Source organism: Leyella stercorea (assembly GCF_021531655.1).
Genome location: NZ_JADYUF010000025.1, coordinates 1 through 50,879, shown reverse-complemented (window position 1 = coordinate 50,879; position 50,879 = coordinate 1). Strand labels below are relative to the sequence as shown.

Here is a 50,879-nt window from a genome sequence, read left to right as displayed (position 1 = left end):
ACCCAGGGTGTTGCCCTGGGCTATGAGCTTCTGCCCCTTCGGGGCGTACTGCTGTGACTTTTGACACGCCCTCGTCGTTACACCGTTTGTGTTGATATAGCATTTCATTCTTTCTCGCTCCGTTGTTCCTTCGTTCGTTATTCGTTCATCCTCCGTAGTGAACTCGATCTGCCTCCGTAGTGAACTCGATCTGCCTACGTTAACGAAGCGAAGGCATAACGGAGGCATAACGGAGATTTAACGAAGGTATAACGAAGGTATAACGAAGACTTAACGAAGACTTAACGAATAATTTAATCACTCCAAATTCCGGATAAACCTTTTTATATACCAAATATTCTCTTAACAGTAGCATTTGTAGTATCAGCCACACATTGCAAATCGACCCCATAGCACTCAGCAAGTTTCTGTAATACATATGCTACATAAGCGCTTTCGTTGCGCTTGCCACGCATAGGCACAGGTGCCATATACGGCGAGTCGGTTTCGAGAACAATACGGTTGAGTGGCACCACACTGGGCAACACTTCAGGCAGATGGCTCTTCTTGAATGTCAGCACGCCACCAATGCCAAGAACAAAACGTTCAAACTGCAGCAGTTCTTCAGCCTCGTGCTCATTGCCTGTGAAGCAATGGAACACTCCTCCTGGCAATTCGTCGGCATAATGACGCAACATACTCACCATCTCGTTCTGCCCCTTACGACAATGAATCATAAGCGGCAGACGAGTCTCTATCGACCATTGCACCTGACGCTCAAAAGCCATAAGTTGCTCTTTCTCAAACTCACGCGACCAATAGTAATCAATTCCCACTTCGCCAACTGCGATGAAAGGATGGCCAGGCTTCAGGCGCTTGTACATTTCATCGAGAACGCTGCTCCAGTCGGCCCTCACCTCCTCGGGATGCAATCCTATCATTGGATAGGCGTAACCGGGAAACTGATTGCACGTTTCTACCACAGTATCCACCGACTTAAGGTCAATAGCCGGCACAAACACCTTGCTAACTCCAGCCTCACGAGCCCTGTCGACAACCTCATGCAGGTCGGCTGCAAATTCCTCGCCATCGAGATGTGTGTGTGTGTCTATGAAATTCATATCTTGTTTTCTCCTTTACGATAATAATATATCAAGCCATATTTGCGACATTCGTCGTAGCGTATCTCTGGTGGCAAATCGGCAAAGTGAGCCTCCACCGTATTCCAAATATCCACTGTCAGCACATCGACCTGTGCACGCATAGCCTTCAACTGGGCGAGTGCACGGTCGGCCTTATCATTCAATATGCGCTGTTGCTTATAAATGTCGGCAAAAATATCGAAATGCGTTGCCACCATACCGATGGTTGGATTGTAAATGGGCCGGCCACCGGCAGCTATGCGTTTTTTCTCGCCTTCTATAATCATTGGAGCTATTTTACAGGCATCATCCACTATGTGCAGCTGACGCAAAGTCTCCTCCGGATCATCAATGGCATAGAATTCGCTGAGTGCCGAACCCTTTATTTCACCACGCTCTACGCTCATCAGCAACACACGCACAAAGTGCTGCAAATACATCATCATATGCTTCTGCGGTTTTGCCACACGCTTATAATTGCGCATTTGGGCTTCATAACACAACAGAAACTGTTTGCTCAACGTCTTCAGCTGGTCATGCAAATTCTTTGCCTTAGCGATTACGTCCATGCTGATAAACCTTGTCTTGGCAGCATAAACATCATTATTGTCAAGCAATTCTCCGAGCGAGCGCAGGCGAGCAGTATCTGTCTTTGGAAATCTACGGTAGGGCACGTTTAATGATTAATTAGTAATGATTGATTAGTGATTGGATGAAACACAGAAATTAATACTTGCGCTTCATCATACGCTGTGCATAAGCTGCCAGTTCTACCTTGCGGTCGTCCGAAACACTCACGGCATCAAGATACTTTCGACTTTCGCCGAAGTATTGTGCTATCTTGTCCTGTGCCAAACGGTCTACGCCTATCTCGTTGTACAACTTTGTCACGGCAGCAATCTTCTCCTCACGGTCGAATGTTTCGGCATTCACCCAGCGCTCCAGTTCAGCACGCTGCTGTGCGTTGGCACGATTGAAGGCATTGATAAGCATGTAGGTCTTCTTGTTCGACATGATGTCTCCACCAATTGCCTTACCGAAAACCTTGGGGTCGCCATAAACGTCAAGATAGTCGTCCTGCAACTGGAAAGCAAGACCTATGCGCTCACCAAACTTATAAAGATTCTCGGCATCTTCCTCAGACGCTCCAGCCAGCACAGCACCTATCTTGAGCGCACAAGCAAGCAGTACGCTCGTCTTTAGTCGTATCATCTCTATGTATTCGTCTTCGGCTACATCGTTGCGATGCTCAAAGTCCATATCGTACTGCTGACCCTCGCCTATCTGCAGAGCTGTCTCGGTGAATATGCCAAGCACCTGTGCCAAGTGAGCCTTGTCACATTGCGCCATGCGCTGATATGCCAGTACAAGCATCGAGTCGCCCGAAAGGATGGCTGTATTGGCATTCCACTTGCAATGTACTGTCTGATGGCCACGACGTATGGAAGCGTTGTCCATAAGGTCGTCGTGCAGCAATGTATAGTTGTGATAGGTCTCAAGAGCGCAAGCCGGCATCAGGATGCTTTCGGGATTGTCTTTGAACATATTGTAGCCCAAAAGCATCAGTACAGGACGTATACGTTTGCCTCCCATAGAGAGCACATAACGTATTGGTGCGTAAAGCGACTCTGGTTTGCGATCGTAAGCAAGATTGTCGAGAAAATCATTCACTTGCTTCAATATTTCATCAGCTGTCTTCATAATATCTTTTTGAATATCTTAAATTTCTATATAAAAGAATGTATGTTTTTAGTATGTTACAATGCGAACTCAACGGGTATTGCCATCATGGTGCGACATGGTCGATTGTTGGCCACACCGGGCTTCCAGCGCGGCATCATACGCATTACGCGCAGGGCCTCGCGGTCGAGAATGGGATGTGCCGACTTCGAAACCTTCAGGTCGCTTGTAGTTCCGTCGCGATTGACTATGAACGTTACAACCACTCGTCCCTTTATCTTCTGGCTTTGTGCCGAGTAGGGATACTTCAGGTTGTCGGTCAGCCATTTTACGAATGCCGACATACCGCCTGGAAATTCGGGCAACTGCTCTACAATGCGGAAATTGAGCGGATTGTCGCCCATATCTACAGCTATGGGCTGTGGCGTCGTTTTAGTGTCGCCTTCAGCCTTTTCGCCGCCATTACCCTCATCGCCTTCTTCGCTTTCATTGCGACTTTGGGCAATATTGTCAAGTCTATTCACTGGAGTCTTATGGTCGACCACCTTCAGCTGTTGCGTGTCTGGCTTTTTAGGCTTAGCATGGGCAGCAGCAGCCATATCTGTCCGTTCGGGCGAAGGCACGGGAATATACTCGTTCTCCTTAGACACGTCATCCATAAGGCTCGACATGTCAATTTCAGGCTCTGCCAGGGTTCTGTATTCAAGTGCGGCAAGAAACAGCAACAGAGGCATTACGAGTCCCGCTACAAAAAATATAGGACGCCATCTCTCCAAATCAGCACGCCGTGACTTTTTCTGTTCCACTCCTCAATATTATATTGTTGTTTTTATCTTTAATAAGCGGCTGGGGTGAAGCCTCTATTTTGCAAAGTTACACAATGTCTGGCACAAAAAGCAACGAAACATCATAAATTATTCTTTATGCCAACCGCTTTTCCCGTTTTTGCTTGGTTACTATTTTGCCATCTTCTAAAAAATGCTTAATTTTGCAGTCGTTTACAGGAAACTATTGTTTTATATTCAATTCATTTCAACACTAAAATTTTGAGGATGAAGACATTCGATTTCAAACCCCAACTGTTTACGACGCTAAAGTCGTACAACCGTAAGACGTTCATGAGCGACCTCATGGCGGGCATCATTGTGGGCATTGTCGCCCTGCCGCTTGCCATTGCATTTGGTATCGCCTCGGGCGTAACGCCTGAGAAAGGCATCATCACGGCTATCGTTGCCGGATTCATTATCTCGCTGCTCGGCGGCAGCAAAGTACAGATTGGAGGTCCTACTGGTGCTTTCATCATCATCATATACGGCATTATACAGAAATACGGACTTGAAGGTCTTACCATAGCCACTCTCATGGCAGGTGTGTTCCTTATTATGTTCGGAGTGCTTAAGCTTGGCACTATCATCAAGTACATCCCCTACCCTATTGTAGTAGGATTCACCAGCGGTATTGCCGTTACCATCTTCACCACACAGATCAAGGACCTCTTCGGACTTACCATCGACTCCGTACCGTCCGACTTCATCGAGAAATGGGGCTGCTACATCTCGCATTTCTCTACAGCCGACCTGTGGTGCTCGCTCGTGGGCATCGTGAGCGTCATAATCATAGCCATCACCCCAAAATTCAGCAAGAAGATACCTGGCTCGCTCGTTGCCATCATCATCATGACCATCGCAGCCTTGATACTCAAGACTTACTTTGGCGTCAGCACCATCGAGACCATCGGCGACCGCTTCAGCGTGAGCAACGATATCCCGGATATGCAGGTTCCGGCAATGACATGGGAAACCATCAAGAGTCTTGTAGCTCCGGCGCTCACCATTGCTGTGCTCGGTGCCATCGAGTCGCTGCTCTCTGCCACAGTAGCAGATGGTGTCATAGGCGACCACCACAACTCCAACACAGAGCTTATAGCACAAGGTGTAGCCAACCTTGCTTCGCCTCTCTTCGGCGGTATTCCTGCCACAGGAGCCATAGCCCGTACAATGACCAACATCAACAACGGCGGACGCACACCTATCGCAGGCATCATCCACGCCATCGTTTTGTTGCTTATCTTCCTCTTCCTCATGCCGCTTGCCAAGTACATCCCTATGGCATGTCTTGCCGGTGTGCTCGTAATCGTATCGTACGGAATGTGCGGATGGCGCTCGTTCGTAGCGCTGATGAAGAACCCTAAGAGCGACGTCACCGTGCTGCTCATCACCTTCTTCCTCACCATCATCTTCGACCTTACAGTTGCCATTGAGGTGGGACTCATCATCGCCTGCCTGCTCTTCATGAAGCGCATGTCGGAGACTACAGACGTGAAGGTAATCATGGACGAAATCAACGAGGAGTCAGACATCGTCAAAGGTAATCTTGAGCACCTTACAATACCACAGGGCGTTGAGGTGTACGAAATCAACGGTCCTTACTTCTTCGGTGCCGGCAACAAGTTTGAGGAGATTATGGCCACATTCGGCGACCGTCCGAAGGTACGTATCATCCGTATGCGTAAGGTACCATTCGTCGACTCAACAGGTATTCACAACCTCACCAACCTCTGCCTTATGAGCAAGAACGAGGGCATTCAGATTGTGCTGTCGGGAGTAAGTCCTAAGGTACACAGCCAGCTCGAAAAGGCCAAGTTCTACGACCTTATCGGCGAGGACAACATCTGCAGCCACATCAACCTGGCACTTGAACGTGCTAAGGAAATCATAAAATGATGATGATAAAACGAGACAATAAAATGAGGTATTTATCGTTTATTTACTAACTTTGCACCATATTATATAAACGATGAAAAGATTTTTAACCGCATTTTATATACTTACATTCGCCAGCATCGCCACAATGTGCGCTCAGGAAAGCCAGACGCTATATAATTTTCTGCGCCTTCCGGTTAGTGCGCACGCTGCGGCGCTGGGCGGCGACAACACTTCGCTTATCGAGGACGACGCTTCGCTGACTTTTCACAACCCTGCCTTGCTGTCGTCGGTAAGCGACAAGACCATCGGATTCAACTTCATGACTTATATGTCGGGCTCGATGGCAGCAAGCGCATCATTCAACCGCAATGTCGGCGAGAAAATATCATGGGCCGTAAGTGGACAGTTTATCAATTACGGCACAATGCGACAGACCGATGCCGACAATCAGCAGACGGGCGAATTTTCAGCCAAGGACATCGCCGTGAGCGGACATTTCTCTTATATGCTCGGCAGTCGCATTGCTGGCGGTATTGCTGCCCGATTCATCACTTCGTACATAGGCAGCTACAACTCACTGGCTATGGGTGTCGACCTTGGTCTCAACTATTACGACCCCGATACCGAATGGTCTGTGTCGGCTGTGGCACGCAACCTCGGTGGACAGCTCAAGGCTTACGACGACGACTTTGAAAGTATGCCTATCGACCTGCAGGTCGGCGCAAGCAAGAAATTTGAAAATATGCCCTTCCGTCTATCCGCCACATTGGTAGGCCTTAACCATTGGAACTATAGCTTCGTCAACCACCTTGTATTAGGTGTCGACGCTGTCATCTCGGAGTCGATATGGATTGGTGGCGGCTACAACTTCCGACGGGCTCATGACATGAAGATTGAGTCGGCTGACGGCAAGAGTTCGCATGGCGCTGGTCTGTCGTTCGGTGCCGGACTGAATCTCAGCCGCATCAAGATAAACCTGGCATATGGCAAATACCACGTTTCGAGCTCGTCGATAGTGGTGAATGCGGCATTCAACCTTTGAAAGGTAAAAAGGTAAAAGGGTAAAAAGAGAATTATATAAGACTATATACTGAAATGAAGAAAATTGTGATAGCCATTGACGGATACTCGTCGTGCGGAAAAAGCACTATGGCAAAAGACTTGGCCCGCGAGGTGGGCTATATCTACGTTGACACGGGCGCTATGTATCGTGCCGTGACGCTGTTTGCAATGCGCAACAATCTCTTTGACGGCAAGGGCAATGTTGAAGCCGAACGTCTGGAGCAACTTCTGCCACAGGTGCAGATTTCGTTTAAACTGAATGCTGAGACCGGTCGTCCTGAAGCTTGTCTCAACGGTGAGGTAGTGGAAAACCAAATACGCTCGCTCGAGGTGTCACAGCACGTAAGTCCTGTAGCAGCCCTGCCATTCGTACGCGCCAAACTGGTGGAGCAACAGCAGGCTATGGGACGCGATAAAGGCATCGTAATGGACGGACGCGACATCGGAACAGTTGTATTCCCCGATGCCGAACTGAAGATTTTTGTTACTGCCACAGCCGAGATACGTGCTATGCGCCGATACAAGGAACTGCAGGCAAAGGGGATGCCAGCCGACTTCGACGACATACTCAAGAACGTAGAGGAGCGTGACTATATCGATACCCATCGCGCCACTTCACCACTGCGCCAGGCTGACGATGCCCTGTTGCTCGACAACAGCAATCTGACCATTGCCGAACAGAAGCAGTGGCTTATGAAGATGTTTGAAGAAAGAACCAAATAAACAAGTTTGAAGACTAGAACCAAACGAACAATGGAAAAGCTACAAAACGAATATTTGACAGTTGAAGTATCCGACCTTGGTGCCGAACTTCAGAGCATCAAGGATGCTGACGAAAAGGAATATCTTTGGCAGGGCGACGACAAGTATTGGGGCAGACGCTCGCCAATACTCTTCCCTATAGTATGCGGACTGTGGAAAGGCACCTATCGCACCGATGGCGAGACTTACCAGTTGGGCCGTCACGGATTTGCACGCGACATGAACTTCAAGGTTCTGCGACAAACCGACCACAGCGTCACCTATGTACTGCACGAGACCGAGAACACACTGCGCCAATATCCCTACCGCTTCATGCTCTCTGTCACCTACAAGCTGGTGGACAATGAGGTACACGTAATATGGCATGTACACAATACTGACACCCGTGAGATGCACTTCCAGATTGGCGCACATCCTGCTTTCAATCTGCCTGGTATCAGCGAGGGCGAACCTATCAAGGGCGTGCTGCGCTTCGACAACACCGACGAGATTGACCGCATCTACGGCAACCACGAAGGCTGCATCACCGACGACCGCTATCCGTTGCCGACACTCGAAGGCGGACTGCTGCCCTTCAACGAGGAGACATTCAAGGACGATGCCATCGTCATCGACCACTGTCAGCTTCACTCCATCGAGATACTCGACCCGCAGGATGCCCGCCCCGTTGTTACGGTAAAGTTCAACACACCTTGTGTAGGCATATGGACTCCCTACGGCAAGAACGCCCCATTCATCTGCCTCGAACCGTGGTATGGTGTTCACGACCATTATGAGTACAAGGGACAATTCCGCGACAAATATCTCATGAACCATCTGCAGCCCGGAGCTTCGTTCATGAGCGAATATGTCATAAAAATAGGCGAGTAAAACAACCTCTACTCGCCCCTATTTTTATTTATTACACCTTCATGTAGGCGGCACACATCTCGGCACACCGTTCGCCATCGACACCTGCCGACACGATGCCGCCTGCATATCCTGCTCCCTCGCCACACGGAAACAGACCATGTATGCGCACATGCTGCAATGTCTCACGGTCGCGCACAATGCGTACCGGCGATGACGTGCGTGTTTCGGTGGCTATCATCACAGCCTCATTGGTGAGGAATCCGTGACTCATCTTGCCAAACTTCTTGAATCCCTCCTGCAGTCGCTTGCCCACCTGGCGGGGCAGCCAGAAGTGCAACGGCGACGAAATCAGACCTGGCGCATAGCTGCTCTTAGGGAGGTCGTACGAGAGGCGGCCGTTGACGAAGTCGGCCATGCGCTGCGCCGGAGCCGTCTGCTTCATATTGCCCTGCTGCCAGCATGCACGCTCAAGCTGCTCCTGGAAGTGCATCACGCGCAACGGATCATTCTCATCGCCTTCCACATCCTCAGGACGTGTCTCAACTACCATACCCGAATTGCTCCATTGAGTGCCGCGATTGCTCGGACTCATACCGTTCACCACGAGCTGCTCCTTGTCGGTAGCTGCCGGAATGACAAAACCGCCCGGACACATACAGAACGAATAAACCCCACGGTCGGCCACCTGCGTCACAAAGCTGTACTCAGCCGCAGGCAGATATTTTCCTCTACCCTGTTTTGAATGATACTGTATCTGGTCAATCAGTTGCGAGGGATGCTCCAGACGCACACCTACAGCAATGCCCTTAGCCTCTATCTCCACCTTAGCCTCGGCAAGATAGCGATACACGTCGCGTGCCGAATGGCCTGTAGCAAGTATTACCGGTCCGCGATAAACCTCCTCGACACCCGTCAGCAGATTCAGAGCCTCTATACCCACAACTGTGTCATCGTTGATGACAAGACGTGTCATCTTGGTCTGAAAATGCACCTCGCCACCGCATCGTATTATCGTCTCGCGCATATTTTCAATCACCTTCGGCAACTTGTCGGTACCAATGTGTGGATGAGCGTCGGCAAGGATTGAGGTAGACGCACCATGCTGGCAGAAAACATTAAGAATCTTCTCGATATTGCCACGCTTCTTTGAGCGGGTATATAGTTTGCCATCAGAATAGGCTCCTGCCCCACCCTCGCCGAAGCAATAGTTGCTCTCGGGATCTACCTTCTGCGTTTTCTTTATGTTAGCAAGGTCTACCTTGCGGTCGCGCACATTCTTGCCACGTTCCAGCACAATCGGACGCAGACCGAGTTCAATAAGCCTGAGCGAGGCAAACAATCCGCCAGGTCCTTCGCCCACAACAACCACTGCTGGCTTTGAACTTACATCACCATATTCTGTGCTGACATACTCGTCATCCTGTGGCAATTCGTTGATGTAGACTCTTACCGTAAGATTGATGAAAATGGTGCGCTGGCGTGCGTCAATGCTACGCTTCAGAACACGCACGGCATTAATCGTACGGACATCAATGCCCTTGTCCTCTGCCACAAACTGTCGTATATTCTGCTCGCTTGAAGCCACAACGGGCAAAACTCGTATCTGGTATTCCTGTATCATCTTGTGTGTCTGTATCTGTTTTGGGTGAAACGTTTGTTGTTATGATAGTGTGATATTGAAGCTGTCTTTACTGTCTGCCGAGAGAATTTCTACTGTCTGCCGAGAGAATTTCTGCAGCCTCCAGAGATTGCAAATGTCAGTTCTGTATCACGGCTGCAAAGTTAATACATTCCAATCACACTTGCAATAGTTGTCGGGAATGACGTGACCATTTTGTCGGGAAGCAGATAGTGGCACGGTAGTCGATGGTTTAGTCATTTAGTCATTTAGTCATTTAGTCATTTAGTCATTTAGTCAAAATCAAAAAAAGTGCAGTCAGCCCCCTATAGTATAATATATAAATTTATATATTATACTATAGACCCAAAAATGACATTCCCAAAATCGAAAATGACTAAATGACTAAATGACTAAATGACTAACCGCAATAGCAATATATATAGCTAATGTATTGGTACACAATATTTTGCATACACAACACTCATCCGTCCACAAGCCTCATCATCGTCGTATTCGTGCTCTTTCCTTTTCTTCTTCAACATAAATAGAGCCTCAACAGCCAATTTCTGACGGTTTTTCAGAGCAAAATACAGACTGTCAGCAATTGATTTTCGCTTGTTTCTACATCAAACCCTATCAAAAACAAGCATTTCTCAATCGAAATCAAGCCAAAGCGGCACACCAATCACAACGAAGTATAAGTATCGTATAATGTGATTGCAAACTGGAAAAAATGCTTAACATACTGAATACATGGCTATTATCTCTTATTTCTTGTATTATGGTATTGTCTTTGAAAGGCATTAAAACCATGGATTTTTGCCCTGAAAAAGGGCTTTTTATTGAATTTTGAACCCTAAAAGCCAAAAATCTGACCTTTAGAAGCACATTTTCGCATAAAAAGTGAGCTGAAAAAACGTCCTAAATTATGCAAGTCGACGGTGAACAAACCGTTCAGCGTAAATAAGAAAGGGGATCGCGAAATGCTACACCCCCTACAAAAAAAGTGGCAACACCTAAGGCGCTGCCACTTAATTATCTATTCAATAATCAATCACTAAAAACCAGCAATCAATCATTAAACATCAATTTCTATTTTTTTAGATCTGCTCGCTCCAGTCCTCCTGGCTCTTACGAACGTAAGTCTGGTAGCGGAGCTTAGCCATCTTCTCAGCCTGGCTGAAGAGCTCGTCGGCCTCCTTCGGGAATGCCTTCTGTACTGACAGATAACGAACCTCGCCGAGGAGGAAGTCGCGGAAGTCGTCCCACTTAGGAGCCTTAGAGTCGAGAGTGAACGGGTTCTTGCCCTCGTCAGCCAACTGCGGGTTGAAACGCCACAAGTGCCAGTAACCGCAGTCAACAGCGAGCTTCTCCTCGTTCTGTGAGCGACCCATACCGCCCTTGCGCTTCAGACCGTGGTTGATACACGGAGCGTAAGCGATGATGAGTGACGGACCTGGATAAGCCTCTGCCTCGCGGATAGCCTTCAATGTCTGAGCATTGTCAGCACCCATAGCAATCTGAGCTACGTAGACGTAGCCGTATGTTGTCTGCATCAAGCCGAGGTCCTTCTTGCGGATACGCTTGCCCTGAGCAGCAAACTGAGCGATAGCACCGAGCGGAGTTGACTTAGACGACTGACCACCTGTGTTAGAGTAAACCTCAGTATCGAGTACGAGGATGTTTACGTCCTCACCAGAAGCCAATACGTGGTCGAGACCGCCGTAACCGATATCGTAAGAAGCACCGTCGCCACCGATAATCCACTGGCTGCGCTTTACGAGGTAGTGGTCGAGAGTCTTCAATTCAGCGCAAACCGGGCAACCCTTCTCAGCACCAGCGGCGATAAGCGGCTTGAGCTCGGCAGCAGCCTCCTTAGAACCCTCTGAATCGTTCATGTTGGCCATCCACTTATCAGCAGCAGCAACGAACTCTGCAGGAACGTGCTCGTCAGCCTTAGCCTCTTCGAGGAGGTGGCAGATGCGCTCCTTCATCTTCTTGTTGCCGAGTACCATACCAAGACCGAACTCGCAGAAGTCCTCGAACAATGAGTTGTCGAATGCAGGACCCTGACCCTTAGCGTTCTTTGTGTAAGGTGTTGACGGGATAGAAGCTGAGTAGATAGAAGAGCAACCTGTAGCGTTAGCAATCATCTGACGGTCGCCGAAGAGCTGAGAGATGAGCTTAACGTAAGGAGTCTCACCGCAACCAGAGCAAGCGCCTGAGAACTCGAACAGAGGCTGAGCGAACTGAGAGTTCTTGGGGCTCTGCTTGATGTCTACGAGATCCTGCTTAGAGGCTACGTTGTGAACGAGGTACTCCCAGTTCTGTGCTTCCTTCTTCATGTCCTCAGCGTCAACGTTGAACGGAACCATCTTGAGAGCCTTCTCGAGCTCACCTGTCTCCTTGTTCTTCTTGCCCGGGCAAACGTCGGCACAGTTGCCGCAGCCAAGACAGTCGAGTACAGAAGTCTCAATGCGGAAGTGCATGCCCTTCAGAGCAGCCGGAGCCTTGATTTCCTGTGTCTCAAGCCCCTCGATACCAGCAAGCTCCTCGTCGGTAAGAACGAACGGACGGATAGCAGCGTGAGGACAAACGAACGAACACTTGTTACACTGGATACAGTTCTCAACATTCCATACAGGAACGAATGCCTCTACACCACGCTTCTCGAATGCAGAAGTACCGTTCTGCCATGTACCGTCTACTGTGTCGTGCTTAACGAAGTCAGAAACCTTCAGCAAGTCGCCAGCCTGGCCGTTTATAGGACGAACGAGCTCCTTAACGAATGCCGGAGCGTTGTCTTCCTTAACCTCCTCGTCAGCGAGGTTAGCCCATGCCGGGTCAACAGTAAGCTGCTTGTACTCGCCACCACGGTCAACAGCTGCGAAGTTCTTGTCGACAACGTCCTGACCCTTCTTAGAGTAAGACTTAACGATGAATGCCTTCATCTGCTCAACAGCGAGATCCAAAGGAATCACCTCTGTGATACGGAAGAATGCCGACTGGAGGATGGTGTTGGTACGGTTGCCGAGACCAATCTCCTGAGCAATCTTAGTAGCGTTGATATAGTAAACGGTGATGTTGTTCTGAGCGAAGCAACGCTTTACCTTGTTAGGAATGAAGTTAACGAGCTCCTCACCGTCGAAGATGGTGTTCAACAGGAAGTAGCCGTTCTTGCGCAGACCGCGAGTAACGTCATACATGTGGAGGTAAGCCTGAACGTGGCAAGCCACGAAGTTAGGAGTATTTACCTGATATGCACTGTGGATTGGGCTGTCGCCGAAACGCAGGTGTGAGCAAGTGAAGCCACCCGACTTCTTTGAGTCGTATGAGAAGTAAGCCTGGCAGTACTTGTTGGTGTTGTTACCGATAATCTGTACTGAGTTCTTGTTGGCACCTACAGTACCGTCAGCACCGAGTCCGTAGAACTTAGCCTCGAACAGGTCGTCGCCGCCCATCGGAATCTCCTCTTCCTCAGGAAGCGAAGTGAATGTAACGTCGTCAACGATGCCCACTGTGAAGTGGTTCTTAGGCTGCGGAAGCTCAAGGTTCTTGAATACAGCGACAATCTTGGCAGGTGTTGTATCAGAAGAACCCAGACCGTAACGGCCACCAACGATAAGCGGCTTGCGCTCGTCGTCGTAGAGAGCCGACTTAACGTCGAGGTACAGAGGTTCGCCCTCAGCACCCGGCTCCTTAGTACGGTCGAGAACAGCGATGCGCTTAACAGTAGCAGGAAGAGCCTTCTTCAGGAAGTCAACCGAGAACGGACGGTACAGGTGAACAGCCACCATACCAACCTTCTTGCCCTGCTTGTTGAGGTAGTCGATAGCCTCGCGAGCAGGCTCTGTAGCCGAACCCATGAGGATGATTACGTTCTCAGCATCCTCAGCTCCGTAGTAGTTGAAGAGGTGATACTCACGGCCTGTGATCTTGGTCATCTCCTGGCAGTACTTCTCTACTACCTCAGGGATGCGGTCGTAGTACTCGTTGCAAGCCTCACGGTGTGTGAAGAATGTCTCGGGGTTCTCAGCAGTACCGCGTGTTACAGGACGCTCCGGTGTAAGAGCACGGTCGCGGAAACGCTTGATATATTCGGGATTTACCAACGGACGGATGTCTTCCATATCCATCTCCTCGATCTTGTGGTACTCGTGTGAAGTACGGAAGCCGTCGAAGAAGTTGATGAACGGCACAGATGTCTCGAGTGTAGCGAGGTGAGGCACAGCCGAGAGGTCCATAACCTCCTGTACCGAACCAGAGCAGAACATAGCGAAGCCTGTCTGACGGCAAGCCATTACGTCCTGGTGGTCACCGAAGATACACAATGAGTGAGAAGCCAATGTACGTGCCGAAACGTTGAATACGCAAGGCAGCAACTCGCCGGCAACCTTGTACATGTTAGGAATCATCAGCAACAGACCCTGCGATGCAGTGTATGTTGAAGTGAGGGCACCAGCCTGGAGCGATCCGTGGAGGGCGCCGGCAGCACCAGCCTCCGACTCCATTTCCTGGATAGAAACTCGCTGACCGAAGAGGTTCTTGCGACCCTTGGCAGCCCATTCATCTACGTGCTCAGCCATCGGAGATGATGGAGTGATAGGATAGATAGCAGCAACCTCTGTGAACATGTAGCTCACGTGAGCGGCAGCTGTGTTACCATCACATGTGATAAACTTTTTTTCTTTAGCCATTTTGTTGAAAATAAAATGTTAATGTATTTTTGTTTTAGTATAATAATCCGAATAGCCACAGCGGGATATGGTTGTCATAACCAATGCCGTTGGGTGTGTTATACTCGGCGTAGATAGTCTTAGCCGTATTTCGCAACCTTGATGTGCCTGAAGCGTCTACAATGCGGCAACGGCAGTCGTCGTCAACTATGTAGCATGCGTCCTTGCCTGCCTGATGCACTTTGTGGTCTTTCCACAGCGTATTGACAAAGAATGTCTCCATCACCTCCTGAGTGCGCGCCACGATGGGATATATGGCATACAGGAGATTGGGATTGTGCATCATTATCTTGGCGGGTTTCTTAGGAAATTCGTCACCCGGGTTGTAAATCATATTTATGAGTCGTGCATCGGACAGATACTTTATATAGTTCATCACCGTAGCCCGGCTGGTAGAGATGTCGTGTGCCAGATTGCTTATATTGGGTGCTTTCGCCACGTCCAAAGCCAGCAGATAGAACAGCTTCTTGATCTTGGTGAGATATTTCAGCTCAATCTGCTTGATGAGCAGGATGTCCACCTCGGTCATCATATTCATCGTCTTGAGCAGATTCTCCTCAAAGTTCCTGTGCTCAAGAAAGAACGGGTAGAAGCCGTGGTGCAGATAGCTAAGGAAATATTCGGGCACATCGCTACATTCGCCTATTATATTGGTGGCTATGTCCACATGATGTTCAAGAATGTCGTCAAAGCTATAGACAGGCAGACTGCTGCCTGTGAGCAGGTTCAGGAATTCGCGGAATGAGAAACCGCGCAGATTGTAACTATTTACAATACCGTTCAGCTCGGGATTCTCGTCCTTAAGACGCATCACGCTCGAACCGGTGAACACTATCTTAAGCCCCGGACAATTGTCGTAGCACATGCGCAACTCCCTGCTCCAATCGGGCTGCTTGAACACCTGGTCGATGAGCAGCACCTCGCCTCCACGATTGTAGAAATCGGCGGCAAAGTCGGCTATGCCACGTCCCTGGAAATAGAAGTTGTTCATATTGACATACAGACACTTGCGGTCGTCGGCACCAAAGTTCTCCTTGGCATACTGCAGCAGGAAGGTGGTTTTTCCCACACCTCTTGTACCCTTAATGCCAATCAGACGGTCGCTCCAGTCAATTTCGTCCATTAATGCACGTCTGACCGGAGCATCCGTATGCTCAACGAGGTACTTATGTGTATTGAAGAAAGCTTCCATTCCGCTCCGTGTTCTGTTTCTTGTCTGGTTTGTTAAGATTTAATCTATGCAAAGGTAATATTTATTTCTTTATTTGCAAACCCAATATTGCAAAATATGCGTTTTTTATTTTTTTTTACATTCGTTGGACCATATCCGTGGAATATATGGAAAAAATGAAGTAATTTTGCATTCTATGAAACTTCACATATTCAATCCCGAACACGATATCGCTCTGGCTGCCAACCAGTCTCGCTTCACAGCCCCTCATGCCGGACGCCAACTGCGTGCCGACCTTGGTTTTCTGCCTGCGTTGTGGGCAGACGATGGCGACATGGTATTGGTAGACGACGTGGAGGCGGCGCTCGAATGGGTGCGCCACGTGAAGCGCTATGCCCATGACGTGGCGTTCGTCACCCCTGGCGACCTTAAGCACATTTCCGCCGACATGCTCCACGACTTGCTGATTGCGCCGTGGGGATGGGACCGCACCATTAAGGAGCAGCTGCTGCGTGCAGCCCCGTCGCTCGAACCTGTGCTGCCTTCCGACGAGCGTCTTGCCTCTATCCGCGACATGAGCAGCCGCCGTTTTGCCGCCGAGCGACTGCTGCCGTTGCTTCACGATGCCAATCCTGGTGTAGTAGGCGAAAGCCGCTACTGCGCTACTGAGGACGAGGCGCTGCGTGCCATGCAGCAATACGGCCGTAGCGTGGTGAAGTCGCCATGGAGCAGCAGCGGCAGAGGCGTGCGCTATGTGGCACAACCCGCTCCTGACAATCATCTGCTGGGATGGATGCGCGGCGTACTGCGTCAGCAGGGTGGCATTATGATTGAGCCTTTATATAATAAGGTGTACGACTTCGGCATGGAGTTCGTGGCAAATGCCGACGGGACAATCGGCTATCTCGGCCTGTCGCTCTTCGACACTCGCGGCGGAGCATATACAGCCAGCATCTGCGCTACTGAAGCAGACAAACGCGAGATGCTGTCGCGCTATGTCGACATGCAGTTGCTCGACAGCATCTGCATGCAGATACGCCAGACTGTAGCCCCACTTATGAACGGCGTCTATAGCGGTCCGTTCGGCGTAGACATGATGGCTGTGGCACGTTCGGAGGGCGAGGGCTTCTGGCTGCACCCCTGCGTTGAACTTAATCTGCGCCGCACTATGGGACACGTGGCTCTTGCCCTGACTCCTACCATACACGAGCCGCGCCGACTGATGAGCGTCTACTATGCCGACAAATACCGTCTGCGCGTGCAGCTTAACCCGGAAAATCTGCTGAATACGGGGTTGGCATAAAACCCCAAAAGAAGAAAATGAAAAAGAATGTAGCATTGGTACTTTCGAGCGGAGGCGCTCGCGGCTTGGCTCATATCGGAGCCATTGAGGAGTTGGAGCGCAGTGGCTTCAACATTACTTCCATTGCCGGTTGCTCCATGGGATCGCTGATTGGCGGCATGTACGCTGCCGGCAAACTCAGCGAGGTGAAGAAGTGGATGTTAGGGCTGAGCAAGAAGCAAATATTCTCGTTGGTCGACTTCTCCTTCAGCCGCAACCATCTGGTGAAGGGCATCAAGGTAATGGACGCCTTGAAAGAGATTGTGCCCGATGTGAATATCGAAGACCTGCCCATTCCCTATACTGCCGTAGCCACCGACTGGAACAGCGGGCGCGAAATTGTTTTCCGCTCTGGCAGTCTATACGAAGCTATACGCTCCAGCATTTCCATTCCCCTCTTCTTCGATCCTGTCAGAAAGGACGAAATGCTGCTTGTGGACGGTGCGCTGGTTAACGCTCTGCCACTAAACCGGGTGGCAAGAAGCCGTGGCGACCTGCTCGTTGGAGTCAACGTGAATACACACAACTATAAAGAAGAAATGACTCCCAACTACATAAATATGCTTTTGCGCTCCATTGCCATCATGGTCGACCAAAACACCAAACAGCAGGCTCTCATCTCCAAGCCCGACATTGTAGTTGAAGCACAGATGCAGCAATATGGAGAGTTTGACTACGACAAGGCTGCACAAATCACCTTGATAGGCGAACAGGAAATGCACAAAGCGCTGGACGAATACCAGCAAGCACACTCCTCGATTTTCGAGGCAATAAAAAGAATTCTAAGAAAAAGTTATTAATAATAAAGAATAGAAACTAAGGCTAACTACGCAGGCAACGGCGAGGATGCCATAGTCTCCTAAAAACAAAAAACTCCGTGAACATTGGCTTGAAGCCGCTGTTCACGGAGTTTTTTTATTATGTCTACCTAAGACTACTTGATAGGCTCATTCTCAGGATCGTAGATTGAGCGAGTCATTTCCTTGATACTAAGTTCTGCCATAGCAATCCATTTGCTGCCAGAGTAAGCATCCTCAATCTGCAACCAGAGATACTGGAACTCCTCGTCGCTGAAGAAGCCTGGCGAAGTGAACTCAGGAGCTGTGCCACTTGGCAGGACATCGCTTCCGAGCTTGCCAATCTCCCATGCATTAGCGGCTGTAGGAGTATCACCTGCATTGTTGCTGGCGAAGATGGTCATTCTCTTCGGGTTGTCATTGTTGCCGTTGTTACGTCCCTTATACCAGAACGATACGCCCTTTACCTTCTTGCCAAGGTCTACACGGATATAGTGAGGCCATGGTGAAGGCGCACTCCAACTCATGTGGAAGTAAGTGGCATTGTTGCCGTCAACAAGATTGGCGATAGGACCCTCTGAAGACTCCTGGTCGTCAGTCCAAAGCTGTGCGGCTGTAAGGTCGATAGCACCAACCTCAAAGTCCTTGATAACGGCAGGTACTTTACCTGCTGTTGCTGTCTTTGTGAAGAGAGCCTTCTCGCCGCCGTCTCTGCTGACTGCTGTGAACGTATAGGTCAAATCGCCATATTTGGCATACAGACCATCAATCATAATTGAGTCGGCATAGGTGCTGGCATTGAGCACACGATGACCCTTAACAGGGTCGTCGTATGCTACCTTGATATAATAAAAGTCTGCGTTCTCTGGAGTGGTCCAGTGGAACACCACTTTGCCCGGCTGCTTGCTGTCAACGGTGACAGTCGACTCGTCGATATTCACCCTCGGTGTTGTCTTGTCGTCATCAGAGCATGATGCTACGGTGCCAACAAGAGCTACAGCCATAAGCATTTTTATAATTGTCTTTTTCATCATTGTGTCTTTTTTATTTTACAATGCTTTTTTTTATTAATAACCAGGAGTCTGCACTACATGGTCGTTACGGTTGATGTCGGCTGACGGGATTGGCAACAGGTAGTTCATCGGTGCCTGGAACTTACGCTCGAACACAACCTCCTTAATGCTACAGAAATCGTTGATATCCTCAGCGTCAATGTTCATACCCTTAGCCTTTACGTTGAAGTAAGTCTCAGCGAGCAGCCAACGGCGCATATCCCAGAAGTTCTGGTTCTCGAGATAGAATTCGTTCATACGCTCGTTGCGTACGATATCGCGCAAGCCTTCCTTGGTAGTAGCCTTTGAAGGATCCTTGCCAAACTCTTCCCAAGCTTCCTTTACACCAGGCAGACCGGCACGTGTGCGCACCTTATCAAGGTAAATACGTGCAGTCTGAAGGTCACCAGTCTCTACAAGACACTCAGCATAGCCTAAGTAAAGGTCAGCCAGACGGATGAGCGGCCAAGGAGTGTTGGTATAGTCATAACCGTTCTTGGTCTTTACGAGGTCTGGGTTGACAAACTTCTTGTTGAGGTAGCCAGTCGGCGAATAGTTACTATTACGCTTAGAGTTAGCATCAACACCACGACTACAGTTGCCTCCAATTACAAAGTCGCAAACAAGACGACCATGAGTATTGTCGGAAGTGAGATTGTAGTTAGGATCGTCCTTATAAGCACCGTTGTTTGCGGCACTCAGAATTTCGTAGTAACCATCCTGGAAAGCAATCCATGCATAGTAACGTGGCTCGCGATCGAGATTGAACTTCGGAGTCTTGCGTCCCGGATAAGCCTCACCCTCGTGTGCCTCGTCTACTTCAACCGGCTCCCAACGATCGGCGTAGTCGAATGTCTTGTCCTGATCGATAGGCAGACCGTTCTTGGTGTAGAAACGGCTAAGCATAGCTACAGTAGGAGCAACGCCGTTCCAAGCACCGTCGCCACCATAGATATATGGCTCACTCTTGTTCTGGATGCCGTAGTAACCCTCGCCACGTGAGTCAGCCCAGATAACTTCAGGGTTGGCACCAGCACGCTCATCCTCTGCAGAATAGTCGGTGATGGTGTAGCGCAAAGCACGTACATGCGGGTCGGCAGGATAGCCGTTCTTGTTGAGCTTGCAGTCGCCACGGTCGTAGAGATGATAGCCTGCAGACTCAGCAGCAGCGATAGCCTCCTTGAATGCATCGGCTGCCCTCTGCCACTTGGCGGCATCGTAAGTAAGCGGCATAAGCGCATTGCCGTTCTTGTCCTTGAAGTTAGAGTAGAACTCGCTGTTGCCGTTGAACAATGGCGAAGCTGCATAGAGCAGCATCTTAGCCTTCATAGCCTTGGCAGCTACGCTTGTGGCAAGACCAAATTCGTTGGCCTGTGCACCGGTACGTGTAGCAGGCAGACCCTTGGCAGCCTCGTCAAACTTCTCGCAAATGAAATTTACGCAGTCGTCGTAAGGTTCCTGTCCCTGATAGTTCTCAGGCAGAAGCATCGGGTCGGGTGTCTGGTGTACTACGATGATCGGACCATAGCAGCGAGATAGCAGGAAGTGATAATATCCGATAAGGAATGTCACCTGTGCCTTGTAGTCGTTGCGGTCTTTATCTTCGAGTCCCTTAAAGTTGCCACCCTTATTGAGCTCGTCCTGGAACATGTAGCACTGGCGGATGCCCTGATACATAGTGTTCCAGTAGCTTATCACAGGGTTTGAAGCAGAGTAGTTGCCCTTAGGGAATGAGGCAAATTGCTCATGCTCAAAAGCCGTAACCACCTCATCACCGGTAAGGAAGTCGAGCGACGATGCTCCGGCGTTGGGTGTAGGCAAGAATCCGTAGCAAGAGTACAGATAGTTGAGAGCTGCCTGACGGTCCTTGGCGATATCGGCACCAGTTGTTGTCTCGTCGGGGATAACGTTGAGGTAGTCGCACGATGTCATCGTGAGTCCCGCAGCGAGCAAGCAGCCTATTATTGCTTTATTTAGAATTTTCATATTGTTTATTAGTTAATTGTGAGTTGAACACCTACGTTAAGAGTCATCTGTGTCGGATACTTGGTGGTGTAGTTGCCACCGCCCATCTCAGGATCCCACTCCTTAAACGGTGAGAATGTGAGCAGGTTGGTACCGTTGACGTAGAATCGCATATTCTTGAGCGAGTAGCCGATTTCGGCGTTCTTGAGCTTGAGGAAACGACCGTTGCGCAACCAGTAGCTTGAATTCTGTGTATTGTGCGAGTTGTCGTTCTCGGTCAGACGCGGATACTTGGCATTCGGGTTCTGATTGTCAGGACTCCAGTGGTCTTTGTCGATAAACTCGAGCACGCCACGGCGGTAAGAGTTGCCGAACGGTGCGATGTTGCTGAGCATAAGAGCCACGTTGCCACGGCCCTGGAAGAATACTGAGAAGTCCCAGTTCTTGTAGCCTATCGACGGGCCGAAGCCGTAGATAATCTTAGGTACGCTTACACCCAATGGCACCTGGTCGTCGGCAGTGATACGTCCGTCGTACTTGCCTTCGCGGTCAGGTTGGTCAACATACTTGATGTCACCAGGAGCGATGGCGATGTTGCCGAGAGTTGATGTCGGGTTGTTGGCGATATCAGCCTTGTCGATGTATAGGCCATTGGCTACGTAACCCCATACGGTGTTAACGTTCTTGCCCTGGCTCTTCATTGCCGGACGCTTGCCCGGAGCCTCATCGTATACAGATATGTGGTTGTTGTTGTAGGTGAATGTGCCCTGGAACTGGATTGAGAGATCCTGATTGATACGCTTGCTGTAGTTTACAGCCATATCAAAGCCCTGGTTCACTACCTCAGCAAGGTTACCATAAATCTTGGTGTCGGCTGTTCCTAAGTAGTTAGGAATAGAGAGCTTCTGCTGGAAGATGTTAGAACGGCGCTCGCGGAACCAGTCGAAAGTGATGTCGAGAGCGTTGAAGAGCTGCATATCGAAACCGAGGTCGAGTTTGTGGCCAACCTCCCACGATACGTTCTCATTGCGCAGACGGTTCCATCCCGGACCAGAATAAGTAACGTAGTTGCCTGGCAAACCTGTTGTGAACGAGCCTTTGCCTGTGAGCGAAACGTCCTCACGATAGATGAAGCGCTCATAGCCATACTGGTCGTTACCTACAAGACCGTATGTGCCACGAATCTTGAAGTTAGAGATAACGCTCTTAACCGGCTCCCAGAACTTCTCCTCGCTAATGTTGTAGCCCAAACCTACCGATGGGAAGAAGCCCCATTGATGGCCCTTGGCAAACTGTTCCGAACCGTTGTAACCGGCGTTGAATTCGATGAGATAGCGGTGCTTGTAGTCGTATGTGGCACGTGCTGCGAAACCAATCTTACGCTGTGGCAGAGATGCGAGCACATCGGTTGTATACATGTTAGAACTGTACTGGTTGATGTTCCAAAGGAGCATACCCGTAACGGTATGGTCGCCGAACGAGCGGTTATAGTCGAAGTATGCCTGAGCATAGTAGCGACGGTCGCCGGCGTTCTGACCAGAGTTGCTAAGCACTGGCTTAGACGGATCGCCCTTAGGAGACTGCACGTATGAGAATGTGCCGTCCTCGTTCTGAGTATAGTTCTTAAGCTCGTAGTGGTTGAAGTTGAGCGAACGGAAAGTAGTACTCTTCGACCAGTTCTTGAATGAGAACATCAAGTGAAATCCGAGTCCCTTAGTGATGAAGTCAAGTTTCTGGTCAAAGTTCAAGTTAGCAGTAATGGTACTTGCAAACGAGTCCTGATAGCCGCTAACAAGACGTGCCATCGGGTTGAAGTTACCACCATTGGCAAGCTGACGATAGCCCCAGTGTACCCACTCGTCACCCTCGTTGTCGTACTTGATAGGGAAGAGTACCGGGTTGGCGTTCATCATCTGATTGTAGAGGTCGTTCAGAGAACCTGAGATATCGTTGTTACCAGCGAGCGGACCGTGCATATTGTCGAGACCTGCATACAAGTGGAGCGAAATCTTCGACGACTTAGACATGTTGAAGTCGATGTTGTTCTGGAACGCATAGCGCATGTAGTCGATGTTGTTGTTGAAAGAGTAAAACTCCTTACTGCGATTGCGCAACATACCTGTCTCATGGCTCACGTTGAGGTTCATGAAGTACACAATCTTGCTTGTACCACCACGAACGTTCATATTTGCCTTCTGGTTGTAAGAAGCATTCTTGAACATCTCCTTATACCAGTTAACGTCAGGGAAAATCTCGCCGTTGACGTGATTGCGAGTATTGGCAATCTGCTCGGCGGTGTAGAGTGTAGAACCTGTACCCTGGCTTGTCACAGCCTCGTTGTACAGCTCCATGAAGCGGGCACCGTCAACAAACTTAGGCTTAGATGTAGGCATTGTGACGTTGGCCTCAACACGGAATGATATCTTCGGACGGTCGAGGTCCTGACCACTCTTGGTGGTGATGATGAGCACACCGTTGGCACCACGCGAACCGTACATGGCTGTGGCAGATGCGTCCTTAAGAATTGAGAAGCTCTCGATTACGTCCGGATCGAGGTGGTTGAGGTCGTCTTGCGAAATCTCCATACCGTCCATAACGATAAGCGGCGACTTGGCACCACTGATGGTGGCGATACCACGGATGTAAAAGTCAGAACCATTGGCACCAGGCTGACCGCTACTCTGTGTAGCAATGACACCCGACAGACGGCCGGCGAACGATGAAGAAATACTTGCCGAAGGCACGCGCAGACTCTCAGGCTTAACCTGCTGTACCGAACCTACCACAGTCTCCTTTTTCTGTGTGGCACCGAAAGCCGTTACCACAACGTCGCCAAGCTGCTTGGCGTCTTCCTTAAGAGTAATCGAGAAGATGGTCTTACCCTTCATAGGTACCTCCTGCGACTGATAGCCGAGGTATGATACGACGAGTACGTCCTTAGTGTTTGATACGGTTAGTGTAAATTTACCGTCAGCGTCAGTCACTGCGCCCACCTTGGGGTTGCTCTTCAAAACAACGGATGCACCAATTACGGTTTCACCGTTTTCGTCAACCACCTGACCGGTTACCTTCTGATGTTTTGCCTGCTGGTTGGTAAATGTAACAGACTCGGTCTTAGGCTTCAGCAAACTTGCGGCATCAGCGGCATGGCTGCCAATGGTCTTGTCAGCAGCAAAGGAAGATAAAGGCAACAAGAATGCTGCACCTATTACCCCCCCCATGCCGATTTTTTGTTTGTTTTGCATAAAATAGTATGTTAAATGTAATATGAATTTTACACCCATCGCTGGATGCGTTGATTGTTGTTTGCAGTTTATATTGTTGTTTGCGGTTTTTATTTTGATTAGAGATTATTTTTTAATGGTTTATCTAAATTGTTATAGTTTTGAGTCGAAAAGGCGTTGTGCGTCACATAGACGTTGTACGTCGTCAAGACATCACCAATATATTTTTGTGCAAAGTTATATATTTTTTGATAAAAAAAATACTCATTTTACGGGAAAATTATCAAAAAAACTAAGTTTTGTGCAAACAAATACAAAAAGTGCATAATATACAGACATTATACAGGCTGAAGAAAAACAAAAAAAGAAGCGTACCAAGACTAAAACGACATGTCTTGATACTCTTCCTTGATTCTGCTTATTTATTGATTTAATAAGACTTCATGCATACTTCGCACCACATAAAACAGACAAACTCCCACTCCGATTATTCTCAATGGACTTATCTGATGTTCCTTTTTGTAGTCCTTATATATATCATAGCACAGTATAGACGCGACATATATAGAACCTAATAGCAAAATCCAATTTACCATTCGGCAAAAATATTAAAATAGGAGGTATTTTTATAATGTCATGCTTGCTCGGCACCATATTAAAAAGCCTCTATTGAGTTGCAATAAAGGCTTAAATGAGGAAGCAAAAGTAGTCCTTCACAATAAAAGGAACTACTTTTTAAAAAAATGCAAATATTATGATGGAGACAGCTCCAGTCTAATTACATTACGCCGTCTTCACGGAGCTTAACCTGCCACTTCCAAGCCGAAGCGAGCACGTCGTCGAGCTTAGCCTCTGCCTTCCAGCCAAGCACCTTGTTGGCCTTGTCGACATTGCCCCAGATCTTCTCGATATCGCCCTCACGACGCGGACCGAACTTCCAGTTGAGCTTAACGCCAGTAGCACGCTCGAATGTGTTGACAATCTCGAGTGTTGAGTTACCCTTGCCTGTACCTATGTTGAAGAATTCGAGTGGCTCGGTCTCTTGGTCGAGTACACGTGTCATAGCGCAAACGTGAGCCTTAGCCAAGTCAACTACATAGATATAGTCGCGGATACATGTTCCATCGGGAGTATCATAGTCGTTGCCGAAGATGGTGAGTTCCTTGCGGATGCCCATAGCGGTCTGTGTTACGTAAGGAATGAGGTTGTTGGGCACACCGTTAGGCAATTCGCCGATGAGTGCTGACGGGTGAGCTCCAATCGGGTTGAAGTAGCGCAGAACGATGCTCTTGATGTTGGCACCGCTGTGGATGTAGTCGGTAATAATCTGCTCGTTGATTTCCTTGGTGTTGCCGTAAGGTGATGTTGCCTTCTGGTGAGGGCAGTCCTCAGTAACGGGGAGGTTCTCGGGCTTCGGCTGGCCGTAAACGGTGCAGCTTGACGAGAAGATTATGCCCTTGACATTATACTTAGGCATGAGCTCAAGCAGATTGACGAGCGACACAACATTGTTGCGATAGTACATAAGCGGCTGCTGAACGCTCTCGCCTACGGCCTTAGATGCTGCGAAGTGGATGATACCCTCAATGGCGGGGTACTTCTTGAATACGGCCTCGGTAGCGTCAAAGTCGCGAAGGTCAACCTGCTCGAAAGCGGGACGCACGCCTGTGATTTTCTCTATACCATCGAGCACCTCAATCTTTGAGTTAGAGAGGTTGTCGACGATTACTACTTGATAGCCGGCTTCGATGAGTTCGACAGTGGTGTGCGATCCGATGAAACCGGTACCACCGGTCACTAAGATAGTTTGTTTCATAACTTTTAATTTTTATAGTTGATAAATGGGTTTTTATGGTTGGGAGAGGGTGTTGTGTCGAGACGATACTATGCCTTACCGTAGCGTCGCGGTTTGCAGTATCTGTCTACGAGTGGGGTGAGTATATTCATTATGAATATGGATATGAGCATTGCGTTGCGACTCTCGCCTTGCATATGCAGGTATACGGATATCGCTGCTATAGCAATGCCATATACAATCTTGCCGGGGTGTGACATTGGCGACGTGGTGTAGTCGGGAGCCATGAATACAGCTCCAAGCAGCGTTCCGCCACCGAGCACCAGACTGAGCGGCTGTACGCTGTCCGTACCCGTTATTGCCAATATGCCTGCCAACACTATTGTGGTAAGGATAATGCTGAGAGGAATGTGCCATGTAATGATGCGCTTCCACAGCATAAAGGCGAGGCCAAGCATTATTGCCATGGCAAAGAGATAAGGGCTCTTGGCACCATAGCCTACACCAGGCGTGAGCGCCGAACTGCCAGGACACAGAAGCGCAACACATACGCCTACGATGGCTGGATTGACGCCATTGCGCCCAAGTCCGCCAAAGGCAAACTTGCCCAGACCAATTGCTCCAACCGCCCCAAGGGCTACTGCCCAAAAGGGAGTTCGTGCTGGTAGGCAGAGCGTCATTACGAGGGCGGTGATTACGGCTGTGCCGTCAGCAAGAGTACACGGGCGGCGCATCAGATAGCGGGTTATGCCCCACTCCGCCAGCAGACATGACAGCAGACTGTAACAGCCCAAGTATATTGCATTTAGACCGTAGCTGAACACAGCCATCAGCAAGGCGGGCACAAGGGCGAAGATTACGCCGTACGTATTGCGCTTTATGCAGTCGCCGCCGTGCATGTGTGGCGAGAGCGATTCCATTCCTTCCTTGCCCGTACGGATGTAGTCGAGCAGCGGACGATAGGACGGACATGCGAACTGGCACGAGCCACACTCTATGCACGATGTTATCTGTTCGCGCTCTGCCCGTTGCCGCTTCTTGAGCATGGAGAGACGGGCGAGCAGATAAGGTTCGAGCCCCATCGGACATACGTCGACACACTTGGCGCAACGGATGCACGGTTCGGGCGTATGACGATGTGCCTCGCTACCACTCATAATGGTAAGACCTGCCAAGCCCTTCACCACCGGAACGTCGAGCGTATCAAGCGAAACGCCTCTCATCGGTCCGCCCCACAATATCTTGTTATCGCTGACGGGCAATCCGCCACAAGCATCAATCAGCTGTCGGATTGGAGTTCCTATACGTACAAGGAAGTTGGCAGGATGAGCCATCTCCTTGCCCGATACTGTGACATAACGCTCAAAGAGAGGTTTATGCTTCATCACAGCCTCGTACACGGCAAAGGCTGTTGCTACATTTATGACGATGGCACCGACATTGGCTGTAACAGCCGGTGGCGCTGGCACCTGCCGATGCAGCACAGCATCTACAAGTTGTTTTTCGCCACCTTGCGGATATTTCGCTTGAAGCGGAACAATCTCTACACGGTCGTCGTTGGCTGCCTTCTGCTGCATCAAGGCTATTGCCGAAGGCATGTTGGCACCAATACCGATATAGCCACGCTCCACTTTAGCCGCACGCATGAGCAGGTCGAGACCTACAAGCACTTCGTCGGCACGCTCCGTCATCAAGCGATAGTCGGCAGTAATATACGGTTCGCATTCTACACCATTCAGTATCACACACTCTGCCTTGGTGTATGGCATTGTGGTGAGTTTAACGTAAGTAGGCATTCCTGCCCCACCCATACCCGTCACTCCAGCCCACTTGATACGATTGATTATCTCGTCGGGGGTGAGTTCTGTATGCTCAGCAAGAGTTTCAAGATTATTAGAGCGGTCGATACTTGGCTCCCACTCGTCGCCTTCCACATTAATAACAATAGACGGTCGGGCATTGCCAGTCTCGTCAGAGACGGTGTCTATCTTGAGCACTGTGCCCGACACCGAGCTATAAATAGGTGCGGAAATGATTCCACCCGCTTCGGCAATGAGCGTGCCAACCTTCACAGCATCACCCTTCCTTACCACAGGTATGGCAGGGTCGCCAATATGCTGCGACAAAGGAAAGACGGCCTGCTCGGGCAACTCCGCCTCAATGGTAGGCACATCGGCGGTAAGCTTGTTGGCTGTGGGGTAAATACCTCCTATTCGGAATGTCTTCATTGTATTGATAGTGTGCTGGTGTCTGATTTTCAGTTTAAGAATTATGCAAAAGTACTATTATTAAACGGAACAGCAAATAAAAATGTTAATATTTTCTTTACTTTTGTTTGTCTTGTCAATAAAAAAGACGTACATTTGCACATAAACAAGCCATTGACACGCCTACAACAAGGCGTAGAAATGGACATAAACCTAAAAGTCAGAACCAAAATGATAAAACCATCTGAACAGACAACACAGCAGATTGAGCGTTTTCTGAAGAAAATAGCCCAGAAGTTCCCTAACAACGACGAGGTTTCGGCGCTGACCGATATCCATGTGCGCGTGTCGCAGGACAGCGGCGAGATGCTGGCTTTCGACGACGACGACAACGAAATCACTCGTTGCGTGGTGGAACAATGGATAGGCAACAACGACGAGGACTTCTACGATTCTGTGGAGCGGATTCTCAACAACTGCATGAATGCCTCCGCCAAGACCCTTGAGAATCTTGGCATCCTAAAGCCATACAGCTTTGTGCTCGAGAATGACGAGAAAGAGAACATTGCCGAGCTCTTCATTGCCGACGACGATACTGTCATCATCGGCAAAGACCTGATGGAGGGTTTGGACAAGGACTTGGACTCTTTCCTCAACGATTTACTAAAAGAAAATTAGGAATTAGGAGTTAGGAATTAGGAATTGGTCGCCTACGGCGATTTAGAATTTGGAGAATTAAGAATTTACAATTCCTAATTCAAACAACACCTAACTCCCAATTCGAAATAACACCTAATTCCTAACTCCTAATTCCTAACTCAAACAACTCCTAACTCCAAATTCCTAATTCGAAATAACTCCTAATTCGAAATAACTATCGTCTTAAACCAGTCGCGCAACACACCCGCATATCCATCTTGCGAGTCGCTGACGAGCACCACCACTTGGTCGCCATTATCAAGTTTCGGCCCGAGACACATACCCTCGTAATTCGCCCAGTTCTGACTGAAAAGAGAGATTGTTGTGCGCCATGAAGTGAGCAAACGCTTGCCAACGTAGGGCGCGTCAGCCTCAACGCTTCGATCCAAGGGATAAGGCTTCTCAACCGACGGATTGACTATGTACAACTTGCATTGACAGAATGCACCCATCTTAGCCTTCGGCACAAACGCCTCACGCTCCAATACGAGCAACTGGCCGTCAGGCAGCGCACACAGCTCACTCACACCCATGGCATACGTCTGGGCAGACTTCAACGTTGTTGGCATGTCCATACGATATAGATAAGACACAGGAGCTGCTGACACATCGTCACGACTGAACGACATCAATCGCAACACATTCCTACGCGGATTCTGAGGCGAGGATGCCTTGCCGTCGCAACGCAACGAACTTTCGTTGATGGTCCAGAGCTTACGGCTTATGCTGTCGTATGCCAACGACTCAAATCCATAGTTGGGCCAAAACTCCTCTTCGGGCATCGACCACTCCCACAACTTCGGCTGCTCCTTGGCTTCAGCTATAGTATTCAAGACTCCGCCGTCGGCTCCCACGCTTTCTGATTCTATGAGATATTCCTTCAGCCGGAAGCGCTGCTCGCTTGCCACTACTATTGTAGAGTCTGACACTCTGACTATTGCCTCGTTGTCAAGTCCGGCAGCTTCTACCCTACCCTTGCTGCCCAAATATTCAGCCTGTAACAGCTCACCCGTCTGCCGGCTGATATACAGACGCACATTGAAATAAAGCGCCGAGTCAGACTTGTCGCTTACCATTGCATACACATCGCCACCCATATTCGTGATGCCACTATAATTGCCTGCAGGTATGGTCTGCAAGAAATGCTTCTGAGCATGTGAGCGGACTACGTGCCAGTCGGCATCTTCACAAAACGCAGCAAGAGTCACAAAAGATAATGATGCTGCCAATAAAAACTTTCTCATATTCTAATTTTTTATGGCTAAAGTTAGAACAAATATTTTGAACTTCAAAATCATATATAAAAATATGTGTACTTTTTTGTTGTATGATGAATAAATTCACTAAATTTGCAGTACCAAAATCTTTGTTGACAATACCATCACACAAACAAAATACAACAAACATGAGAGAAAAAATAGACTGCTTTATGCCTTGCAGCGACATAAACGAACTGGAGGAGCTGCTGCAAACGCTACGACAAAGCAAGACAATACAACATATTAATCTGTTGGTGAACGGCAACAGCCGTATCTGCCAATGCGAAGACGGCAAAAAATGCATCGATGACATCACCTTCATCAATGTCGACAACCCGAATGCATCCCGAACCCTTCTCGAAGTAGAAGCCAATACCGATGCCGAGTATGTATTGCTCAATCTCAAAGCCACACCCGTGAATCTGGGACAGCACGCCCTTGACCGTATGCTACGTGTGGCTACCGACAGCGGTGCCGGAATGGTTTATGCCGACAGCTATATACAAAAGGACGGACAGACAGAGAAACATCCTGCCATCGACTATCAGAAGGGTAGCATACGCGACGACTTCGACTTCGGACAGCTTCTGCTCATACGCTCGTCGCTTCTGCACGACTATGCAGCCAAACAGCAGAAAGCCGACTATAAATATGCCGGACTGTACGACCTGCGCCTATACATCAGTCGCAAGGCTGAGATTTTCCACATCAACGAATATCTTTATACACAGATAGAAACCGACTTCAGAAAGAGCGGCGAACGACAGTTCGACTATGTCAACCCGCGCAATCGTGAGGTGCAGGTGGAAATGGAACAGGCTGCCACACGCCACCTTGAGAAGATTGGGGCTACGGTGGACACTTCACACTACAGAAAACCCGATTTCAGCGAGCAGGACTTCTGCTGCGAGGCTTCGGTTGTGATTCCTGTATATAACCGCGCCAAGACCGTGGCAGACGCCGTAAAGTCGGCACTCAGCCAGAAGACCACTTTCAAGTATAACGTTATCGTTGTTGACAACCACTCTACCGACGGCACATTCGAGATACTCAACGACATTGCCAAGGAAGACAAACGACTCATCCATATCGTGCCGACGCGAACCGACCTCGGCATCGGCGGATGCTGGAACGTAGCTATCGACGACGAACGATGCGGACGCTTTGCCGTACAGCTCGACAGCGACGACCTGTATTCGTCGCCTCAAACCCTGCAACGCATTGTTGACGAATTCCATCGCCAGGGCGCAGCCATGATCATCGGAAGCTACCGCATGTGCAACTTCCAGCTCGAAACGCTGCCTCCAGGACTGATCGACCATAGCGAGTGGACCGACCTCAACGGTCCTAACAACGCTTTGCGCATCAACGGACTCGGCGCTCCACGTGCCTTCTTCACCCCGATATTGCGACAAATACAATTCCCCAATACAAGCTACGGCGAGGATTACGCCCTCGGTCTTGCCTTCTCGCGCAAATACCGCATAGGTCGCATCTTCGACGAACTGTATCTGTGCCGACGTTGGGACGGCAATAGCGATGCAGCCCTGAGCATCGAACGACAGAACGCCAACAACCTCTACAAGGACCGTCTGCGCACTCTCGAAATCTCCGCCCGACAACAAATGTCTGCCGGCAACTCCGACGCTACTACCGACAGTTCGCTGCAACGTTTCTTCAACCGACAACTCGAAGTATGGGACGATGCCAGACATCACTTCCACGACCTTCGTAATGTGAAGACGCGCGAGCTCACTTGTGGCGAGATTACGCTCAAGTTGCAGTTCAATCCTGCACGCATCGTGTCGACTGGTGCCAACATCGAGAAGAAGGCTATAGCCAAGCGTCCATGTTTCCTGTGCGAGCAAAACCGCCCAGCCGAACAGATGCAAAAGCATATTGACAAGAACTTCACCCTGCTTGTCAATCCATTCCCCATAATGCCACAGCACTTCACCATTCCTCTGCGTGCACACCGCCCGCAGAGCATCGGATTGAACTACGGCGAGGTGTATCGACTGCTCGATACTTACCCCACGCTTACAGTTTTCTATAATGGTCCGAAGTGCGGAGCATCAGCACCCGACCACATGCACTTCCAGGCTATCTGCTCGGGCATGCTGCCGTTGCAGAACGACTGGGCACGACTCAGCCACGACCTCGACATTTTAATCAAGAAAGACGACAAGGGCGAACTGGCTGCACTCAAGAACACACCGATACCATTGTTCGTAATACGCTGTACAGACCGCTCTACCGGCGAACAACTATTCCGCCAACTGTACACCTCGCTACCCATGCACGGTGGCGACACCGAACCAATGATGAATATCCTGGCTTGGCGCGATGGCGACAGCTACCTGTCGGTAGTGATTCCACGCAGCAAGCATCGTCCCGACTGCTACTTCAGCAACGGCGACGCACAACGCCTCGTCAGTCCGGGAGCTTTGGACATGGCGGGATTTATCGTCACACCACGACGTGAAGACTTCGAAGCCATCACATCCGACGAGGCTCTCAGCATACTGAAGGAGTGCGGAATGAAGCAGTCGGAGTTTGCCGAGACCGTCGAGAAGCTGCGCACACGCTCTAACGAAGCTTCGCAAGACAACCACTTTGCCGGCAAACAACCATCGGTATCGGTAGGTATTGTGAGCGGGGCTAAGATTTCGTTCTCACTCAACAAGCCTTACATGGCAAAGGGCAACCTCATAGAGGGCGAACAGACGGTAGAATTCCACGAGGGTGGCATCCTGTGGAACGGCATGCAATACCGCGAACTGACATTCCACCCACAGTCTGCCGACGCTTCGTTCTCGCTTCACGACGTAACTATTGGCGTCAACTTCCATTGGGAACGACAGGAAACTCAGACTTTCCTCGGCTCGTTGCGACTCGTGGTCGACTCCGACAAGGTGTGTGCCATCAATGAGCTGCCTGTAGAGACTTATCTCGAAAGCGTAATATCAAGCGAGATGAGCGCCACATCGAGCATCGAACTACTCAAGGCCCATGCCGTAATATCACGCAGCTGGCTGCTCGCACAGATTGAGCAGCGACGCAAGCAGCAGACAAGTGCCGGACAAAACGGTTTCTTCTCGTTCATACGCAAGGACGACGAACTGATAAAATGGTACGACCGCGAGGACCATACCATATTCGACGTTTGCGCCGACGACCATTGCCAACGCTATCAGGGCATAACAAAGGCTACAAGCCCACAAGTGGCACAGGCGATTCACGCCACACGCGGACAGATACTCCTGAACGATAACGAGATTTGCGACGCACGATTCTCCAAATGCTGCGGTGGTGCTACCGAGGAATTCCAGTACTGCTGGGAGAATATCAAGAAGCCTTATCTCGTGGCTGTAAGGGACCTGGCACCCGTCAAAGGCAAGGATGATGCAGACTGCAACCTGCCCGACCTCACCATTGAAGCCAATGCCGAACAATGGATACGTACTGCACCCGAATCGTTGTGCAATACCAACGACCGGCAGATACTCTCCGAGGTTCTCAACGACTACGATCAGGAGACTACCGACTTCTATCGCTGGCACGTCACCTATACGCAAGAACAATTGCAAAGTCTTGTGACCGAACGACTGAAAATCGACTTTGGCAACATCGTCGACATCATACCCGTCGAGCGAGGACGCAGCGGACGCATCTGCCGACTGAAGATTGTGGGCACCAAGCACTCCTTCACTATTGGCAAGGAACTGGAGATACGCCGCGCTCTGAGCGACACTCATCTCTATAGTAGCGCTTTCGTTGTCGACAAGGAAGACGTTAAGGACGGAGTACCGCAGACTTTCCGACTGACTGGTGCCGGATGGGGACACGGCGTAGGCCTCTGCCAGATTGGTGCTGCCGTAATGGGCGCCAAGGGATATAATTACGACCAGATTCTGCTGCACTACTATCGTGGTGCGGAGATAAAGAAAATTTACAAATAAAGAAGTTGAGGAGTTGTGGTGTTGAGATGGTGTTGGTTTGTAATGTAGCTTTATTTCAAGCTGTCAACATTTCAACAACACAAAAACAAAACAACACCACAACAACATCTCAACATCTCAACATTTTTTCAGCATGAAAAAAACAAGTCCGTGGGCATGGATTCCCACATTATATTTTGCCGAAGGACTGCCCAATGTCGTCGTCACAGCCCTGTCTATTGTAATGTACATGCAGATGGGGCTGACTGACGCTGAGGTGGGACTATATACCGGTTGGCTCGCTCTGCCATGGGTTGTAAAACCGTTGTGGAGCCCGTTCATCGACCTTCTGAAAACCAAGCGTTGGTGGGTGCTGACAATGCAGCTGCTCATGGGCAGCGCATTGGCTGGCATAGCCTTCACTCTGCCTACCCCGATGTGGTTTCAAGGCTCTATGTTCTTCCTCTTCGCCATGGCGTTTGCCAGCGCCACACACGACATATCTGCCGACGGCTTCTACATGATTGAGCTTGACGAGCACAATCAGGCCAAATATGTTGGTATGCGCAATACGTTCTACCGACTCGCCGTGATATTCGTCAACGGAGCACTCGTGTCGCTCGCCGGACTACTGGAACATACTTTCCATATGTCGGTGGTCTATACCTGGACGCTTATATTCTACGTACTGGCGGCTCTTTTCATCGGCATCTGGCTCTACCATTGCCGCATGATGCCACGCCCTAAGGACGATGCCAGTTCGGACAAAGGCTTTGGCGAGGTGGCTGCCGAACTGAAGAGAATGCTCATCACATTCTTCTCTAAGTTCGGAGTCAAGGAAACCATATTCGTTATGCTCTTCCTTCTGCTCTACCGTTTCCCTGAGGCATTGCTCAACACAATGACCAAGACATTCCTAATGCGCCCGCCATCTGAGGGCGGACTCGGACTGTCGCCCGAAGAATATGGTCTGGCACAAGGCACAGTAGGACTTATCGGACTATTGCTGGGCGGAATAATCGGCGGTATATTGGTAAGCCGCGACGGCATGAAGAAATGGCTCTGGCCTATGGTTTGCGCCATTACGTTGCCCGATGTGGTGTACATCTACCTGAGCTATACGCTTGAGTCAAACCTATGGATTGTGTCGTCGTGTCTCTTTGTCGAGCAGTTTGGCTATGGATTGGGCTTCACCGTGCTCACGCTATATATGCTCTACTACTGCAAGGGAAAGTTTCAAACATCACATTATTCTATATGTACCGGCATATCCTACCTCGGACTGATGCTTCCCGGCATGGTGTCGGGCTATCTGAAGGACTATGTAGGCTATCAGAAATTCTTCATCATCGTAATGGTATGCTGCCTCATAACATTCATCGTTACAGCATTCCTGAAGATCGACCCGGAATTTGGAAAGAAAAAATAAAACCATCCCCCTTTCCACTCCTCCCGTATGGATGGGAACAATATATAAAAAGATTTACAATCATAACATATGACAGACAACAACCATAACACCCAATATCCAACGTCAACTAACCGTTTGCGTTGGTCGTGGTTTCCGTCGCTTTTTCTTGGCGACGGAATGTTGCTGTCGTTGATAGTGCTGGCATTGGTAGTGCTGCGCCGCTTCGGGCTCAACAACGCCATTACCACACTCTACATTTCATTGTTGTGCTTGCCATTCTTACTGCGTCCTCTGTTCGAGATGGTTGTTGCCCACTTCCATGGCACCACTAAAGTATGGATTCTCTCTTCCGAATTCATCTGCACTCTTTCGTTGTGGGCCATCGCCTTCACACTTCCCACCAACTATTGGTTGCAAGGTTTCCTGTGTTTTATGCCTTTCATCATGGTTTCGGGCATATTCTACAAGATAGCCATTCGCCGATTCTACATCAACAAAACCGCCGACGTGCCACCATTCCATAAGCTTATAGCACGACTTTCACGCTGTGCCTCATTGATGTTCGGCATCGGCGCAATGACTATGCTCACCGGAAACCTGGAGGTATTGACCCGCAACGTGCGCTATTCGTGGAGCATCGTGTTCTACATTATGGCTGGCATCGAATTCTTCCTGTGGCTGTGGCACAGCATATTCCTGCCTGGAGGCAAGAAGCCCTATGCTCAGTCGAAGGATTTGACGGGACTCCATCGTGGCGAATTCCGCCTCGTCATGCGAATGATGACAAGCGGGCTGCGCAATCATTTTATGCTCTTCTCGTTGCTATTTATTCTGCCTGGAGCATTGACAGCAGCTATTTCTCCCTTGCTTTACATCGATGCGCCACACAATGGCGGATTAGGATTGTCGCCACAGGAATTCGGTCTGTCATTTGGCACAATAGGCATTATAGCGCTGTTTGCTGGAATCCATCTGGGCAATAAGGCCATAGCACGATGCGGACTGCGCCGTTGTATCCTGCCAATGGCATTGCTCATGTCGCTCCACGGACTGATGATGACATTCCTTAGTTTCAATACGGCTGCGACACTCGGCATCGTCTGTTTTTCTACATTTATAGCTTATGCTGCGCTCGGCTTCGGAATGTCGGGTTACTGGGCTATTGTCGACCGTTTCGCCTACTCCGGTAGCGGGAATGAGTTGCGCAATGCAATCGCATTGGGCATAATGTCGCTCATCGTTATCGTTTCTGTATTGCTCTCCGGACTGACGCAAAACGATATTGGCTATCGTCAGTTCTTCATATTGACAACGGGCTTTTATATTGTGCCCATAGTAGTGGCTGCTGTCAATGTTTTCATGTTCCGCAAATAAAAGGAATTTGATACAATTTCTAAAGTTGCTCTTCAGACATTCAAAAGTTGTCCTTTCGCACTCCAAAAGTAGTCCTTTTACATAACAAAAGGAGCCCTTTTGCACTCCAAAACGAATACATTTGGAAGGCAAAAGGACTCCTTTATTTTTTTAGTCGATAAATCGCTTCACAATATCACCATATTTATCGATGCGACGGTCGCGAAGGAACGGCCACCAACGGCGCACATCCTCGCTATGAGCAAGGTCTACATCAACAATTATGCTCTCCTCCTTATTGGGTGCAGAGCGATAGAGCATTTCGCCCTGCGGACCTACTACCATCGACGAACCCCAGAATTGTATTCCCTCAGTCTGTCCGCTCGGGTCAGGTTCGAAGCCTACACGGTTGACCGAAACGACTGGCAATCCGTTGGCAACGGCATGTCCACGCTGCACAGTTGTCCAAGCCTCGCGCTGGCGCTGCTGCTCTTCGTCTGTATCATTTGCAGCATAACCTATGGCTGTAGGATAAATCAGGAGTTCTGCACCCTGCAGAGCCATAAGGCGTGCAGCCTCGGGATACCACTGGTCCCAGCATACGAGCACGCCAAGCTTGCCCACGCTGGTCTGAATAGGATGAAAACCGAGGTCGCCCGGTGTGAAGTAGAACTTCTCGTAGTAAGCCGGATCATCAGGGATGTGCATCTTGCGATACTTGCCTGCTATCGTTCCGTCGCGCTCTATTACAACGGCGGTGTTGTGATAGAGTCCCGGAGCACGACGCTCGAACAATGATGTCACGATTACAACGTTGCATTCTCTGGCTACAGCACCAAAGAAGTCGGTTGAAGGGCCCGGTATCGGCTCAGCCAAATCAAAGTTGTCAACGTCTTCAACTTGACAGAAATACAACGAATTGTGCAATTCCTGCAGTACTACGAGTTCGGCTCCGCGTTCTGCCAAGTCTCTTATGCCATCGGCAATACGCAGAATGTTTGATTTTATATCAGCAGTATTATGCAGCTGAAGATATCCTATTTTCATAAACGATTATTTATTAATTACTAATTATTAATTATGATATGGTCAAGTTAATTGCCAGAATGCAACGGCAGCAGCTGTTGCTACATTGAGCGAGTCAACTCCATGCGACATCGGAATGCGCACTACGTAGTCGGCTTCGTCGATAGTCGACTGTGGCAATCCGTCGCCCTCGTTGCCCATTACAATAGCCAGTCGTGGCTCAGCCATTAGTTGCGGATTGTCTATCGACACCGAACGGTCGGTAAGAGCCATAGCTGCCGTGCGCAATCCTGTCTTGCTCAAATCGCTGAGCGAGCAGTCCATCCACGTCCATGGAATAGCAAACACCGAGCCCATCGACACTCTTACGGCACGACGATTTAGGGGGTCGCACGATGTACGGGTGAGCAAGGCGGCGTCAATGCCCAAAGCTGCTGCCGAACGGAATATCGAGCCTACGTTAACGGCATCAACAACTCCGTCTATCACCACCACTCGTCTGGCTTCTCGGCACACTTCCTCCACACTCTTGAAGCAGGGACGATACATTGCACACAATACGCCGCGTGTCAGCACATAGCCCGTGAGCGAAGCAAGCAGCTGGCGGTCGCCAGTATATACGGGTACGTCCGTGCCGCATCGGCTTATTATCTCAGCCGCATCGCCATCCACATGCTTACGTTCGCACAACAAGGACAGGGGCTTATAGCCGGCATCCAGAGCACGGCTTATCACCTTTGGACTTTCCACGATGAATATGCCGTTGTCGCCCTCGTAGCTATGGCGCAACTGCTTCTCGGTGAGATTGCCGAATACCTCTACACCTGGATGGCTCAATGACGTTATTTCAATAACTGGCATGTTTCTTTATTTTATTTCAAAAGCCAGACTCTCCTGCTTCAGTCCGGCAGGCAGAGCGACCTTTACTCGTCCGTCTTTCTTTGTAAACTTAAGATTCTTGCCCGTAGCGAGCAGCTTTATCGACTTGCGAGGCACGTTGCCTGTCCACTCTACTGTCTGCGGCAACTTCTCTTTATCGGGCAAAGCGTAGATGGCATAGGTAGTCTTGTGATCCTTCGACGAAGTGAACCATACTTTACCATCATGATAAACCTTGGCATTGCGTGTGCCATAAATAGCCTTGCCATTCTTGCGCAGCCACTCACCCACTACATGCAGGCGGTCGGCAACGGCCTTGTCAAACTGTCCATACTGGTCGGGACCAATGCCAAGCGCAAAGCATCCTCCCTTGGCTGTTATCTCTGCAAGAGTGTTGATAATCCACTGAGCCGACTTGTAGGGAGCGTTGGGAGTCCAACCCCAATCCCACGACAATGTGATGCAGCTTTCCCAGGGATATGACAACTGATGGTCGGGAATGCCACGTTCTGGAGTCTGATAGTTCTCGTTGCGTCCTTTTATTGCACGGTCTACCGAGATCAGTCCGGGATTGCGCTTGCGTGCCTCAACCAGAATGCTGTCCAATCCAACTTCTTCGCCCGTTACCCATCCGCCGTCAAGCCATAGTATGTCGAGTTTGCCATAGTCGGTAGTAAGCTCGCCAAGCTGGTTCTGTGTGAACTTCTGGTAGTTGCTCCACCATTCCGGATGACGTTCCTTCTTGTAGTTTATCGAACGTGTGGCTGTAGCATACTCCGGACTCCAGAACCAAGGACAATGCCAGTCGGGCTTGGAGAAGTAGCATCCTATCATAAAGTTCTTCTTGCGGAATGCGTCAAACACATAGCGTGCTATGTCGCGCTTCGGATTGTTCTTGAACGCCTCGCCATGTGCTATGCTGAAGTCGGTATACTTCGAGTCGTACATACAGAAACCGTCGTGATGCTTGGTTGTGAAAATCATGTATTTCACTCCTGCGTCCTGCATCATATCGGCCCATTGGTCGGGATCAAACTTCGAAGGATTAAACTCGTCCTTCTGTCCCCAATACCATTTCTTATAGTCGTCGTAAGGCAAATGATGCTTCTTGCGCGATATCCAGTCTACGTCTTCCGAACAGATGCTCCACGACTCCACAATGCCCTGAATGCTATAGAGTCCCCAGTGCATCAGCACTCCGAACTTCTGGTCCTGCCATTGGTCGAGCTTGTTGAGCACCTGCTTGTCTGTGGGCCATTCATATCCGTCCTCCGACGACTGTTCGTGTACAAATCCCTGCACCTCCTCTTGTGCACATAGGTTTGTCATAGGCATCATGCCAAGCATTGCGGCTAATGCAATCTTTGTAATTGATGTTCTCATTTTTTTGTTTTAGGTTTATTTTTTTTAGCTTTAACGTTGTAGTTTGCCGCTCCGACTATTGTCGGCACTCCTCAGGATACTGCATTGTGAGGCAATGTATAGAGCCGTGCTGTCGAACGATGGTCTGCGAGTCAATGCCTATGATGTCGTAGCCGGGGAACGCCTCAGCCACAAGTTCAAGAGCACGGGCGTCGTTTTCCTCCTGATTGTATGTAGGAACTATCACGGCTCCGTTTATAATCAGGAAGTTGGCATAAGTGGCTGGCAGTCGGTCGCCATCGTCATACAACGCATCTGGCATGGGGAGCTTGAGCAACCGATATGGCCTGCCATCGGCATCGGTGGCTTGCTGCAGCTGGTTCTCAAGAGCCTTAAGGTCGGCATACTGCGGGTCGTTTTCGTCGTCGCAACCTACATACAGCAGAGTGTTGTCTGGACATACGCGCACTATTGTGTCGATATGGCCGTCGGTGTCGTCGCCGATAAGTTGTCCGTAGTCGAACCACACTATCTTGCGTGCACACAGACGCTCCTTGAGCACAGTTTCCACCTCTGCCTGCGTCATAGGCTGATTGCGGTGAGGAGCCATAAGACACACGCTTGTAGTGAGCACCGTGCCGCGACCGTCGCTCTCTATCGAACCGCCCTCAAGCACAAAGTCGTCATAGTCGACACGCTCGCCGCTGAACACACCCTTATCATATAAGGTACGGTTTATGCGGTTGTCCTTGTCGGCAGCAAACTTCTCGCCCCATCCGTTGAATCGGAAGTCGAGCAGTCGGCACGAAGCTGAAGCGTCGGTTGTAGGAACAAGCGTAATGAAGGCATGGTCGCGTGCCCATGTGTCGTTATTATCGCTCTCGTAGATGCTGACGCGCGCCATCTCATCGTCGTTCAGACTCTCGGCAAGCACTTCACGCACACGCTCGGGATATTTGGCAGCAATGACAAGCGGCTCATAATGTGCCACAGCCTTGGCTATCTGCACAAATGTCTCGGTGATATCGTCAAGATAATCGCGCCAGTCGGTGTCCTCATGAGGCCACGTCAGTTGCACACACGATTGGGTGTACCATTCGGCAGGAAGTATATAATTGTTCATAGTGTTTATTGTTTCAAGTACTTTTCGAGTACAAATGTAATACAATTATGTCGAAACTATGCCGTTAATTCTGCAAAAAACACTATTTTTGTACTCCGAAAACAATTAAACTATATAAATGAAAAAATTCATCCTCGACCTTACGGTCAATTCTGTTGAAGCTTTGAGCGACAAGCACGTCCTCATCAAGCTTACCGACGACAAGCCTTTGCCCGAGATGCTTCCGGGTCAGTTTGTCGAGATACGTGTCGACAATTCACCTTCGACATTCCTCCGTCGTCCTATTTCTATCAACAATGTCGATTACGATGCCAATGAACTGTGGCTGCTCGTGGCTGCTATAGGCGAAGGCACCAAGCGACTCCAGCAGCTCAAGAAGGGCGACCGCCTGAACTGTATATTGCCGCTCGGCAATTCGTTCACCATGCCTACCGATGCTTCGCAGAATGTGCTGCTTGTCGGTGGTGGCGTTGGCGTGGCTCCGCTGCTTTACTTCGGCAAGAAGCTTAAGGCTATGGGCATTGAGCCTACTTTCCTTCTCGGTGCACGTACTGCTAAGGACGTATTGGAGAAACCGCTGTTTGAGGAGGTGGGACGTGTGCTCATCACTACCGAGGACGGTTCGGAAGGCGAGAAAGGTTTCGTCACAAACCATTCGGTATTGTCGCAGGAGAACTTCGACTTCATCTCTACATGTGGTCCCAAGCCTATGATGATGGCTGTAGCCAAGTATGCCTACAAGAATAACATCGAGTGTGAGGTTTCGCTCGAAAATAAGATGGCTTGTGGCGTAGGTGCCTGTCTGTGCTGTGTAGAGAAGACTGTAGACGGCAATAAGTGTGTATGCAAAGAAGGTCCGGTAATGAATATAAAGAAATTGTCATGGCAGATTTAAGTGTAAAAATAGGCGGTCTGAAACTCAAGAATCCCGTTATGACCGCATCGGGAACATTCGGCTACGGCCTTGAATTCGCCGACTTCGTGCCACTCGATGGCATCGGCGGCATAATCGTTAAGGGCACTACGCTCAATCCGCGCGAGGGCAACGACTATCCGCGTATGGCTGAGACAGCACAGGGTATGCTCAACTGCGTTGGTCTGCAGAACAAGGGTGTCGACTACTTCTGCAAGAACATCTATCCGCAGATTAAAGACATCGACACCAATATGATTGTCAATGTAAGCGGTTCGTCGCCCGACGACTATGCCGAGTGTGCTGCTCGCATCGACGCTCTCGACAATATTCCTGCCATCGAGCTCAACATCAGCTGCCCCAACGTAAAGCAGGGCGGTATGGCTTTCGGCGTTACCACAACTGGTGCAGCCAGCGTAGTACGCGCCGTGCGCCAGCGCTATCACAAGCCCATCATCGTAAAACTCTCGCCCAACGTTACTGACGTAACTGAGATAGCACGTGCCGTGGAGGCTGAAGGTGCCGACAGCGTTTCGCTCATCAATACACTCATGGGTATGGCTATCGACATCGAGCGTCGCCGCCCGTTGCTCAGTATCTCTACTGGCGGACTGAGTGGTCCTGCCGTCAAGCCCGTAGCTCTGCGTATGGTATGGCAGGTGGCTAAGGCTGTGAAGATTCCAGTAGTAGGTCTTGGAGGCATCTGCACCGCTGAGGACGCCATTGAGTTCCTTATGGCAGGCGCTACAGCCATCGAGATTGGTACAGCCAACTTCCTCGACCCTGCCGTTACTATTAAGGTACGCGACGGTATCAACCAGTGGCTTGACAACCACGGATGTACATCTGTAAGCGAGATTATCGGAGCACTCAACGACTAAGATTTTCTATTTTAATATCATCAAAACAAAGCTTAATGAATATGGAAAATAACGGATATCCTGCCAAGCACTACGACCAGCCTACAAAGCGGTATGTGCAGACCATGGACCTCAAGAGCGACGACAACGAGATCATACGCCGCTATCGCGAGGCTCACGACAAGGAACATTTTTGGACAGAGATAGGTCGAGGCATCAAGGCTGTGGGCATTCTCGAAATGGAGGTTTACATTCAGGGCACACGCCTTGTGATGATTGTCGACGCTCCTGCCGACTTCGACTGGAATTCGGCAATGAGCCGACTCGCCACCATGCCACGCCAGGCTGAATGGGAGGCACATGTGGCTCAGTTCCAGTCGTGCGACGACAACGCCACTTCCGACCAGAAATGGCAGATGATGGAACGCATATTCCATATCTATGACGAGCAATAACACCTATATTCAAGCACATTTAAGCACACACTCATGAAGAAACTCCTGTCCTTACCCCCTAATCTTGTGGGATGCTTCCACAACATTACCCATCTGCCTGCCGACGAATGGTTCTGCACCAACGACCCTGTCGGCACCAAGCTTGGGTCGGGCGGTGGCACCACATGGCTGCTGCGTGCTGCCTACGAGGCAGAACATGGCAACCAGACATTCGACGAATGGCTCGCATCCGACAAGCGACTGTTGTTGCACGCCGGCGGACAAAGCCGACGTCTGCCTTCGTATGCACCGTCGGGCAAGGTACTCACACCGCTGCCTGTGTTCCGTTGGGAGCGTGGACAGAGTCTCGACCAGTCGTTGCTTTCGCTTCAGGTGCCGCTCTATAATCGCATAATGAACATGGCGCCACACGGACTAAACACTATGATAGTCAGTGGCGACGTGTTCATACGCACCACTTCACCATTGCCACCCATACCAGAATGGGCTGACATAGTGTGCTACGGACTGTGGCTCGGACCCGAAACCGCCAAGAATCATGGCGTGTTCGTGTCTACACGCGAACAGCCTACACAGCTTAAGTGTATGCTTCAGAAGCCGTCGGTAGAGACATTGGCTTCGCTCACTACCGACCACTTCTATCTTACCGACATCGGTGTGTGGATACTCAGCGACCGTGCCGTAAAGGTGCTCATGCAGCATTCCACTACCGAAGGTCATATCACCGAAGGTCCGGTCACAGCCTACGACATGTACGGACAGTTCGGTTGCGCTCTCGGCTCCAATCCAACCATTGCCGATGCAGAAGTGGCAGACTTGAAGGTTGCAATTCTGCCTCTCACCGGTGGCGAATTCTACCATTTCGGCACATCTCACGAACTCCTATCGTCGATGCTCGCAATACAGAATCTTGTCAACGACCAGCGTGAGATAATGCACCACGACCGCAAGCCGCACCCTTCCATCTTCGTGCAGAATGCCGACATCAAGATACGCTGGACACAATCCAATCGCAACGAATGGATTGAGAACGCATGCATAGGCGAACAATGGACTCTGACACGCGACAATATAGTGACCGGAGTGCCTGACAACGACTGGAACATAACGCTCGCACCTGGCCAGTGTGTCGATATTGTGCCCATAGGTTCCAACCAGTGGGCTGTACGCCCATACGGATTCAACGATGCCTTCCGCGGACCTCTTGCCGATGTGGAATTCCTCGGCAACAGCTTCGCTTCGTGGGCTGACGAGCATGGCATCGACATCGCAACTATTGAGGGCGGCCACGACCTTCAGGCAGCACGCATCTTCCCTATTGTCGACAACATCAACGACATGGGCATTGTGTTGCGATGGATGCTCTCCGAAGCTAATATTGACGAGGGCAGACATATATGGACAACCGCTCGCCATATGAGTGCCGACGAGATTAGCAACGAAGCCAATCTGAGTCGTCTCGTAAGCCAGCGCACACACTACCGCGCCCACAATCTGCCTATGATTGCACGCAACTGGCAGCATAGCGTGTTCTACCAGTGCGACCTGCACAACCTTGCCGGCCAATATCGTGACAACGACATCGACCTACCCTCACCCCTGCCTTCATCAGCACCTTTATTAACAAGAGCATGCGACGCTATGTTCCGCTCAGAGGCTACAGCCAATGAATCTGCCTCTTACGAAGCGCAGGCATTCGGATTGCTGCGCGAAGGTCTTACTGCCGATGCCTTGCGTGTAAGCCAGCGTCCACGTCTGTCGGTATATGCCGACCAGATTGTGTGGGGACGCTCACCTGTACGCATCGACATAGCAGGCGGATGGACTGACACCCCACCTTATTGTCTTATGGAGGGTGGCAACGTGGTCAACATAGCCATCAACCTTAACGGGCAACCACCATTGCAGACTTACGTCAAGCCATGCCTTCAGCCGCACATCGTACTGCGCAGTATCGACCTCGGAGCATCCGAGACGATTACCACATACAACGAGTTGGCTGAATACAACCGCGTGGGTTCGCCGTTCTCCATTCCTAAGGCAGCATTGGCTCTTGCCGGATTCCTACCACAGTTCTGCACCGACTCCTACCCCACTCTTGAGAGTCAGCTACGTGCTTTCGGTTGCGGTCTTGAGGTGACATTGCTTTCTGCCATTCCTGCCGGTTCGGGATTGGGCACCAGCTCGCTCCTCGCTTCTACCGTGCTCGGCGCGCTCAACGACTTCTGCGGAGTGGGTTGGGATAACACCGACATAGGTCATCGCACTCTTGTGCTCGAACAATTGCTCACCACGGGTGGAGGATGGCAGGATCAGTTCGGTGGACTGCTACCTGGCGTAAAGTTGTTGCAGACCGACCGTGGTTTTGCACAGACACCCGAAGTGCGTTATCTGCCTGACACGCTCTTCACACAGTCTGACTACAAGGCTTGCCACTTGCTCTACTACACAGGCATTACACGCACCGCCAAGACCATCCTTGCCGAGATTGTACGACGAATGTTCCTAAATGAGCACAACCAACTTGCCATGCTGCGCGACATGAAACAGCACGCCCTTGATATGTTCGATGCCATACAGCGTATGGACTTCAATCGTATGGGACGTCTCGTTGGTCGCACATGGCAACAGAACCAGCTCCTTGACACTGGCACCAATCCCCCTGCCGTACAGGCCATCACCAGCCTCATCGACGACCTTTGCCTCGGCTACAAACTGCCAGGTGCAGGGGGTGGCGGCTATCTATACATGATAGCCAAAGACGAAGAGGCAGCAGCACGCATCCGTCGCATCCTCAACGAACACCGCCCCAACGACAAGGCCCGCTTCGTAGAAATGAGTCTGTGTCAAAAAGGATTTCAAGTGAGCAGAAGCTAAGAAAACAAGAGAATACAATATTTAATGAGACAATCACTACAATAGAATTAAGGCACAGCTCCTCCCCAGGAGTTGTGCTTTTTTACGTTTATAAAAGTTTAAAAATTCCTTTTACTCAAGTAGAACGTTCTGATGATAATGAGTACCGTTTTCAGTACCGCCCAACTGGTACTGGAGTTTCATATAGGTGGTACTGGAGTTTCACTTATGTGGTACTGGAGTGTTACTCATGTGGTACTGGCAAAGAACTTATATGCATAAATCAGGCATTCCAATTGATGAGTTCCTCGTATTTAAGATAAATTGCATAATTTATGGCTTCTTTTTCAGAATCAAACTTTCCGATACGAGTGCTTTTGCGAACAAATTAAGTAAATTTGCACTTGCATGTTGAATTCACGTTATGGAGTTTTCTACAAAGTAAGAAAAAATGAAAATATGAACAGAATAAAGGAAGAGCAGCGAGTTGTAGAGCAGATGATACGGCTGTACTGCAGGAAGAAGGAGGGCAACAAGGAGTTATGTCCTGAGTGCCAAGAGTTGCTACAGTACGCTCATGCAAGACTGGAACGCTGCAAGTTTGGCGAAAACAAGCCAACCTGCAAGAAGTGTCCCATTCATTGCTATAGCCCTCAGATGAAGGAACGAATGTGCAAAGTGATGCGCTGGGCTGGTCCGAGAATGATTTTGTATCACCCGATAGCTGCCATCAAGCATATAATAAGAGAAATTTGAAACAAAGTAATATGAAGAAAATATTTATCATGAGCATCATAACCATGCTATTAAGCCTGTTTTCTTGTCAGGCGCAAAATAAAGGCTATAAGAGTCTGTCGGCAGATGACTATGAGAAAGCCATTTCTGACACCACAGTAATCCGTCTCGACGTACGAACCGCTGAGGAGTTTGCCGATGGACATATTCGTGGCGCAATCAACATTGACGTACTGCAATCAGACTTCGAGCAGAAGGCCACCGCCACTCTTCCAAAGAGCAAGACAATCGCCGTGAACTGCCGAAGCGGCAAGCGAAGCAAGAATGCCGCAGCTATATTGACAAAGAACGGCTATAAAGTAATAGAACTCGATTCCGGCTTTAATGGTTGGCTGGCAGCAGAAAAAGAAATCGTAAAGAAATAAATTCTGCAACTATGAAACTCGCTGATACTCTTCCGCAAATGAGAAGTCTTGTAGCCCACAATTTCACTGGAAGTCTGGCTCTTGCATGTACCATCATCGGCATTCCTTGGGGAAAACAGCATTTCAAGATGGCTGGGCTTTCGCTCGCACCATTCGGCAAGGATGTAGAGTTGGGATTTTAAAGAGATACAGATTGCGCTGATGGCGTATCAGCATATGAATCTTTGGAAACAAATAGTTTGAAATTTATGGCAATAACTATTGATACAACAAACCTCTGCTCGCATCTTCAGAAGAAGTTGTTTGAACCCGAGGGAGTATATTATCCTATCTGGCAAGCCATACAGAACGATGATGAGTTGACTGCCGTGGTTCGTTCACGACAGCTTCATATCTATCGCAACGGCAAGAAGATTCTCATTCTCGCTGGCAAGGCTCAGCCGAAGATTATCAGAGAGGACAAACTGAATGAATTGATAATAAAATAAAGAACGAAGCGTATGAATTTTCCAGAAATATATTCAGCAACAGGCATGATGGAGCTGATTCAGCAGATCGGCTTCCTCCCTCTCCTTGATAGCGGCATTGTAGGATTCTCTGCCGAAGACATCGTGGCAGAGGATTGCCGATATGTAACTTTCCCTGAAGGCGGCTGGGACTGGCCGCTATGGAAATGGAAAGGCGAAATTGTACAGGAAATGCCGTGTATGTACGGAAAGTTCTTCAATAAGAAAGCAGGATTCATCAGCCCGGAATGGTGGCCGGACTTCTGCAACTATAGAAGAAGCAAGTTTCCTCGCCCGAATGAAGAATCAATAGAAGGAGCCATTCTCAGTACACTTCAATCATCGGGCAGTCTCATCACGAGAGAACTTCGGGAAGCCTGCGGTTTCACGGGCAAGGGAATGAGAAGCAAGTTTGACGGTTTTCTCACCCGACTGGAAATGGCGACTTACATCGTGACCGAGGATTTCATCTACCCTCGTGACAAGCACAATCATGAATATGGCTGGGGATGGTCGCTGCTCAATACTCCCGAAGATCTCTATGGCAGGGAGGCTTGCCAATGCAACCGCACTCCCCAAGAATCTTACCAGATGATTTTCGAGCATCTGAAAGAAATCCTGCCTGATGCTTCGGATAAACAGATTATCAAATTAATAGGATAAAAATAATCAAATTAATTAGGATAAAAATGAGAAAAGAATCAAGAGCAATGGATAGTGTATGGGCATTGGAAGTAATGCACAAGGCTCCGTATATAACTGTAAGTTTCATTGACGAAGACGGCAAGCCTTATGGTTTACCCCTGTCACTCGCATCAGATGATGATGTGAACTGGTATTTTCATGGTGCCTTGGAAGGCAAGAAACTGGAGGCAATCAAGGCTCATCCTGAGGTTTGCCTTTCGGCCGTAACCCGTTGTGCGCCTACAGTTGGTCCGAAGGACGGCAGTTTCACCCTGCAATTCAAATCAGCCATCGCATTCGGCAAGGCAGAAATCGTGACCGAGGATGCAGAGAAAATTCATGGTCTTAGATTAATCTGTGAGCGTTTCCTTCCTAAACACATGGATGCTTTCGACCAGAGCATCGCCCGTTCCCTATCACGCACGGCTGTTGTTCGCATCACACTTACCGAGCCGCCAACCGGCAAGCGTAAGCAGTATGATAAGGAAGGCGTGGAAATGAAATATGGCAGAATGGAATAAATCCCCGATAATGGTAACATCTTCCGAAAACCAGGTATAAGCTCTTTTGGAGAATGTACGTATCTTTGCAGAAGATTAAAAGGCTTAGGATTATGAAGGAATTATTCTTTAATACTATACAGGACTTCAACGACTTCATTGGGGTGGAAACTCTTCATCCATTAGTAAGCATTGCACGTGTAGAGAACACCTCTCCTATTCAGAAAGCTGTGCATCACTACGGACTTTATGCCCTCTTTCTGAAGGAAAACAAGGGCTGTAAATTGTCATACGGCAGAACTGAATATGATTTTGACGAGATGACCGTCACCTCGTTTGCTCCAGGACAGTCGGTTAATGTTGAACCCATTCCTGGAGTTCCGGTTGCAAAATATACGGTATTGGCTTTCCATCCCGACCTGCTCAACCGCACCCAGCTTGGCAAGGACATCTCCCGCTATGAGTTCTTCGACTATACAAGCAACGAAGCTCTACACCTATCCGCTGCCGAGGTAAATATCTTCCGTGATGTGCTCTCAATGATTAAGCAGGAACTCGAGCATCCTATAGATAGGCATTCGCGTGAACTCATCGTTTCAAACATCGAGTTGCTGCTGAACTACTGTCTGCGCTTCTACGACCGGCAGTTTATCACACGCGAGGAAATAAATCATTCGGTGGTCAAGAAATTCATCTCTCTGCTCGATGAATACATTGCCCATGAAGCGATGCGTGAAGGGCTGCCTACCGTAGCCTACTTTGCCGACAAATGCTGCTATTCGCCTAAATATTTCGGCGAATTAGTCAAGACCGAGACTGGCAAAACCGCTAAGAGTATGATCAACGACCGACTGTTTTCGGCTTCCCGCCAACTGCTTGATGATGAAACCTTAACCATTACGCAAGTCAGCCAGCGCCTCGGCTTTGAGTATCCTCAGCACTTTGTCCGCTTTTTCAAGTCACAGACGGGAAAGACACCAAGCGAATATCGCAAGACTGCATAAATACAAGGAAGCATATATAGAATAACTGTTATTTTTTACATCGAAGATGTTTTCTGGAGAAGAATTTGAAAATATAATACAATGAAGAAAATAGTACAGACAGCAGGGCGCACCCAACTGGGCGAGTTTGCCCCGGAGTTCGCCCACCTCAACGACGACATCCTCTTCGGAGAAGTATGGAGCCGCAATGACCTGCTTTCATTGCGCGACCGCAGTTTGGTAACAATCACTTCGCTCATCAGCCAAGGAATCACCGACAACTCGCTGAAATATCACTTGCAGTCGGCAAAGAACAACGGCATCACCCGCACGGAAGCGGCAGAGATCATCACCCACATCGCCTTCTACGCAGGTTGGCCAAAAGCCTGGGCAGCATTCAATCTGGCAAAGGAGGTATGGAACGAAGATGTATTTGAGCCAGGTTGCCGCAACAACTGGCACACGCACCACGCTACAAAGGGTGGCGGGCAAATGCTGGTAGGCGTAGCCGGACGTGGCTGGTATCAGGAAGAAGGCAAGCCTGCGCAGGAGATTATCCCAGGCACAGTCATCCATATTCCTGCCAACGTGAAGCATTGGCATGGTGCAGCAAAAGACAGCTGGTTTGCCCACCTCGCCTTTGAAATACCTGGCGAGAACACCTCCAACGAGTGGCAGGAGGCTGTGAGCGATGAGGAATATAACAAGATAAAATAACAACTATAAGATTTTACAATTATAAAGAAGATAAAGTTAAGCAATGGCGTGTAAATGCCACAACTTGGATATGGTGTTTATCAGGTGGAACCTGATGAGT

At 49.5% G+C, this 50,879-nt stretch carries 38 protein-coding genes and 2 pseudogenes; 22 read left to right on the top strand and 18 right to left on the bottom strand.

Going from position 1 to position 50,879, the window contains the following annotated elements:
- Positions 1 to 323: 323 nt before the first annotated feature.
- Genes I6E49_RS08660 through I6E49_RS14645 form a run of 4 tightly spaced genes read right to left on the bottom strand, consistent with a single transcriptional unit; the run spans position 324 to position 3,607 of the window.
- Positions 324 to 1,100: a TatD family hydrolase gene (locus I6E49_RS08660; protein ID WP_235401841.1), complete on the bottom strand. Its 777-nt coding sequence runs from the start codon at positions 1,098 to 1,100 to the stop codon at positions 324 to 326.
- The gene (locus I6E49_RS08655; RefSeq protein ID WP_235401839.1) at positions 1,097 to 1,795 is read right to left on the bottom strand and encodes a hypothetical protein; all 699 of its coding nucleotides are present in this window, start codon (positions 1,793 to 1,795) and stop codon (positions 1,097 to 1,099) included. Before I6E49_RS08655 ends, I6E49_RS08660 begins: the two co-directional genes overlap by 4 nt.
- A gap of 52 nt (positions 1,796 to 1,847) precedes the next feature.
- Positions 1,848 to 2,822 (bottom strand): polyprenyl synthetase family protein, encoded by a 975-nt coding sequence (locus I6E49_RS08650; protein ID WP_235401837.1) that lies wholly within the window; start codon positions 2,820 to 2,822, stop codon positions 1,848 to 1,850.
- A gap of 56 nt (positions 2,823 to 2,878) precedes the next feature.
- A complete protein-coding gene (locus I6E49_RS14645; RefSeq protein WP_235401836.1) occupies positions 2,879 to 3,607 on the bottom strand; it encodes an energy transducer TonB in 729 nt (242 codons plus the stop codon).
- 246 nt (positions 3,608 to 3,853) lie between these two features.
- Here I6E49_RS14645 and I6E49_RS08640 point away from each other — a divergent pair, with 246 nt between their 5' ends.
- The 4 genes from I6E49_RS08640 (at position 3,854) to I6E49_RS08625 (ending at position 8,200) form a co-directional block, all read left to right on the top strand.
- Positions 3,854 to 5,524, top strand: coding sequence for a SulP family inorganic anion transporter (locus I6E49_RS08640; protein ID WP_235401834.1), 1,671 nt, complete (start codon positions 3,854 to 3,856; stop codon positions 5,522 to 5,524).
- A 73-nt stretch (positions 5,525 to 5,597) separates the two neighbouring features.
- Positions 5,598 to 6,548, top strand: coding sequence for a type IX secretion system protein PorQ (gene porQ, locus I6E49_RS08635; RefSeq protein WP_235401832.1), 951 nt, complete (start codon positions 5,598 to 5,600; stop codon positions 6,546 to 6,548).
- A 53-nt stretch (positions 6,549 to 6,601) separates the two neighbouring features.
- On the top strand, positions 6,602 to 7,291 hold the full coding sequence (gene cmk / locus I6E49_RS08630) for a (d)CMP kinase (protein WP_235401830.1): 690 nt from the start codon (positions 6,602 to 6,604) through the stop codon (positions 7,289 to 7,291).
- A gap of 30 nt (positions 7,292 to 7,321) precedes the next feature.
- Positions 7,322 to 8,200, top strand: coding sequence for an aldose 1-epimerase family protein (locus I6E49_RS08625; protein ID WP_235401828.1), 879 nt, complete (start codon positions 7,322 to 7,324; stop codon positions 8,198 to 8,200).
- Positions 8,201 to 8,231: 31 nt separating this feature from the next.
- On the opposite strand, the gene I6E49_RS08620 is transcribed toward I6E49_RS08625, so the two are convergent.
- The 3 genes from I6E49_RS08620 to I6E49_RS08610 all read right to left on the bottom strand — a co-directional run bounded on the left by I6E49_RS08620 (position 8,232) and on the right by I6E49_RS08610 (position 15,731).
- The gene (locus tag I6E49_RS08620; protein WP_235401826.1) at positions 8,232 to 9,803 is read right to left on the bottom strand and encodes an NAD(P)/FAD-dependent oxidoreductase; all 1,572 of its coding nucleotides are present in this window, start codon (positions 9,801 to 9,803) and stop codon (positions 8,232 to 8,234) included.
- Between the two features lie 1,100 nt (positions 9,804 to 10,903).
- On the bottom strand, positions 10,904 to 14,500 hold the full coding sequence (gene nifJ / locus I6E49_RS08615; protein ID WP_235401824.1) for a pyruvate:ferredoxin (flavodoxin) oxidoreductase: 3,597 nt from the start codon (positions 14,498 to 14,500) through the stop codon (positions 10,904 to 10,906).
- A 34-nt stretch (positions 14,501 to 14,534) separates the two neighbouring features.
- Positions 14,535 to 15,731 carry an ATP-binding protein gene (locus I6E49_RS08610; RefSeq protein WP_235401822.1) on the bottom strand — a complete coding sequence of 399 codons (1,197 nt, stop codon included), beginning with the start codon at positions 15,729 to 15,731 and terminating at the stop codon, positions 14,535 to 14,537.
- 175 nt (positions 15,732 to 15,906) lie between these two features.
- Between I6E49_RS08610 and I6E49_RS08605 the strand changes: the two genes are divergently transcribed.
- Positions 15,907 to 17,013 (top strand): hypothetical protein, encoded by a 1,107-nt coding sequence (locus tag I6E49_RS08605; protein ID WP_235401820.1) that lies wholly within the window; start codon positions 15,907 to 15,909, stop codon positions 17,011 to 17,013.
- A gap of 17 nt (positions 17,014 to 17,030) precedes the next feature.
- Positions 17,031 to 17,852, top strand: coding sequence for a patatin-like phospholipase family protein (locus I6E49_RS08600; protein WP_235401818.1), 822 nt, complete (start codon positions 17,031 to 17,033; stop codon positions 17,850 to 17,852).
- Positions 17,853 to 17,986: 134 nt separating this feature from the next.
- Here the strand turns inward: I6E49_RS08600 and I6E49_RS08595 are convergent, their stop codons facing one another.
- The 6 genes and pseudogenes from I6E49_RS08595 to rsxC form a co-directional block, all read right to left on the bottom strand.
- Positions 17,987 to 18,883, bottom strand: a complete 897-nt coding sequence (locus I6E49_RS08595) for a discoidin domain-containing protein (protein WP_235401816.1) — start codon at positions 18,881 to 18,883, stop codon at positions 17,987 to 17,989.
- 33 nt (positions 18,884 to 18,916) lie between these two features.
- On the bottom strand, positions 18,917 to 20,887 hold the full coding sequence (locus tag I6E49_RS08590; protein WP_235401814.1) for a RagB/SusD family nutrient uptake outer membrane protein: 1,971 nt from the start codon (positions 20,885 to 20,887) through the stop codon (positions 18,917 to 18,919).
- A gap of 8 nt (positions 20,888 to 20,895) precedes the next feature.
- The gene (locus tag I6E49_RS08585; protein ID WP_235401812.1) at positions 20,896 to 24,111 is read right to left on the bottom strand and encodes a SusC/RagA family TonB-linked outer membrane protein; all 3,216 of its coding nucleotides are present in this window, start codon (positions 24,109 to 24,111) and stop codon (positions 20,896 to 20,898) included.
- 757 nt (positions 24,112 to 24,868) lie between these two features.
- Entirely contained in the window at positions 24,869 to 25,906 is a 1,038-nt protein-coding gene (gene galE / locus I6E49_RS08580) for a UDP-glucose 4-epimerase GalE (protein ID WP_235401811.1), read from the bottom strand.
- Between the two features lie 68 nt (positions 25,907 to 25,974).
- The gene (locus I6E49_RS08575; RefSeq protein ID WP_262911533.1) at positions 25,975 to 26,805 is read right to left on the bottom strand and encodes an RnfABCDGE type electron transport complex subunit D; all 831 of its coding nucleotides are present in this window, start codon (positions 26,803 to 26,805) and stop codon (positions 25,975 to 25,977) included.
- Between the two features lie 6 nt (positions 26,806 to 26,811).
- Positions 26,812 to 28,113: pseudogene (gene rsxC / locus I6E49_RS08570) on the bottom strand (electron transport complex subunit RsxC); the annotation flags it as partial.
- A 213-nt stretch (positions 28,114 to 28,326) separates the two neighbouring features.
- Here rsxC and I6E49_RS08565 point away from each other — a divergent pair.
- Positions 28,327 to 28,770, top strand: a complete 444-nt coding sequence (locus tag I6E49_RS08565; RefSeq protein ID WP_235401845.1) for a hypothetical protein — start codon at positions 28,327 to 28,329, stop codon at positions 28,768 to 28,770.
- 182 nt (positions 28,771 to 28,952) lie between these two features.
- On the opposite strand, the gene I6E49_RS08560 is transcribed toward I6E49_RS08565, so the two are convergent.
- Complete coding sequence (locus tag I6E49_RS08560) at positions 28,953 to 30,035, bottom strand: esterase-like activity of phytase family protein (RefSeq protein ID WP_235401809.1); 1,083 nt, start codon at positions 30,033 to 30,035, stop codon at positions 28,953 to 28,955.
- 161 nt (positions 30,036 to 30,196) lie between these two features.
- Here I6E49_RS08560 and I6E49_RS08555 point away from each other — a divergent pair, with 161 nt between their 5' ends.
- From I6E49_RS08555 to I6E49_RS08545, 3 genes are all read left to right on the top strand, one after another.
- On the top strand, positions 30,197 to 34,012 hold the full coding sequence (locus I6E49_RS08555) for a DUF4922 domain-containing protein (protein WP_235401807.1): 3,816 nt from the start codon (positions 30,197 to 30,199) through the stop codon (positions 34,010 to 34,012).
- Between the two features lie 133 nt (positions 34,013 to 34,145).
- The gene (locus I6E49_RS08550) at positions 34,146 to 35,420 is read left to right on the top strand and encodes an MFS transporter (protein ID WP_235401806.1); all 1,275 of its coding nucleotides are present in this window, start codon (positions 34,146 to 34,148) and stop codon (positions 35,418 to 35,420) included.
- A gap of 69 nt (positions 35,421 to 35,489) precedes the next feature.
- Positions 35,490 to 36,776 carry a hypothetical protein gene (locus I6E49_RS08545; protein WP_235401804.1) on the top strand — a complete coding sequence of 429 codons (1,287 nt, stop codon included), beginning with the start codon at positions 35,490 to 35,492 and terminating at the stop codon, positions 36,774 to 36,776.
- 150 nt (positions 36,777 to 36,926) lie between these two features.
- Here the strand turns inward: I6E49_RS08545 and I6E49_RS08540 are convergent, their stop codons facing one another.
- Genes I6E49_RS08540 through I6E49_RS08525 form a run of 4 tightly spaced genes read right to left on the bottom strand, consistent with a single transcriptional unit; the run spans position 36,927 to position 41,145 of the window.
- Positions 36,927 to 37,802, bottom strand: coding sequence for a carbon-nitrogen hydrolase (locus I6E49_RS08540; protein WP_235401803.1), 876 nt, complete (start codon positions 37,800 to 37,802; stop codon positions 36,927 to 36,929).
- A 42-nt stretch (positions 37,803 to 37,844) separates the two neighbouring features.
- The gene (locus I6E49_RS08535) at positions 37,845 to 38,642 is read right to left on the bottom strand and encodes a TrmH family RNA methyltransferase (RefSeq protein WP_235401802.1); all 798 of its coding nucleotides are present in this window, start codon (positions 38,640 to 38,642) and stop codon (positions 37,845 to 37,847) included.
- 6 nt (positions 38,643 to 38,648) lie between these two features.
- Positions 38,649 to 40,043, bottom strand: coding sequence for an alpha-L-fucosidase (locus I6E49_RS08530; RefSeq protein WP_235401801.1), 1,395 nt, complete (start codon positions 40,041 to 40,043; stop codon positions 38,649 to 38,651).
- 55 nt (positions 40,044 to 40,098) lie between these two features.
- Entirely contained in the window at positions 40,099 to 41,145 is a 1,047-nt protein-coding gene (locus I6E49_RS08525; protein ID WP_235401800.1) for an agmatine deiminase family protein, read from the bottom strand.
- A 118-nt stretch (positions 41,146 to 41,263) separates the two neighbouring features.
- On the opposite strand from I6E49_RS08525, the gene I6E49_RS08520 reads away from it, so the two are divergent.
- The 12 genes and pseudogenes from I6E49_RS08520 to I6E49_RS08465 all read left to right on the top strand — a co-directional run bounded on the left by I6E49_RS08520 (position 41,264) and on the right by I6E49_RS08465 (position 50,779).
- Positions 41,264 to 42,040, top strand: coding sequence for a dihydroorotate dehydrogenase electron transfer subunit (locus tag I6E49_RS08520; RefSeq protein ID WP_235401799.1), 777 nt, complete (start codon positions 41,264 to 41,266; stop codon positions 42,038 to 42,040).
- Complete coding sequence (locus I6E49_RS08515; RefSeq protein WP_235401798.1) at positions 42,028 to 42,939, top strand: dihydroorotate dehydrogenase; 912 nt, start codon at positions 42,028 to 42,030, stop codon at positions 42,937 to 42,939. Before I6E49_RS08520 ends, I6E49_RS08515 begins: the two co-directional genes overlap by 13 nt.
- A 41-nt stretch (positions 42,940 to 42,980) precedes the next feature.
- Positions 42,981 to 43,373 carry an L-rhamnose mutarotase gene (locus I6E49_RS08510; protein WP_235401796.1) on the top strand — a complete coding sequence of 131 codons (393 nt, stop codon included), beginning with the start codon at positions 42,981 to 42,983 and terminating at the stop codon, positions 43,371 to 43,373.
- 33 nt (positions 43,374 to 43,406) lie between these two features.
- On the top strand, positions 43,407 to 46,250 hold the full coding sequence (locus I6E49_RS08505; RefSeq protein ID WP_235401795.1) for a bifunctional fucokinase/fucose-1-phosphate guanylyltransferase: 2,844 nt from the start codon (positions 43,407 to 43,409) through the stop codon (positions 46,248 to 46,250).
- Positions 46,251 to 46,688: 438 nt separating this feature from the next.
- Positions 46,689 to 46,985 carry a nitrous oxide-stimulated promoter family protein gene (locus I6E49_RS08500; RefSeq protein ID WP_235401793.1) on the top strand — a complete coding sequence of 99 codons (297 nt, stop codon included), beginning with the start codon at positions 46,689 to 46,691 and terminating at the stop codon, positions 46,983 to 46,985.
- An 11-nt stretch (positions 46,986 to 46,996) separates the two neighbouring features.
- Positions 46,997 to 47,389 carry a rhodanese-like domain-containing protein gene (locus I6E49_RS08495; RefSeq protein WP_235401792.1) on the top strand — a complete coding sequence of 131 codons (393 nt, stop codon included), beginning with the start codon at positions 46,997 to 46,999 and terminating at the stop codon, positions 47,387 to 47,389.
- 56 nt (positions 47,390 to 47,445) lie between these two features.
- Positions 47,446 to 47,571: pseudogene (locus I6E49_RS08490) on the top strand (YccF domain-containing protein); the annotation flags it as partial.
- A 72-nt stretch (positions 47,572 to 47,643) separates the two neighbouring features.
- The gene (locus tag I6E49_RS08485) at positions 47,644 to 47,877 is read left to right on the top strand and encodes a hypothetical protein (RefSeq protein ID WP_235401843.1); all 234 of its coding nucleotides are present in this window, start codon (positions 47,644 to 47,646) and stop codon (positions 47,875 to 47,877) included.
- A gap of 12 nt (positions 47,878 to 47,889) precedes the next feature.
- Positions 47,890 to 48,558 carry an AlkZ-related protein gene (locus tag I6E49_RS08480; RefSeq protein WP_235401791.1) on the top strand — a complete coding sequence of 223 codons (669 nt, stop codon included), beginning with the start codon at positions 47,890 to 47,892 and terminating at the stop codon, positions 48,556 to 48,558.
- Between the two features lie 26 nt (positions 48,559 to 48,584).
- Positions 48,585 to 49,100 (top strand): pyridoxamine 5'-phosphate oxidase family protein, encoded by a 516-nt coding sequence (locus I6E49_RS08475; protein WP_235401790.1) that lies wholly within the window; start codon positions 48,585 to 48,587, stop codon positions 49,098 to 49,100.
- 92 nt (positions 49,101 to 49,192) lie between these two features.
- Entirely contained in the window at positions 49,193 to 50,083 is an 891-nt protein-coding gene (locus I6E49_RS08470; protein WP_235401789.1) for a helix-turn-helix domain-containing protein, read from the top strand.
- Positions 50,084 to 50,164: 81 nt separating this feature from the next.
- On the top strand, positions 50,165 to 50,779 hold the full coding sequence (locus I6E49_RS08465; protein ID WP_235401788.1) for a carboxymuconolactone decarboxylase family protein: 615 nt from the start codon (positions 50,165 to 50,167) through the stop codon (positions 50,777 to 50,779).
- Positions 50,780 to 50,879: the final 100 nt, after the last annotated feature.

Excerpts from the sequence above, each read along its gene's own strand:
- I6E49_RS08660 (WP_235401841.1), bottom strand. The coding sequence starts at position 1,100 with ATGAATTTCATAGACACACACACACATCTCGATGGCGAGGAATTTGCA.
- I6E49_RS08650 (WP_235401837.1), bottom strand. The coding sequence starts at position 2,822 with ATGAAGACAGCTGATGAAATATTGAAGCAAGTGAATGATTTTCTCGAC.
- I6E49_RS08640 (WP_235401834.1), top strand. The coding sequence starts at position 3,854 with ATGAAGACATTCGATTTCAAACCCCAACTGTTTACGACGCTAAAGTCG.
- porQ (WP_235401832.1), top strand. The coding sequence starts at position 5,598 with ATGAAAAGATTTTTAACCGCATTTTATATACTTACATTCGCCAGCATC.
- cmk (WP_235401830.1), top strand. The coding sequence starts at position 6,602 with ATGAAGAAAATTGTGATAGCCATTGACGGATACTCGTCGTGCGGAAAA.
- I6E49_RS08625 (WP_235401828.1), top strand. The coding sequence starts at position 7,322 with ATGGAAAAGCTACAAAACGAATATTTGACAGTTGAAGTATCCGACCTT.
- I6E49_RS08620 (WP_235401826.1), bottom strand. The coding sequence starts at position 9,803 with ATGATACAGGAATACCAGATACGAGTTTTGCCCGTTGTGGCTTCAAGC.
- nifJ (WP_235401824.1), bottom strand. The coding sequence starts at position 14,500 with ATGGCTAAAGAAAAAAAGTTTATCACATGTGATGGTAACACAGCTGCC.
- I6E49_RS08610 (WP_235401822.1), bottom strand. The coding sequence starts at position 15,731 with ATGGAAGCTTTCTTCAATACACATAAGTACCTCGTTGAGCATACGGAT.
- I6E49_RS08605 (WP_235401820.1), top strand. The coding sequence starts at position 15,907 with ATGAAACTTCACATATTCAATCCCGAACACGATATCGCTCTGGCTGCC.
- I6E49_RS08600 (WP_235401818.1), top strand. The coding sequence starts at position 17,031 with ATGAAAAAGAATGTAGCATTGGTACTTTCGAGCGGAGGCGCTCGCGGC.
- I6E49_RS08595 (WP_235401816.1), bottom strand. The coding sequence starts at position 18,883 with ATGATGAAAAAGACAATTATAAAAATGCTTATGGCTGTAGCTCTTGTT.
- I6E49_RS08590 (WP_235401814.1), bottom strand. The coding sequence starts at position 20,887 with ATGAAAATTCTAAATAAAGCAATAATAGGCTGCTTGCTCGCTGCGGGA.
- I6E49_RS08585 (WP_235401812.1), bottom strand. The coding sequence starts at position 24,111 with ATGCAAAACAAACAAAAAATCGGCATGGGGGGGGTAATAGGTGCAGCA.
- galE (WP_235401811.1), bottom strand. The coding sequence starts at position 25,906 with ATGAAACAAACTATCTTAGTGACCGGTGGTACCGGTTTCATCGGATCG.
- I6E49_RS08575 (WP_262911533.1), bottom strand. The coding sequence starts at position 26,805 with ATGGAATCGCTCTCGCCACACATGCACGGCGGCGACTGCATAAAGCGC.
- I6E49_RS08560 (WP_235401809.1), bottom strand. The coding sequence starts at position 30,035 with ATGAGAAAGTTTTTATTGGCAGCATCATTATCTTTTGTGACTCTTGCT.
- I6E49_RS08555 (WP_235401807.1), top strand. The coding sequence starts at position 30,197 with ATGAGAGAAAAAATAGACTGCTTTATGCCTTGCAGCGACATAAACGAA.
- I6E49_RS08550 (WP_235401806.1), top strand. The coding sequence starts at position 34,146 with ATGAAAAAAACAAGTCCGTGGGCATGGATTCCCACATTATATTTTGCC.
- I6E49_RS08545 (WP_235401804.1), top strand. The coding sequence starts at position 35,490 with ATGACAGACAACAACCATAACACCCAATATCCAACGTCAACTAACCGT.
- I6E49_RS08540 (WP_235401803.1), bottom strand. The coding sequence starts at position 37,802 with ATGAAAATAGGATATCTTCAGCTGCATAATACTGCTGATATAAAATCA.
- I6E49_RS08535 (WP_235401802.1), bottom strand. The coding sequence starts at position 38,642 with ATGCCAGTTATTGAAATAACGTCATTGAGCCATCCAGGTGTAGAGGTA.
- I6E49_RS08530 (WP_235401801.1), bottom strand. The coding sequence starts at position 40,043 with ATGAGAACATCAATTACAAAGATTGCATTAGCCGCAATGCTTGGCATG.
- I6E49_RS08525 (WP_235401800.1), bottom strand. The coding sequence starts at position 41,145 with ATGAACAATTATATACTTCCTGCCGAATGGTACACCCAATCGTGTGTG.
- I6E49_RS08520 (WP_235401799.1), top strand. The coding sequence starts at position 41,264 with ATGAAAAAATTCATCCTCGACCTTACGGTCAATTCTGTTGAAGCTTTG.
- I6E49_RS08515 (WP_235401798.1), top strand. The coding sequence starts at position 42,028 with ATGGCAGATTTAAGTGTAAAAATAGGCGGTCTGAAACTCAAGAATCCC.
- I6E49_RS08510 (WP_235401796.1), top strand. The coding sequence starts at position 42,981 with ATGGAAAATAACGGATATCCTGCCAAGCACTACGACCAGCCTACAAAG.
- I6E49_RS08505 (WP_235401795.1), top strand. The coding sequence starts at position 43,407 with ATGAAGAAACTCCTGTCCTTACCCCCTAATCTTGTGGGATGCTTCCAC.
- I6E49_RS08500 (WP_235401793.1), top strand. The coding sequence starts at position 46,689 with ATGAACAGAATAAAGGAAGAGCAGCGAGTTGTAGAGCAGATGATACGG.
- I6E49_RS08495 (WP_235401792.1), top strand. The coding sequence starts at position 46,997 with ATGAAGAAAATATTTATCATGAGCATCATAACCATGCTATTAAGCCTG.
- I6E49_RS08480 (WP_235401791.1), top strand. The coding sequence starts at position 47,890 with ATGAATTTTCCAGAAATATATTCAGCAACAGGCATGATGGAGCTGATT.
- I6E49_RS08475 (WP_235401790.1), top strand. The coding sequence starts at position 48,585 with ATGAGAAAAGAATCAAGAGCAATGGATAGTGTATGGGCATTGGAAGTA.
- I6E49_RS08470 (WP_235401789.1), top strand. The coding sequence starts at position 49,193 with ATGAAGGAATTATTCTTTAATACTATACAGGACTTCAACGACTTCATT.
- I6E49_RS08465 (WP_235401788.1), top strand. The coding sequence starts at position 50,165 with ATGAAGAAAATAGTACAGACAGCAGGGCGCACCCAACTGGGCGAGTTT.